Consider the following 57,671-nt stretch of genomic DNA (forward strand, 5'->3'; position numbering starts at 1 on the left):
GCAAAAATAACGAAAAGACAATCCAACAATGGGTTGTCGGAAATTCGATGATGGATTTTTGGAAATCCCTGCGTTTAGGCGAACTTCGCATAACTCCTTCGATAAGAATTCAGCTTTCCTTTGCAAACACTGTCGGTGTTACGACGATGAATTTCAGTGATAATCTGCGTTTACGCGAACTTCGCATACCCTCTCTCGCGCAAAAATAACGAAAAGACAATCCAACAATGGGTTGTCGGAAATTCGATGATGGATTTTTGGAAATCCCTGCGTTTAGGCGAACTTCGCATAATTCCCCCCGCGTAGAACGAACGATTCAACTTTTTTTAATTTCAGTTGTCGGTGTTACGACGACTCAAGCTTCTCTCAACTTACTCGCGTTTAAGCGAACTTCGCATAGTTAAATCACAGTAAAAAGGAAAACAATTTTGATCAGAAATCAGAGGGGGTAAATGACCGCACAAAACCTATTTTCGAACTCCTGTATTTATACAAAATTCGCGGAATCATTCGGATCAAGAAAAAGCGTCTTCATCGAATTCATAATTTCCGATTTTTAGAAAATTCTCCTCGCTAATTCCAATCCGATCCAGCTTACCTTCGCTCAAACGCTGATTTTGATCGTGGATTACAGTGCTTGCGTTTATGCGAAGTTCCTCTAAACGCACGATGGGAAACGAATTCAGAAAAGTATCTTGTGACCGGCAATGGATTTTTATTCTAAAATTTAATACGAGGGATTTTAACCGCTTGAAAAAAACAACCCTTCCATCAATTTATAAAATTGTAAAACGATCCGATCAACTCATCGTTGTCTGAATTCCTTTAGATCGAAATCCAAGAAAAGATCCGATCCAATATTTTCTTTCTAAAAAGGATTGAATAGACGGAACAACGAAAGAATCTGAATCAAAGATATGAAAACACAAAAAAAGATCGCACTCGCCGATTCAGTTTCCGCTTTTATAGCAGGAGCTTTCACATTAATATTCTCTTCATTCCTTTGCGAATGGTATCGTTGGCCCCTTCATCTAATTCTATTCATCGGGATGGTGAATATGCTTTACGGATTTTATTCCGGATTTATCAGCTTCCGATTCATAACGGGAAATTTAGTTGCCAAAGAAATCATTATTCTATTGATCATTGCAAACAGCCTCTGGGGAGGATATTGTCTTACTCAAATTTTTTATCTTCAAAGTAGTTCTTCTATTCTTGGACTCTTACATCTCGGTTTCGAAGCGATCTACGTCTTAGGCTTGGCTTATTGGGAGGCTAAAATCCTTCTTCCAAACTCCAAAGAAGAGTAAGTGAGTTCCTTTTTTCCGAGATAGATTTCTTTTTTTTAGAAAGGGTCATTAAATCGGATTCTTTAAAATTATTAATTTTCCCCTAAATGAGCCTTCAAAACCGGATCGAGCATGGAAATAAATAGTATAGAATTCTTAAAAATTTTATTCTTTTGTTACGAAGCTGAAAGGAATCCAGAAATATTTTATTATAAATTTTGCGTAAACATCTTACTTCAAGAATCATAAAATTCCCGACAAATACAGAAATGAGCAAAAATACCAAGGGCCCTACACAACGATATTCAAGTTTCAATTTCTAAAAATAAATCTTTTCCTTTCGTGAAAAGGGGAATTATCATCCGATTCGAAGAAAATATTTTTTTAGAAGATGCAATGGAAGAGAAAACAATTCGCAATTTCTCTTTTCTCAACGCTACATTAATTTCTTTTTTGGGAGTGGGTCTTAGCTCTTCGATTTCTTTTAGTACGGTCGAAAAAAAATAATTAGAAAATAATTGGATTCTTAAAAAAGAAGTTTAGAACGGAAACGTGCTGATCGTTTCCAATGACAAGAGTCTGTTTTTGACTTTTTAAAAGATAAAGGAAAAATTCCCTTTATCGGATTTGAAATTCGTTGTTTCTTTTTTAGAAAATTTAGGAGCTATATATCGCTTTTTAGATATCTTCCAAAAGGTAAGGACGTGTGTATTCTCGGATAATCTCCACGACAAAACGACCCCAGCTTTTAGGATCATTCTGGGAAATTTCAATTTGTTTGATTTTCGGGAAATATGGCTGCGGCTTAAAAAGGCTGTGAGAGAGCTCAATGGCACGTAGGTAATTATCCACTCTTTTTACCCGGACAAAGTTCAAAAGTTCCGCTTGAACCTGGCTCTGAGGAATATAACCGACAATGATGAGCTTGGGGAAAAGAGATTTTTTCAAAAGATTGATGAATTCCCCAAAACTATCCACGCGATCGATAAAACCTTCGTAAGCTCCCCCGCCGAGGTTCATAATCTGTGTTACGATATCCATCGTAAAGGAAACCCCCTCCGCAGAAGTCATATCGGAGATGATTACGATTCCCTCGTCCGGCTGAAATGTCTTAAACATCTGATTCCCTTTGAATTGCCTTCTCAGAAGTTTTGCCGCTGAAATGTCAATTTCTGCGGCCTTTGCAAAAAGGGCCTTTCCATTCGAATCAAGAATCGGTTCTCTTGTTATAAGATATCTCTTTTTTGCTGCGTTCTGATTCATCACTCGAAACGCCTTTACTTTTTCTTCGATCTCATCTAAAGAACAGTATCCGATCTTCAATACGTTCTCTCTTGACCTTTTCTCTAACTCTGTATCTTCCATTTGAAGTTTTAGGGATGGCACGACTCGATTCTCGAGATCCGAACTAGTTACCCTTATCCCATTTTATCATAACATTTAATTTATTTTGAACAACCCGCTTCTCTCCAATCGAGAAACAAGATTAAAACACTTGCGCCTTATTTCCATTTTTTCTGAATGGAATCATGCATCCGGAAACGGAAAAATTGTCCCGATTTCGCTTCTTTTTACGGATTGCGAAGATTCTTCCGGTACCGATTCTACTTTCCACTCTTTTTTCTTGCGAGTCAGTAGAATTTATCCCGGAAACCGTTCTTAGAGAAGAATTTGGTTTTTCTCATAAGTCCTCCTGGGAAGAAATCGAAATCCGAACTTCTTCTCCTCCGAAACCGTATCGAACCTATGGAAAAATTCTTATCCGAACCTTTGTCAATGGAAAGGTTCCTAATTATCTAATTTCAACTCTCAAAAAAGAACTCTTCGAGAATCATATGGACGGAGTCATCTTCACCGGAAAAGGAATCGTGAGCGTTCCTCCCACTCTTGTGCAATCCGGAAATGGAGACGGCAACACTATCGCTATCGGTTATGTGAATAATGAAATGGGAGTGATCGAAGGGGTAGCTTACCGCTACAAGGAAGACCGAAGGTAAGTCATAGATGAATGAAAAAAGTAAAAATCCACCGCGTAGATTTAATAGCGAGATCTACGTTGACTCCGAAGATCGCTGGATCTTTAACGGAAATCGGATCATCCAAAAGGAAGTCCTCAACTACTTTCGTAAAAATCTTCGCGAGGACGAATTCGGAATTTTTATAGATAATCGTTTCGGAGAACTTTCCGAAAATGGTTATTTAGAATTGGAAGGATACCCGATTCATCTCACTTCTTGCAAAAAATCAGGAGGAACGTTAGTCTTCCTTTCCGAGACCGAAGTTATTTTTTCACTCGGAGAACTATCCTTCGCGTTAGACGTAAACGGTTGCCTCTTTGCAAGAACCGCAAATAATCGCAAATTGAAATTCAGACCGGATCGTAATTGTCTTTCGGATCTCAGCGTTTTCCTCGAAGAAACAAAGGATGGAATCGAAATCCATTTTCAAGGTGTTAGAATTGCAATTCCCGATTCCGGAGAATCGCCGAAAGTGCCGATTCCGATTGAATTTAGTTCTTCTCTTTCTTAAAAAATAACCTCACCCCGTTTTATTTTTTTTTCGTTTTCTGAATCTTCTTATTCCCTTTTTCAACATTTGGATTTTATTCAAAAAAGGAAAAATCAATGAAACACTTTCTCTTTGAAATGGAGACTGAAATTGAATCAATAAACCCATTTTTTTTAATAAGCGACTTTCTAAAAAGGAATCGTGTTTAGACGAACTTCAGATAAACCCCTCACGGGCAAAAATAGAGAAAAATCAACGCTTCTGTGATTTGTGTGATCTGCAAAAATGATTTTTTGTGAACTCTGCGTTTATGCGAACTTCGTATAATTCCAATCCGCGTCGAAGCAGTATAACCATTCCTTCCACGAATTTGTCGGAGATAGGACGAAGAATTTCAGTGAACTTTGCGCTTAGGCGAACTTCGTATAACTCCCCCGCGTAGGACGATTAAACTTTTTTTTAAGTTCAGTTGTCGGAATTACGAGGATTGAAGCTTCTCGCAGCCCGCGTTTAGGCCGAACTTCGCATAATTCCATAAAACCGAGAATGGTCGATGCTTTTTACATTCAATGTCGAAACTACGACGAAGAATTTCAGTGAACTTTGCGTTTAGGCGAACTTCGCACAAACTCCTTCGATAAGAATTCAGCTTTCCTTTGCTAACTCTGTCGAAACTACGACGAAGAATTTCAGTAAAACTCTGTATTTATACGAACTTCGTATAACTCCTTCGATAAGAATTCAGCTTTCCTTTGCTAACTCTGTCGAAACTACGACGAATAATTTCAGTAAAACTCTGTATTTATACGAACTTCGTATAACTCCTTCGATAAGAATTCAGCTTTCCTTTGCTAACTCTGTCGAAACTACGACGAAGAATTTCAGTAAAACTCTGCATTTATACGAACTTCGGAAAACTCCCCCGCGTAGGACGATTAAACTTTTTTTTAAGTTCAGTTGTCGGAATTACGAGGATTGAAGCTTCTCGCAGCCTGCGTTTAGGCTGAACTTCGTAAAACTCCTTCGGCCAGGATTCAGTTTTCTTTCGCGAGTTCCGTCGGAATTATGACGACGAATTTCAGTAAAACTCTGCGTTTAGGCGAACTTCGCACAAACTCCCCGTGTCCAAAGAAACAGTATATGTTCTTCTCTTTCGGATAAATTAGAAATTATGAATCCTTTTTGAAATGGATCCTTCGAATAGTTTTCCTCTTTCGGAATTTCAAAAGACAAACCTTTAACTTCGGCGGATTTTCGAGTTTTTGAAAACTCTACAAACTTTCTTCATTGCGTGAGCGATCGAAGCGGAAATACTGCAATGCGCCATTGAAAAAAAAACTCTTTTCGGTCTTTTAAAAACGATTCTATGGCGCTTTGCAGATTGGAGCGTAGAGCGCGACTCTGCGTAGCAGAGGCACGCCCTGAAAAAAAAGTTAGATAGCGGATCCCAGTTCTTCTTTGAGTTTTCTTGCTTCTTCGAAGTCAGGTTTGATTTGTATCGCCCGGTGCAAGTATTGCAGAGAGCGCTCGGGCCGATTCCAGATTTTATAGAGTGTTGCAAGATTGTAGAGGGAGATGTGAGGCGCGTCGTTTAAGTCGCAACGTAAAGATTTTTTCAACCAATAGACGGCTTCCGTTTCTTTTCCCGCTCTTAAGAGTATGATTCCGATTTCGTTGCAAGGATTTCCGTAGTTCTGATTGACTTCGACGGATTTGTAGAAGTGGAGCAACCCCTTTTCGTGGTTCCCCTTCTGATTTTCCATAAGACCTAAAAAGAAATATGCCTCGTGGTGTTCCTCTTCTTCCAGTGTAAGTTTGAACAGGTATTCGGCTCTATCAGAGTCGCCCGTTTTGTAAAAATATTTTGCCGCTTCCAGAAAATCAGAGGGAGTAAAGTTGTCCAATTCCATAACCCGTTTTTACTTTGATTTTCGGTTTGGAATCACTAAGGCTTGATTAAGTTTTTTTTTAACGCCTCTGCCACCGTTTCCGCAATCGACGGTGCATCCAATTTGTAAGCCTGAAAAATTTCCTTCCTCTCTCCGTGATGGATCGGTTCCGGCGGAAATCCGAATGTTTTGATGTATTTCGACAATTGCTCCGGTGCAATCCGATTGAGTAGATATCCGGAAGCTCCCGCGTCGACATAACTCTCGTCTAAGATTGCAAACTGTCTTACATTCGACAGTTCTTCGTTCAATGCTTCCGTTCCGAGCGGTCTCAACCAGACGAGATCGATCAAAGTCACACTCAATCCGGATGATTCTAAGATTTCAGTCGCTTTTTTTGCCTCGTCCAACATGGAACCGATCGATAATAATGCGACATCGGTTCCTTTCTTAAGAACTCGGAACGTCCCGGGTACCAATTCCGGTTTTCTATGAAAATCGAGGCTTTTTACATCCACGCTCGCTTTCGGAAATCGAATCGCGATCGGTTCCTGATCGTAGTGTTCCATAAGCCTCAAAGAATCGATCAGATCCTGTCCGTTCGACGGCACGAATACATCCATGTGAGGCAATCCTAGTAGATAACTTAGATCGAATAAACCCTGATGAGTTTCTCCGTCCGGGCCCACACATCCCGCACGATCGATCACAAAACGGACCGGAAGATTCATCAGCGAGACGTCTTCCACGAGTTGATCCATTCCTCTCGTCAAAAACGTGGAATAGATACACATATAAGGTATCACGTTTCCGTTTGTCATCGCTCCCGCGAACGCCACAGAATGTTGTTCCGCGATTCCCACGTCGAAAAGATGTTCCGGAAATTTCTCTGCGTATTCCTTAAGTCCACTTCCCTCAATCATCGCGGGCGTAATCGCCGCAATCTTCGGATTTTTTTCGGTGAGAATCGTGAGCATCTTTCCTACGATCTTGCTATATGCGATCTTAGTAGAATCCCCGCTTTCCATCGCCCCGTCTTCTTTTCGAAACGGCGTCACTCCGTGATACTTGATCGGATCCCTTTCCGCCGGATCGTATCCTTTTCCTTTTTGTGTGATCAAGTGAAGAAGAATCGGACCCTTCATCTTCTTCACCTTCTCGAGCATCTTTACGAGCCGAATCACGTCGTGTCCGTCTTCCGGGCCAATATATCCAAATCCTAAATCTTCGAAAAGCCCGCCCGGTGTTAAAACGTCCTTGAATCCCTTTTCCACCTTCTTAAAAAATCGCTCCGTCGCCGGTCCGATGATTGGAAGCCATTTTAAGAATGTATAAAAGATTCTCTTCCAGTGGTTGTAAAAATGGGATGTGATGATGTTGTTGAGATAGTTGGATATGGATCCTACGTTTTTGGAGATCGACATGTAGTTATCGTTTAGAATCACGATCATGTCTTTTTTCAAATGTCCCGCGTGGTTCATCGCTTCCAACGCCATTCCTGTCGCGATCGACGCGTCTCCTATGATGGCGACTACGTTGTAGTCCCCCCCTGTCAAATCCCTCGCGGCCGCCTCGCCGAGCGCTTGAGATATGGAAGTTCCCGCGTGTCCCGTATTGTAGAGGTCGTACGGCGATTCTTCCCGTTTTGGAAATCCGGAAAGTCCGTTGAATTTTCGTACCGTGTTAAGTCGGTCTTTTCTTCCGGTTAAGATTTTATGTGGATAGGTTTGATGTCCTACATCCCAGACAAGACGGTCCTTCGGAGTATCGAACACATAGTGAAGAGCAACCGTGAGTTCTACAACTCCCAGATTGCTTGCGAAATGCCCGCCCACTCCCGAGAGAGTGTCGATGATGTAATTTCGAACCTCTTCGCAGACCACCGGAAGTTTTTCCAGTGGAACGCTTCGGAGATCGGCCGGATAGTTGATTCTATCCAGCAGAGTTGGTTCCTGTTGCATGAAAACTTTCTATTCTAATTTTATAAAATTCTCAGCCTGCCTGCAAAGGTTTTCTTAATAGTTTTAGGTCTTCCTCGTTTACCAAGTCCAGAAGTTCATAGATCCGAACCGGCTGAGTCTTTCCCTTTACTTTAATCAAGTCCAGTTCTCTTGCGATGACCCTGTCCTTTACCTTTTCGTAGGTGTACTCAGAGATAATAATATGGGTTCCGTATTCCTTGTTCGTTCCTTCCAATCTGGATCCAAGATTGATGGTGTCTCCCATACAGGTATAATCCATCCTGTGGGAACTCCCCATGTTTCCGACGACCGCAGGTCCCGAATTGAGTCCGATTCCGATATCCATTTGAGGTAGATCCCGAGCTTTCCATTCTTCCTTGAGTGTCGCGAGTCTTCTCATCTGAGCCAATCCCGCCGCGCATCCATAGTAAGCGTGGTCTTCCAGAGGCACGGGCGCCCCCCAAAATGCCATGATCGCATCCCCCATGTATTTATCAATCGTTCCCTTGAATTCAATGATGATCTCCGTCATCTCCGATAAGTATTGGTTCAAGAATTGAACGAGTTCTTCCGGTCCCATTTTTTCGGACATTGTCGTAAATCCCCGGATATCGGAGAAGAAGATCGTAATGTCTCGCTTCGATCCTCCTAAGTTGAGGTTCTCAGGATTCTTAAGTAATTCGTCCACTACGTCTTTGGATACGAATTTGGAGAATGTACTTCGGATATATTTTACGTTCTCTTCTTCCGTCAAAATTCTAAATCCGATCAATCCGATGAAGATAAACAACTGTTCTAAGATCACGGATGGATAGAGGTGCACCAAATTGAATTCCGAAAAGTTTACCAGCGTTACTACGGAATAAAGAAACGCCGTCGCTAAGAAAAAGATAAACGCAAGCCACGTCTTTAGCCTCGGTTGGATGATCCCCGCCAAAATTCCGACGATGATTAGAATCAAAAATTCTCCCCAGAGAGGCAATTCAAAGAGAAAGTCTTGATTGAGAATCGTATTGATCGCCGCGGCGTGGTGCTCGATCCCTGACATATCTCCGAACGGAGATAAGTGCGTATCCTTTGCGGCGCCTGCACCGGTCGCATAATACATCGCGACTAGGAAAATCGTATTTTGAAATTGAGATGCCGTCTCCTCATTCCATTCGGTCGCCGCCTCGAAAACCTCGTGCGCCCGGAAGGAATAAAGTCCGCCCGGAAAGTTGATCTGCATCTGCCCGTCTTCGTCGATCGGAATCTTGATCTCCCTCTTTTCGTTCGGTCGATTCATGATGTCCTTGGTTTCCATCTTTAAGGACTTCCGATTAAAACTCGTAAGCGTCTTCTGAGGTATGTTCTTGATCTTCACATACTTTCCCATCACGACTTCCACGTCTTTTTTTACGTCGACCCCGAGATAATTGCACGCGATCATCAAGTCGATCGAAGGATAGTATTCGGTTTCTCTCAGCGGTCCCGCGTTTAGCAGTTTTGCCACGAGAGGCATTCTTCGATTGAGACCACTTTCGTCTTTTTTAATATTCGCAAATCCTAATCCGGACGCTTTTTCCGCTACGGGTTCAATCGGAGGTTGCGGAAATTTTAACCAGGATCTTCCGAGATCTCCCGGATCTTCCACATTCTCCAATTTGAATTTTCTCAATACGTCGATCCGATTTTCCAAATTGAGTATTGAACTCTTGGATTCTAAACTCGTTTCCATCGGGTAGTCAAACATGACCTGAGGATTTTTGGCTAACGCTTCCGCCATTTCTTCCGTCTGTCCCGGCTTGTAATCCACGAAGAAAATATCGAACATTAGCTGATTCGAGGTATTCTTAAATATGTCTATTATGTTTGCGTAATATTTCCAAGGAAGCGGCCATCTTCCCTGTAATTTTTCTAGAGAAGTAGTCGTGATCCCGATGATCTGGATGTCCTGTCTGGCTCCCGGTGGCGGGTTGTAACGTGTGTACTCGATCGTTCCTTCTTCCGATTCCTTTTCGCTCTTGTTTACCCCCGCTCTTAAGAGTGTAAATCGCCAAGAGACCGAAGATTCTTCCAACTCCGAGAGTGGCGTGAAGATCTGATAGAGAAAAAACATCACCAAGGAGACGACCACCGCAAGCCAGATACTCCCAGATCTCTGTTTGTCCGGCGTATTCTCGGCGATGAACTTATAAATCGGATACGCTGACAAGATGAGCGCCGCGAATCCACCTAAGAGAAATTCCGTGTTCTGGGAAAAGTTTGGGAAAAATGCCGTAAAGCTGATGAGAAGGATTCCTAAAATTCCTAAGATGATAAAGAGTATCTGCAAGGGTCTGATCTTAAATTTGGCTTCGCTCATTGTTTCCTCCGGGAAGAGATCGGGGATCAGTATCCTATCGGTCTGCGATTCGTCAATATTTTCCGGTTTCGAGGGTTCCCTCTTCGAGGTTGTTTTTGTCTTTTGTTTCCTTTTTTCAGTTCGTTTCGGGTTTTATTTTTCCGTTTTGTCAATTTTTTGACGCTTTTTTCTCCGGGAGACTTTGGAGCGGAACCGTCCTTTGTATGGGGAATTCTTCTTTAAGGTCTGGTGTTACTTCTTGCGAAATTCGGAGAAAGGGGAATCTTTGCACGCTCCTCATTCCGGATGCGTTCGTGATTTCGAGAGGTTTGGAGGCGAGATTTCTGAGGTCGTCTTTGAGGGATCTTTTGTTTCGGTTTGATGAGGTTTTGATTCGAAAAAAGTTTTTGGGGAAGAGGTTGGTTTATGCGAGATACCAGGAGGAGGATCTCAACCTGAAGAAGATGAATTTTCGGCCTTTTGAGGAGGATTGGGTAAAGTTAGGAATCCTGGCTTGGGGATTGGGTGTGTCCCGTTGCCTTCTTTTTTCTATTTTATTAGAATTGGATAGTGAATTAATGAATCACCGTAAAACAAAAACGACTGGAGTTCCAACAACCCTTTCTATTACAAGAAAGTTGATCTTTTTAAAAAAAGAAATTTCGAGCGAAATCCGCAAATCACGGAGCCATCCAACGTAAAAAAAGAACCGATTCCTTCCCATCGTTTCCCAAACGGAGCTTCGATTTGTTCGGAGCATACCCGTCTTTTATCTCATAGAAGAACGAACCTCTGAAGCATACAAAAATAACTTTTCTCCACAACCATCCTTGTCACTCCCGTTCTCTTCAATGATCCTCTGCACCGCCGAACCGATGATTACACCGTCGGCGTATCTCGAAATTTCCTTGGCTTGATCTGCAGAAGAAATCCCAAAGCCGGCGCAAACAGGAAGGGAAACCACTTTCTTCACAAACTTGATTCTTTCTTCCAGACCTTCTGAGAGAGCTCTTCTTTCTCCGGTAACACCGTAAGAAGTCACGTAGTAGATAAAACCGGAAGCAAGCGACTTCATAGAACGAATTCTCTCTTCCGTTGTGGCCGGAGTCACAAGGTGAATAAAATCAATCTTCCTCTTTTCGAGTTGAGTAAAAAATTCTTCCGCTTCCGGGGTATCGTACGGAAGATCGGGAATGATCAAACCTTGAATACCGGAATTCTTCGCCATCTCCGTAAAAACTTCCAAACCCATAGAATACAGAGGATTAAAATAAGTCAGATAAACAAGAGGCGTTTCCGGGTGCAACTTATGAATCGCGGCGGTCACTTCCAAAATTTTCTTCATCGAAAACGGATGAGCTAATGCCCTTTTAAAAGCCTTCTGAATCACGGGCCCATCGGCCACAGGATCTGTAAACGGAATCCCCAATTCTAAGATACCGGCTCCACCCCGTATGAGCGCATCCGCCCAAACTACTGAAGAATCGTAATCGGGATCGCCTAACGAGATATAGGGGATAAAAACACTTTTCTCATCCGAGAATACGGCAGATATCGCGCTCAAGAAAATTCTCCTTTTCTCAGTCTCGCCACTTCGGCTACGTCCTTGTCCCCTCTTCCAGATAAACAAATTAGAATGTCTTCCTTCTTTCCCATCTCTTTCGCGAGACTTTTTGCATATTGAAAAGCGTGAGCTGTCTCTAATGCGGGAATGATTCCTTCGATGCGACAAACTTCTAAAAAGGCGTCTAACGCACCTTCGTCGTTTACGTTCGCGTATGTCACTCTTCCGCTCTGATGAAGATACGCGTGTTCCGGGCCTACTCCTGGATAATCAAGTCCAGCCGAAACGGAATGAGCGGGAACGATCTGACCGAATTCGTCCTGAATCACCAGAGTTTTGGTTCCGTGTAAGAATCCGGTTTTTCCAAACGCCATAGTTGCTGAGTGAGAACCAGGCGTAGAAGAATAGCCTCCGGCCTCGACACCGTAGAGTTTTACTTTTTTATCTTTGATAAAACCATAAAACATCCCGATCGCGTTGGAACCGCCTCCGACGCAGGCAACGACCGCGTTCGGAAGTTTTCCATTCTCTTTTTTAAATTGTTTTCTGGATTCGATTCCGATCACGGATTGAAAGTCTCTTACGATCGTCGGAAACGGATGCGGTCCGATCGAAGAACCCACGATATAGTGTGTATTAGAAACATTTAATGCCCAGTCTCTCATCGCCTCGCTGGTGGCGTCTTTGAGAGTGGCGGTTCCCGCGGAAACGCCTACGACCTTCGCGCCCATCATTCTCATGCGAATCGCATTGAGTTCTTGACGACGCAAATCCTCGTCGCCCATGTAAACGACGGTTTCCAACTGGAACATCGCTCCCACGGTCGCGGTCGCAACGCCGTGCTGACCCGCTCCGGTTTCGGCGATGATTCTTGTTTTTCCCATCGCTTTTGCGATCAGAACCTGACCGATCGTATTGTTGATCTTATGCGCTCCGGTATGATTGAGATCTTCTCTCTTGAGCCAGATTCTCGCGCCACCCCAGGCCTTTGTTAGACGTTCCGCATAAGTCAGCGGAGAAGGTCTTCCGATATAATTCTTACGATAGTATTCGAGTTCTTTTTTGAAGTGTTTGTTCTTCTTTAACTTCTTGTACGTGGCTTCGAGTTCCACGAGAGCGTCGTGAAGAATTTCAGGAGAATAACGTCCGCCGAATTCCCCGAAGTATCCTTCCTTCTCGGAATGTTTTGATTCTTTTCCCATACCTACTCCAACTCTGCAAAGAGTTCTTGGCGAAGCGATTCTACTCGAGTTGTAAAATCTTCAAAATCGGTAAAAACAAAGGATTCTTCTTTATCCTTTTTGCGATTGTAGATCGAAAGTTCTCCGTTTTCGAAGAATTTTTTTCCGATCGTGACTCGGATCGGAAAACCGATGAGTTCGGAATCTTTTAGTTTAAATCCCGGGCCGAGATCGCGGTCGTCCCAGAAAACTTCGACACCTTCATTCTTTAGAACATTATAAAATTCTTCTGCTTTTGCGTATTGTTCTTCACCTTTCGTGATGCTCACAAGAGTCACTTCGAAAGGCGCGATGCTGATCGGCCAAAAAATCCCCTTCTCGTCGTTACACTGTTCGATCACGGTCGCGAGAGTTCTGTTGACCCCGATTCCGTAACAGCCCATCGTAAGCGTTCTCGCTTTTCCGCTTTGATCCAGGACTTGAATCCCGAAAGCCTTAGTGTATTTTTCTCCGAGTTTGAAGATATGCCCAACCTCGATTCCTTTTTCAGCTTTTAAGGGAGAATTACAATTCGGACAAAGATCCCCTTCTCTTGCTAATGCGACATCCGCAAATTCGGGAAGATTGGAGATCTCCTTTTCCAAGATAAAACCTTGGATATGAAGATCTTCCTTCCCTCCACCGACGACATACGGAAGTTCTTTTTGCAAGGAACGATCGTATAAAACCTTTACTTTTTCATTCGGCGAAATCGGCTGAATAAAACCGGGAACCAGCCCGAGTTCTCCGATTTCCAAATCGCTCATCGGCTCCGTATCCACAATTCTCAGAAGAGAATGAAGTTTGTGAAGATTGAGTTCCAGATCTCCGCGGAGATACACGAGAATTTTTTTCTTCTCAGATTTTAAAGCTACTGCCTTGATCGTTTCCTTCGCGGAAATTCCGAGAAACTGACTCACTTCTTCGATGGTCTTTTTACCCGGAGTCGAAACTTCCTTTTTTTCGGGAAGCGCAGAAGGAATATTCTCTTTTTCTAATACAAGAGGAGTCTTTTCGCTGTTCGAACTGTAATCGCACTTCGCGCAAAGAAGCAGGGTTTCTTCTCCGATCGGAGATACGACCATAAATTCTTCGGAAGTCGAACCGCCCATACTTCCGGAATCTGCAAGAACGGGAATGGTCTTGAGGCCGCAACGATCGAACATTTTTCGATACGCGACTCTCATCGCTTGATAGGTTTCGTCCAAAGAAGCGTCGTCTATATGAAAAGAATATGCATCTTTCATAATAAACTCTCTCGAACGAATCACTCCGAATCGAGGACGAATCTCATCCCGAAACTTCGTCTGGATCTGATAGACGTTGATCGGAAGATCCTTATAAGATTTCAAAAGCGGCTTTACGAGATAACTAAAAGATTCTTCGTGAGTTGGCCCGAGCGCGTATTTGAGGTCGTGTCGATCTTGGATCCGAAACATTTCTTTTCCCATCGCGTTCCATCTTCCGCTCTGTTCCCAGAGTTCAGAAGGAGTGAGAATGGGAAGATCGAATTCCAAGGCCCCGGTTGCGTTCATTTCTTCTCTTACGATCTGCTTGATCTTTTGAAGAATTCTCACACCAAGAGGGAGATAGAAGTAAAGACCGGCTGAGGATTTACGAACCAAGCCGGCGCGGATCATCAGTCGGTGGGACGCGACAACCGCGTCCGCAGGATTTTCTTTTTCTGTGGGTAAAATATATTTCGATGCTTTCATGCGTTTTAGAAAAATCGCGTTACATCGTTGAAGGTGACGTAGAGTCCGAGTCCGAGTAAGAATAAAAATCCAATTCTAAAAATCGACTCGATCACTTTACCCGGAAGAGGTCTTCCGGTGATCGCTTCATACGCGTACAATACGATATGTCCACCGTCAGCCATCGGAATGGGAAGTAAATTCATTATCATCAGAGCGATCGAGATCCTCGCGACAAACTCCAAGTAAGTCTGCCAACCGATTTCCAAACTGATTCCGGCGTAAGATACGATTCCAACGGGGCCGGAAAGGCTGTCCTTTACGGAAAGAATTCCGGAAAACAACATGCCGATTCCTTTAAGAGTGGTTTCCACATTCTCATAGACGTCTGTTCCCGCGACGACAAAGGATTCTAAAAATCCGAGTTCTCTGGCCATCGGTTCCGGATTGAATTTCATGTTCGGCCTGAATCCGAGAAGTCCGATCGGTCTTACCTTCGGCTCGGCTTCGAGTCTCAGATTTCCCATGTCTACGGTTACGGATTCTCCATTTTTACCTTTAACGTATGCGAGAAGTTCTTCAAAACTCGGAAAGGTTTTTCCATCCACGGCCAAGTTGAGAAGTTTTTGTCCGAGCTCGGGATCGTAACTCGCGAATTGATACGATTCAAGTCCGAGTTCTGGAAATCTTTTGTCTCTTAGATTCTTAAATTCTAATATGTTTGCTCCGAGAACGGGAACGTCCACGTTTGCAATTTCGGTGGACCAAGGATTGACCAACGGATAGGTCTTACGATCGACCACGATCTTTACGGTTTGATTCTGATATTCTCCCAGAATTTTCTGTAGTTCGCCTACGGTGGAAACGGCTCTTCCGTTGATCGTCTGGATCACGTCGCCGTCGTTTAAATACGTCAAAGCTCGAGAACGAAGGAGACTTTCTTTTTCTTCTTTCTCCTTTTCCAAAAGAACTTCCGCGGGAATGTCTCTTCCTTCGACCGCCTTTTTCAGACGCTCTTGGTAGTAGTTCTCGGCTTCATGAGTTTTGTCCAACTTGGAGGAAAGCCAGTGTTGAAATTGTTCGGAATAACTGAATGTCGCGACGACCCTTCTATCTCCGAAGGGTTCGACTCCGATCGTGGGAATTCCGGAAGCTCGTTTTGGATTGTAGACGATACGAGGGGTCACGATCCATTCCAGCTTATTTCCTTCTCTTTCTCCTTCGAGTTTCAACGCCGCACCCGAAGAAAGTCCGACGCCGGTTACGATGTCTTCAAACTTTTCGGTTTTGTTTCCATTGATGCTAAGAATTCGGTCTCCAGTTCTAAGACCGGATTGATACGCGGCGGAGAATTCCTGATCTGCGGGATCGATAAAGATTCTGTTTCCCGGAGGATTGTGTCCGAGAAAATTCAAAATCAGTAATAAACCAAAACCGAGAAACAAATTGAAAAGAGGACCGCCGAGCACGGGAATCATTCTTTTGAGAGGCGGAGTGGATAATAGTTCTCCGGGTTCTCCTTTGATTTCTCCGCCGTAGTCGTCGCCTTTAAAAAGAACGTAACCTCCGACCGGGATCGCGGTGATCTGATAAGTCGTTTCTCCGATCTTCTTCTTCCAGATTCCTCTTCCATATCCGATCGAAAAGATTCTCGCCTTCACACCGACGAGCATTCCACAGAGAAGGTGTCCCAGCTCGTGGATAAAAATAGAAATTGCCAACATAAATACGGCGCCTAATACCATGATCAACATGCGGATAAAGCCTTCCTTGATTTCAGATTTCTGACGGTCTCCCTGGCAACACGATCTGCGTCTTCGTAACCTTCCAGGGTGTCAGGATACGTGATTGGAATTTCGTCTAACGCGGCGGAGATGTATTGGGGAATGTCCACAAAACGAATCTCGTCTTTTAAAAACAATTCTACCGCCGCCTCGTTGGCCGCGTTAAAAATAGAAGGAGCCGTTCCACCTGTCTTCCCGGCTTCGAACGCGAGGGCCAAGCCAGGATAACGTTTCAGATCCGGTTCCCTAAATTCCAATTTTCCCCAATCCTTCGCAGGATGAGACCGTAAAATCTTAGGCACGGGTTCCGGATGAAAGAGAGAATGTGCGATCGGAAAGATCATATCGGGATAAGAAGCGTAAACAAAAGAAGCGCCGTCTTTCAGTTCCACGAGTCCGTGGGCGATGCTCTGCGGATGAATGACGACCCCGATCTTCTCGTAAGGGAATCCGAAAAGAAAATGAGCTTCGATGACCTCGAGTCCTTTGTTGATCATTCCGTTGGAGTCGATCGTAATCTTAGGGCCCATGCTCCAGGTCGGATGGTGGAGCGCCTGTTCCTTTGTGATCAAAGGCAACTGATCAATGGGCAAATCCCGAAAGGAACCGCCCGATGCGGTGAGAATGATTTTATCCACAGAATCGGGTTTTATGGATTCCAAAAGTTGAAAGAGAGCGTTGTGTTCCGAATCGACCGGCACCACTTTTGTACTATGTTTACGAATCAGGGAATTGATTAGGGGACCGGATGTGACTAATGTTTCTTTATTAGCGATTCCTAATCTTTTCCCGGAGGTGATCGCAGCGATCGTTGGACGTAAACCCACGGAACCTACGATGGCGGTGATCACGATTTCGATGGAAGAATCTTTGACAAGCTCGGTGAGAGCGGATTCTCCATACAGAATTTCAGTCTTTCCGATTTTGTTTCCGAGAACGGATCGATCCGCGCTTTCCGAGCTTACGCATATAAACGAAGGAGAAAATTCTTTCTGAATCTCCAGAGCTTTCTGGAGATTGGAATGAACGCTGAAAGAATGAAGTCTAAATTCTTCCGGAAAGGTGCGTAGAACCTTGAGAGTGGATTCTCCTACCGAACCCGAAGCGCCCAGAAGACAGACGGAGGTTGCCATATCCAATTAGACTTGGAAACCAAGATTCCCCTTGATCTGGAGATAATAATATAACACTGGAATCGTGATCAAAAGAGCGTCGGCCAAATCCAAAACTCCGCCGTGCCCTGGAATCAAAGAACCCGAATCCTTGATCTTCGCGTCGCGTTTCATCGCGGACTCGAGTAAGTCTCCGATCACGCTCACGAGAGAAATGATCACGGAAATCAAAAACACTTCCACTCCGCTAATAGCGGATCGGGTTCCGGTAGAATTCTCCCAGATCGCGTTGAAGATAAAAACGGAAACGATCGCGGTAACGATCCCAGTCGCGTAACCTTCCCAAGTTTTTTTAGGAGAGATCGCAAGGCCAGCCGGATGTCGACCGAACCATCTTCCTCCAAAATACGCTCCCGCATCGGTCAAGAACGTGATGACGGAAACGAGAATGATATAGTAGATCCCCTGCCCCATTCCCAAAAGAAGAAGAAGATGTCCGAGAGGAACCGCCGTATAAAACACGCCGAGGAACGTGGACGAAACCGAAAAGATCGCTCCGTCTAACGGGCGTCTGGTGATCTGAAGAGTAAAGATGATGATAAATAAAAGAAGAAACGCGACCGGAACCGGATCAAACGGAGGCACAAAATATTTGATGTATTGAAGAAAGAATAAAGGGGGATCGAACTTGTTCTGAGAAGCGATAAAACGGAAATAATAAAACGTAAGAATGACGAACATAAAAAATGTTCCCGTTCCGCGAAACGGTCTTCCTTCGTCGCCTCGATCCGCCAAATTATAGAATTCTTTGATTCCTATAAAACCGCCCAAAAGAAGAATCAAATAAGACTGCAGATAATAAAAATCCGCATAGAATATCATAAAAAGATAAAATACTACTAATACCGCGGCAGACGCGATTCTTTTGGAAGTTTCACCCATTCTCCAGTCCTCCGAATTTCCGGGTTCTGGTTTCATACCATTTTAAGGAATCCACCAGAGAATTTTTGTCAAAGTCGGGCCAGAGAGTATCGGTAAAATACAGTTCCGCATAGGCGGACTGCCAAAGTAGAAAATTAGAGAGTCTTTGTTCTCCGGCCGTTCTGATCAGTAAATCTACGGGAGGAAGGGTGGACGTATATAAAAATTTTTCGAGTTCTTTTTCTTTCAACGGCTTTTCAAAAGAGACTTTCGAACGTTTTCTTTCTAAAAAAACCTCTTGAGCCGCTCTTAAAAGTTCATCCCTCGATCCGTAATTCAAACAAAAGTTAACTGTGAGATTCTTATTCTTTTTTGTTTTATCGATCGCGAAGTCGATCTTGTCCAAAACCCCTCGAGTCAGACGTTTTCTGCTCCCGGAATGATGGATCCGAATTCCTCGCGCATGGATCGTATCCAAACGGGTTTCTATAAATTCGATGAGAAGATTGAAGATGGAACGAATCTCTGTGATCGGGCGTTTCCAATTCTCCGTAGAAAACGCATAGAGAGAAATATTCTGAAGACCGAGTTCGAGACTTGCGTCCATAAGACGATCGATCGCTTGAGCGCCTTCTCGATGACCTTCGGACCTCGACTTTCCCCGAGCCGTGGCCCAGCGACCGTTGCCATCCATGATAACGGCGATATGTTTCGGGAGATTGGACTTGAGGAAGCCCACGTTAGATCGTCGTGATTTCCTTTTCCTTCTCTACGGTCAGAGCGGAAATTTTTTCGATATAAGAATCGGTGATTTTTTGAATCTGATCCTGAACTGTTTTGATTTCGTCCTGAGACATCCCTTCGGTATGTCTTTTCAGATCTTCCATAGAATCTCTGCGGATATTTCGGATCGCGACTTTCTTTTCTTCGGACTTAGATTTTACAACTTTTGCAAGTTCTTTCCGTCTTTCTCCGGTCAACTCGGGAATGATGATACGAATCACAACTCCGTCGTTCGAAGGTTGTAAACCCAGACCCGAAGTCTGAATCGCTTTCTCGATATCCTTCATGATTCCCTTATCGTAAGGGGAGATCGTAAGAGTTCTCGGTTCCGGAACTGAAATGTTTCCGAGCTGATTGATCGGAGTTTGAGTTCCGTAATAATCCACTCGAATGTCTTCCACAAGGGAAGGGTTCGCTCTTCCGGTGCGGATGGTACCAAAGTCCTTTTTTACGAGGTCTATGGTTTTATCCATCTTCGTTTTCATTCCTGAGATGATTTCTTCACTGGCCATCGATTTTTATGTCCTCCGAATTAGAGATCAGGGTTCCGATGTTGGTTCCGGCAACGAGGTCTTTTAGATTCCCTCTTTTGAAGATATCAAAAACAATAATGGACATATTGTTTTCCATACACAAACTAAGAGCGGTAGAATCCATCACCTTCAATCGACGATTGATCGATTCCATAAATGAAATTTGAGAATAACGTTTTGCAGTGTTGTCTTTTTTCGGATCCGCGGTGTAAACTCCGTCCACCTTTGTGGCCTTGAGAATCACGTCGCAGCCTACTTCCACAGCGCGAAGACTCGCGGTCGTATCCGTGGTGAAATAAGGATTTCCGGTTCCACCCGCGAAGATTACGATTCTTGACTTTTCCAAGTGACGAACCGCGCGACGGCGAATATAACTCTCTGCAATGGAATTGATTTCGATCGCAGACTGAACTCTTGTATAGAGTCCTTTTTTTTCACAAGCGTCTTGAAGTGCGAGCGCGTTCTGGATGGTCGCGAGCATTCCCATATAATCCGCGGTAGCTCGGTCGATTCCCGCTTTGGCAAGATTGGTTCCTCGGATGATGTTTCCACCGCCGACAACCAGAGCGATCTCGACGCCGAGATCGTGAACTTCTTTGATTTCTTCTGCGAGAGAATGGGCCTTATTGGTATCAATCCCGAATTCTCCCTCCCCGGCGAGCGCCTCTCCGGAGAGTTTGATCAGAATTCTTTTATACTTCGCTTCTGCTGCCAAAACTTAGAGTCCACCTACCTGAAAGCGGACAAAACGAGCGATCAGAATATTCTCGCCGAATTTTGAGATCGCTTCCTTGACTAGGTCGTCTATCGTTTTAGAATCGTCTTTGAAAAACGCTTGGTTTACGAGGCAAGCTTCGGAAATATATTTCTTAATCTTTCCAGGAAGAATCTTGTCGATCTGCTCCGCTTTTTTGCCTTCGGCTTCCAGCTGCGCTCTCATAATTCCTTTTTCTTTTTCCAGATCTTCGGCAGGAATCGATTCTTCGTTCAAATAGAGAGGATTCATCGCGGCGATTTGCATGCAGATTTCTTTTCCAAGGGCTTCGAAGTCTTCATTCTTAGAAACGAAGTCAGTCTCGGAGTTGAGTTCAACCAAAACTCCGATTTTTCCGTTCCCGTGAATGTAAGAAACCACTCTTCCTTCTTTGGTTTCTCTTCCGGCTTTCTTAGCCGCCTTCGCGATTCCTTTCTCACGGAGCCAAGTAATCGCTTTTTCGATATCTGCGTTGTTTTCTTCGAGAGCTTTTTTGCAGTCCATCATCCCTGCGCTCGTTCTCTCTCTGAGTTCTCTGATTAAATCTGTAGATACTGCCATTTCGTAGAATTCCTTACTCGTTCTTGTCTACTTCGATCGTAGTAGTAGCAGGCTCTTCCGGAGTTACTACCGGAGTAGTCGTGCCGGCTTCCAAAGCAGCCGCTGCTGCAGCTGCCGCCGCAGCCTTAGATTTTTTAGATTCAGGATCTTCGTCCATGATGAACTTTCCACTCTCATCATATTCTCCTTGATATTCCAGAGCCAGAGCTTCGGAATCCAGATCTTCACTGAATCGAGGTTGTTCTACAACTCCACCCGTTCCTTCGATCACTGCGTTGGCCATAGTTTCGAGGAAGAGAGAGATCGCACGGATCGCGTCGTCGTTACCCGGAATCGGGAAGTCGATTAATTCAGGATCACAGTTGGTGTCCACTACCGCGAAAATCGTAAGACCGAGTTTTCTCGCTTCTTTTACAGCGATTTCCTCTTTCTTAGGATCGATCACGAACATGATTTCCGGAATGGTAGCCATGTCTTTGATTCCACCGAGAGTTTTACGAAGTTTATCCAACTCTCTTCTCAGAGTGAGGATTTCTTTTTTCGTTTTTACTTCTTTCTCGAAGCTGTTGTCCGCTTCCATTCCTTCGAGTTTTTTGAGACGAGCAATACTCTTTTTAACCGTGTTCCAGTTGGTTAAGAGTCCGCCCGGCCAGCGGTTATTGATAAAGAACATATTAGAGCGGATGGCTTCTCTTTCGATCGCGCCTCTCGCTTGTTTCTTCGTTCCCACAAAAAGAACTTTTTTGCCGTCTGAAGTTTGTTTTTTCAGAGCGTCGTAAGCTTCTTTTGCTTTTTGAACGGTCTTTTGAAGATCGATGATGTGAATCCCGTTTCTTGCCGTAAATACATACGGCGCCATTTTGGGATTCCATTTGCGAGTCTGGTGTCCGAAGTGTACTCCGGTTTCCAGAAGGTTTTTCATTGAAATCACTGACATGTTTTACCCCTTTTTTAGTATGAAATACAACGTCGCTACGAGTCCTATCAGACTAGCAGGGGTAAATTGTATCTCAACCTTGATTACGTAGAGTTCAAATTTGATTGCTTCTCGGAGCAGGTAGGAAGAAAAAAAAGAAACGCCTGTTAGGCGATCGAGAATGACTCCCGTCACGGCTCCTGCGAAAAATCCAAGGAGCAGAATGAGGGCGATTTTGCCTATCTCAGCCCTGTCCGTAGGCTTTTTCGGGTTAGCAGATACCACTTTTTACTGGTTTAAGCGTGGGTCAATCTTTATTGGGCTGGATCATCTCACAGTTCCCGTCAAAGATCACTCCGTCTGCAATTTGAAGTTTGGAAGTTTTGATATTCCCGTTTACCTTGCCCGTAGACAACATTTCCAGCTTTTGAGTCGCGATTACGTTGCCGGTAATCTCGCCGCCGACGATCACGGTGCCCGCTTTGATGTTGGCGCGCACTTTGGCTCCTTCGCTCACGAGAAGAAAACCTTCGGATTCGATCTCTCCTTGGAACTCGCCCGAGATCTCGAGCGGTTTTTGGAAGTTTAGAATCCCGGAAAAGGAAGTTTCTTTTCCGAGAACTGTGGAAATCGCTCCGTATTCTGTGATCGGACGAGCGGTTCTGGTTACGGGTTTTTTAGACATGGATTCTCTTATTTAGTTTTCATTTCAAAAACTCCGTCCCAGTCGTCTGGAGGAGGAGTTGTGATAAAAGCCTGGCAACGGCCGATGTATTTTTTAGAAGGACCGTCTTCGGGAGAAAGTTCGGTCGCCTTTTGAAACTTTTCGAGGGCTTCCGCAAACTTTCTGGTTTTGTATAAGCTCAAACCTTCGTTGTAAAATTGAATGGTTTGTTTCATCGTTTCAGAGATCATCTTTTACTCCCTATAAAGCACTACGACTGCGGTGGAATAATTCTCGGCGTGGCTGATCGAAACCGAACATCCGCTGTACCCTTTGGTAAGAAACAATTCTTTGGATTTTCCGTGGAGTACCAATTCTTTTTTTCCAAATTCCTTTCCGAAAAGTTCGATTTCACGCATATCTAAAATCACTTTGTCTCCGGGTTCGATCGCTTTGATAAAGGCTTCCTTTACGCAAAACCTTCCGCTGAGATGAGGAATCGGATCCTTACGATTGCTGCAGTATTCTCTTTCGGATTCGGAAAAGACCCGTTTTAAAAAACGGTCCCCGTGTTTTTCCAAAAGTTCTCGGATTCTAGAGTTTTCAACGATATCGTTGCCGACGGAAATTTTCATTCTTCTTCGAGGAGCTCCGGATTGGAATCGGGTTCGATCGTATTCTCTTCTTCTCCGTTGTCCCCTTCTTCGCCGCCGGATTTGTCCTTATCGGGTTTGATCTTATAAAGAATCGAAATTCGATCCGGAAAAACTCCGAGGATATCGACCGCCTTTAAGGAAGGGGCCTTGGTCAACTTGATCTTTGCAAAAACCGGTTTGTTGTCCGGGAGAATTTTCTTGGTCTTCGGATCATATTTATGAGAACAGACGACGCTCGCAGAAAGCCCCTTGATGACTTGAATACTCTTTAGAGGAGTTTTCGACTGGAGTTTTACGGAAACTTCCGGCTCTGAGAATTCTGCCTCCAGATTCTTATCCAAACTCTGGCATTTGATCGGAATTCCGAGAAGAAGGGTTTCACCCGCGTTAGACGCGCTTGCAAAGATGTTCACTCGAATCGTGACTTCCTTTACGTTATCCCTTACCTTCACGCTCGCCGGAAAATCCGGAAGTTTGTGTTTGATCGTAAACGACTCGGTTTTGTCTTTGAGAGAAATCGCAGGAAAGTTGATTTTTCCCAGGTCGTCCAAAACTCCCGGAGGACCGCTGACGTGAATCACCGAAGGAGAAATAAAGGGTCCCGTCTTAACATAGTTAGGCGGAAGATCCCCGGTAAACTTCACGTCGATGGGAAGAAATTTTCCGGAGTTCGATTCTACGGTTACTTTGACCTTATCCTTGAGTTTTGTAATGCGAAGTCCGGCCGGAGCCCCCGAAATCCGATGAAGGGAAACCGAATTTTCTCCGGGTTTGAGATCGGCGGCGCTTACGTGCGCTTTTAAGAATTGGGAATAATAGTTCACGTATTCCCTAACCCCTTCCACTTTTACCGGAAAGGTTTTGTCCGAAGTTTTGGAAACGGTAAGAGAGCCGCCTAACTTCGGATATTCGATCGGGATATTGATTTCTTTTACGAGTATTTTAGAATTTTGTAAATTTACGTAAAAAAGAATCGCGAGAAGAATCGATCCGAGTTTTGCCTGCCAGTTGTTGAAGATTCGTTTCAGCATCTTGGTTAACCCGTCTTATCGTCCGAAGCAAGACTGTGCTTCTCCGAACCCGTAACTCTTTTTTGAAGGATCGTATTCACGAAATTCTTAAGCTCTATGGGTTTGACCGGATGAGTCATTTCTCCGTCGTAACAAACCGAAATTTCTCCGGTCTCCTCGGAAGTAACGATCACGATCGAATCCGATTCTTCCGAAATTCCGAGTGCGGCCCTGTGCCTTGCACCCATTCTCGCGTCGTCCAAATTCTGAGTCATCGGTAAGAACGCACCCGCGCATGCGATTCGGTTTTGTTCGATGATCACGGCCCCGTCGTGAAGCGCCGAATTCTTTTTAAAAATCGTAAGGAGCAAACTGGTCGAGATGATCGCGTCCAATTGTACGGACTGATCGATGATTTCTTTCAGACTGTTTTCACGAACGATCGCGATGAGGGAACCGGTCTTATTCTTCGCCATGATCTTTACGGCTTCGGTGATCTCTTCCAGATCGGTCATCTGCTTTAATAAAAAGGGTTGAAAGATTTTCATCTTGGAAAGATCGGCGGTGATCTTTCTGAGTTCGGGTTGAAGCAAAACGATGATCGCAAAGACGAGAGCCGGGCGGATGTTTTCTATGATCCAGTCGAGGAGTTCGAGCTCGAAGTAACTCGCAAAAATTCCCAAGAGCCAGATAAGTGCGACTCCGAGGAGAAGTTGAATCCCGCGGGTTCTTCGAATCGTCGTGTAGAATTGATAGATAAGAACGCTGACGATGAGGACGTCGAGAATGATGATAAACGGATTTTTACCGAGAGGAAAAAGGGATATGTTCTTGAAAAAAAACAAAACGTCCCCTTCTCCTTACAATCCTAAAACCGCAAACATATCGTAAAGTCCTGGTTTGCGGCCGACCAAAAATTCAGCGGCGTGAACGGACCCGACCGCGAAGGTCTTCCGATCCTGGGCCTTGTGTGTGATTTCGATTCTTTCTTCGGGTGTAAAAAAATAAACCGTGTGATCTCCGATCACTTCTCCGGCGCGGAGGGTATGAATTCCGATTTCCTTTGAGTCCCTTTCTTTGAGAATTCCGTGTCTTCCGTGCACTACATTCTTCTCCGTTCTGCCTAACGTTTCGAGAAGAATACTTTTTAATTTTTCGGCGGTTCCGGAAGGAGCGTCCTTTTTATGACGATGATGAATGTCTTGGATTTCGATGTCGGAAATTTCTCCCATCACCTTGGCCGCGATTTCGGTTAACTTAAAAAGAAGATTCACACCGATGGACATGTTCGGTGAAAATACGATCGCGATTTCTTTCGATGCGACTCGAAGAGAATCCTTTTGTAATTCCGTAAGACCGGTGATGCCGACGACCAAAGGTTTTTTTAATGAGACACAAGCCTTGAGAGTAACATCCAAATTCTGATGTGTGCTAAAATCGATCACACAATCCGCACCTTGAACTGCGGCGTGAATATCCGACGTAAAGGAAACTCCGTTCTGCTTGATTCCCGAATGCAAACCCGAATCCATTCCTAAAAAAACGGAACCGGAACTGACGACGGAAGAAGACAATTCCGACTTGGAAGACGTGGAGAGAACCGTGATGATGGCGCGCCCCATTCTTCCAGAGCCTCCGATGAGTGCGATCTGAAATTTTTTCTCGGACATGGTCACTCGTATCCTTTTTCTTTCAGACTTTCGAGGACTTTTCGAAATTTCGCGCTCGTTTCATTCTGCGTGAGCGGAGTCATCGGAAGACGAATCTCGGAAGAACAATGTCCGAACCAACTCATCGCGGCTTTGATCGGAATCGGATTGGTTTCCATAAAGGCAAGCGCAAAGACTTCTATAAAATCATAATGAATCTTTCTAGCTTCCGCAATTTTTCCGTCGTGAAAATTTTGAACGAGCTCAACCAAAGCCTTTGGAAATAAATTGGAAACCACGGAGACAACCCCGACACCGCCGATCGCAAGAAGTGGAAGTGTAAGATTGTCGTCTCCGGAAAGAACGGTCATCTTGTGACCTACGAGAGAAATCAACTTGGACATCTGACCGAGGTCCCCCGTCGCTTCCTTCATCGAACGAATGTGTTTTACTTCGCTTAGACGAAGAACGGTTTCCGGAAGAAGATTTACGGAGGTTCTTCCGGGAATATTATAAAGCATTACCGGAACGGAAGAATGTTCTGCGATCGCTTTGAAGTGTTGAAAGAGTCCTTCTTGGGTCGGCTTGTTGTAATACGGATTTACGGAAAGAATCCCGTCCACTCCGTCCTTACACGCTGCCTCGGTGAGTTCGATCGCTTCCTGAGTGGAATTGGAACCGGTTCCGGCCACGACCTGGATTCTATTTTTTACCGCCTTGACGGTTTCACGGATGAGCTCCGCGTGTTCTACGTGGGAAAGAGTCGGAGATTCTCCGGTCGTTCCACAAGGAACCACTCCGTTGACCCCGGCCTTGATTTGTTTTTCCAGAAGTTTGAAATAGCTATCGTAATCAATTTTTCCGTTTTTGAATGGTGTGATAATCGCTGTATAGACGCCCTGGAACATATAGTGACGTTCCCAAGTTTGGCCTGATTTGGCAATCAAAATCGGTTCGATTTCTGATTGCGAAAGAGAAGGTTTCGTCCAATCTGGAATGCCAGTGGATCAAATCGCAAACTTCTGGAACCCGGGAATTCTTTCCGTCCTTCTCTTTCTTATCACCGCAATCCTTTCTTGGATTTACGTCCGTTCGGAGTCATTTGGAATCGCAGACGTCTCCAACGAGAGAAGTATGCACAGCGGAGTGACCAAAAAGTCAGGAGGAATCTGGATTTTTCTTTCCGTATTCTCCATCGCCTTGGTTTGGTTCGGCGGTTTTGAGAATGCGGAGGACAAGGTGCTCTTATTTTTCGCGGGTCTCGTTTTCTTTTTTGTAATCGGACTCGCGGACGACCTACTTTCTCTCGGCGCGGGAATTCGTCTGTTGTTGGAAGTCGCGTTTTTGATTTTTTTCTTTCAACTCTTGCCCGTGAACTTCACTCTTCTCGGTTGGAAACTCGATGGAATCCCGGGAGCTTCAACGTGCGTTTTGATCGTCTACGTGTTGTTCGTCGTTAACGTATGCAACTTCATGGATGGTTTGGATTCTTTTCTTTCTTCTCATTTTTTACTCGCGGTCTTTGCTTTCCCGTTTTTATTTCATTCTTCTTTGCCTCCGATCTATCTCTGGATCTGCGCCGGAGTTTTCGGTTTCCTTGTTTTCAATCTTCCCAAGGCTCATCTGTTTATGGGAGACGCGGGTTCGCTTCCTCTCGGTTACGCGATCGCCGTTTTACCGCTTCTTTTTATCAACGAGAAGAATTGGCCTTCGTTTGAGATCACTTCCGCATTCTTCTTGCTTCCCGTTTTTTTTGTGGATGGGATTCTAACGATTCTTCTTCGCCTAAAAGATAAGGAGAATATTCTGAGGGCGCACAGGAGACATCTCTATCAACTCGTTGCCGTAAGAACGGAAAAAAAAGGGCTCGTGTCGATTGCTTTCACGGCCGCGAATTTACCCGCGATGATTTTTTTTGGAATTCACAGAGAGGTGAGTATTCCGGGAAGTCTTATCTTTTGGATTTCAGTTGTGGTTTATGCGTCGCTTTACTTTTTTATTTTTGGAAGAGTTAAATCTACTAAGAATATCTGAGCTTTCTACGGAAGATCGGTTGAATCGTCGACCGATTCTAATTTCTTTGAACCGTTCCAGGGCCTTTCCCCAAGATCTGAGATGTGGGAACTCACACGTTTGAAATCGACAAGCCCATTTCGCAAGAAAGGAACTGCCGACCTGGCTCAAAAATTAAAATGTAGGAACTCACACCTCGACGGGTGAACAGAACTATTCAAGATCCCAATCGAACGAAGACATAGTCAAATTTGTGGGAACTCTTAGGTTTGAATTCGACAAACCCATTTCGCGAGAAAAGAACTCTATAAAAATGTGGGGCTTTGTCTTCTTTCCCGCGTTTTTCCTTTCTGATTTGAAGAGTTAGGCTTGTCTCAAAATTTGAAATGTGGGAACTCACACTTCCGCCGGGTAAAAGAGAAGGATTCAAGATCCCAATCGAACGCGCCATGGCGAAATTTGTAGGAACTCTTACAGAAGGTTCGAATTTTCAAAACAAGATTTTTCTTCGTCTTTCAAGCTTTGGGACAAACTATCACTGTTTCAGATTGCTTTCCAAAGAACACCTTCTGCCTCTCTTTCTATTTTTGTTGCTCTTGAATGAATGCAAAAAAAATAATTCAAAATTCAATTTCGAATTTGATTTCCTTTTTAAAACTTGATTTTCAAGTTATAGAATTCAAGGTTTGATATTCCTATTTTTGATAGGAATTAAATCTTCGGTCTTCAATTCAAAAGAATTTTGAAATGAGTGACTTTGCGTTTTATAAAATATCCTATTTTGGCATATTCCAATTCAGGATGTAGAATTGAGTTGTTTTGTTCAAGTCTCTGCATTCCAAGGAAGCAAAAATCTTTTGTAAGAATCTGATCGCTGCGAGAAAATCTGCGGGACTGACTCAGGTCGATGTTGCAAATCTTTTAGGCGAACCCCAATCCTACATTTCGAAAATCGAATCCGGGGAACGAAGGCTCGACGTGATCGAGTTCTGGAGAATCTTCAATCTTTTGAAAAAACCCTTCGAATTCTATTTTCACTTTGAGGAAAGATCAGATGCACCGGAGAAAAAAACCAAAACGCTCAGAGCTGCAAGTGGGAAACGAAAGAGAAAACCGGAGTGAGCGCTGATTTCAGCGTAACCCACCCAGAAGTTGAAAGGATCTTAAAAAAATCTGTCGGAGTTACGACGTCCTCCTGTAAAAGTCGCTGGCCCCACCCAAATTTAGGGTGGAGGGGTGGGTGGTGGAAAAATTCCGGAAATTTTCCTCTATCACAAAATTCTAATTTTGCAAGCAAAAACCCCCGTGTAGGAACTCCTGCAAAACCCTTTTTCTCGCGACGATTCACATCGTATTTTCTCTTAACTTGTGTGTAAGGTTATGATTTCAGGCGGGGTATGAGTTTCTGCTTTTGAAATTTCGCGATTCTTTCACCAAAGATCCGAATTCTTCTTTTTGTTTTAGGGTTAAACAAATGTTCCGGTCGAGGGTGAAGTTTCTTTGAAAACCGAATTCGTGAGAGTTCCTACACTTTTCAGGAAAGTCAGGGTCCTCCTTAAAAAAAAATTCTAAGATTCGTTTTTCCCAGACCCGAACGGAGGAGTTCCTACATTAATTTCAAAAACAAACAACTTCTCGCTCAGATATCGAATCCCTGAAAAGATTTTCTTCTGAAATCTGTGAGAGTTCCCACAAAAATCTACAAGAGCCCGGATTCCGAACATCCAAGAGTTAATAGATTTCCTCTGTGAAAAAGATGGAGTTCCTACTTTCATTTCCAAAGTAAAAGAATTCCAAACTTTCGTGAAGAATTTTTCTTTGCGATTCGGTTTCGCAACTTGAGAAAATCCTATATTGATTTTTAGAAATTGATTCGGTTCTCCTTTTTACATTTGGCAGATCAATTTAAACAAAAGATGGAGTTCCTACTTTCATTTCCAAAAGGAAACAAACATCTGCCCGAAGTCGAGCTCCGTTCATAGAAAAATTGTGAGAGTTCCCACATCGATTTCAAATAAAACAAACCAGAAAAAAATAAACAAAAGACTTCGAGCAAAAAACGTGAAAAGAAAATTCTTCCTCAAAGGAAATCTGACCCAATCCATTCACATGGTCCGACAAACTTATTCGACTAAAAAATTCTTCTTGCAGCAACTTGCCTTCGGCCCGCTCTTTTACGCGAAAAAGATCAGTTGTAGCGAACGTAGATTCTTTTGAGAGCAAGATTAGCCGGAGGATAATTCGGTTGGATCTGGACCGCTTTTTCGTATTCGAGACGAGCCAATTCGATATGACCTAAAATTTCCAGACAAGAGCCTGCGTTAAAATAAGGATAAACCGGGACCTCGTATCGAGGAGCGAATTTCGCTTTCTCAAACCAAGGAAGGGCTTCCTCATAACGTTTTTGTTGGAGAAGATAAACCCCGATATCATTGAAAGGATTTCCAAGACTGGAATCGGTCTCGATCGCTTTCTTACAAAATTCGATGGCGCGATCCAATTTTCCGGCAAGGGAATAAGACCATCCTAAAAAAGTCCATGCTTCGGCAGTCGGTTTAGCAGAAATAGACTTTCTATAATGCAAAGAGGCGAGTTTCAGATTGCCTTTGGTTTGATAATCATAGGCCTTCAAAAAATGTTTCTTTGCTTCTTCCGATTCTCCGAACGATTGTAAGTAGATTGGATTCATTCTTCCTCTTAGACCTTCCTTATTTGGAAGAAAACTTCAAGAATTTCAGAAACGTTCCGTTTAAAAATGCGTCCACTTCGGGAGAAAAGTTATTATAAAGAATAAAACCGCCCCAATAGATCAGAGTCACGCTCACAAGCGCCTTCGCCAAAGATTTACTTACTTGCGGAGAAGCGGAATAAAAAATTCTAATCAGAGCCACGGGCCAGAGGAAGAGAAGAAAAAAGTAGGTTCCTCTTCCCATTCCGTAAATCCAGGAAAGAATTTCGACGGGATAACTCACCGTGAGACGTTCGTAGCTCGTCTTTAATTCCGGAAAGTATTGGAAGAAGTAAAAAATAAAAATAAAAACGAAGATGATCTTCCAGACAAATTCAAAGTCGGAACGAAAGAGCACAAGAGTAAGTCCGCAGAACCAGAAGAGGAAGATGGGAAATACGATCTGTTCTAAAAGTCCCGGCATGTTACCTCGTTTCCGAAATAGAATCCGGATTTCCCTGAACCCGGTGCAGACATTCTACAAAGCTGGCTGAATCTGCAAGCCCTTTCCCGGCGATGTCAAACGCGGTCCCGTGATCCGGAGAAACCCGAAGAAAGGAAAGACCCAATGTAACATTCACACCCTTCTTCCCTTCCCACATCTTAAAAGGAATCAAACCTTGATCGTGATAACACGCGAGATGAAGACCGTATTTTTTTCTCTCCTGTTCGCCAAACATAGAATCGGCGGATAGCGGACCTTCCACTTTCAAACCTTTCTTTTTTAAGAATTGGATCATCGGTTCCAAAATTTCAGATTCTTCCTTCCCCACCTTTCCCCCTTCTCCCGCATGCGGGTTGAGTCCGAGAAAGGCCACCGGCTTTTTTCGATCGATTCGATCACAGGAAAGAATCGCGTCCGTCAGAGAAGGAAGATCGATTCTTCGAAGATGTTCCGGAACCGTTACCAGAGGAACGTGAGTCGTAAGAGGAAGGACCTGCAAATCGTTTCCGGACATGAGCATATACGTTTTTTTTTGATACGCATCCGCGAGAAATTCCGTATGACCTCGAAACGTAGAAGCTCCCGACGCGATCACCCATTCTTTGCTGAGAGGAAGTGTGATCAAATCCCCTCCTCCTTCTTTCTGAAATTCGATTGCAGAGGAAAGAGAAGCAAGAGCCGACCTTCCGGAAAGAACGGAAGGTTTTCCCGGCGTAAAGGAAGCGGTTTCCTTTTTGGAAAGAGAATCCGGAACGATGGAATAAAGTCCTCTTTCCTCAACTTGAGAAGAAGTGGATATGGGAATGAAGTCTTTCGGAAGCGGATAACGTCCGCAGTGAAAGTAGAGAACCGGTCTTGCCTTAGAGATTTTTTTGAGATAAGAAAATGTAGTGAGGAAAAGTTCCGGACTGATTCCGCAGGGATCGCCTTCTGTAATCAGGATCCGGTTCACTTTATTAAGAGAATTCCTTTTGATACGAGAAGAAGACCCGTATCAAAAGTTGGATTCATTATTCTTTCGCGCCGGATTGTTTTCCGAAGATTTTTTCAACGCTCAGAGCGTCTTTGGAATATTCGAGGTCGATCAAATCCTTTGCGGAATGTTTGAGGTCGTTGGAGATCATACAACGTCCTTCCAGAATCACTCCGTTCTGGATGATCAATTCCGGAGTTCTGATATCTCCCAAAATTTTGGAAGTCGGAAGGAGCATCACTCGGTTTCTTGCCGTGATGTTTCCGATTACGATTCCTTCTATGATAACGCTGGCGGCTGTGATATTGGTTTTTACCTTTCCGGTAACACCGATGTAGAGCTGTTCTGCCTGCAAAGATTTACCTTCGAATTTTCCGTCGATCTTGAGAGATCCGTTGATAAAGAATTTTCCGCTGAAGTAGGAATTTTCTCCGATGGTGGAGTTAGTAACTTCGGATGAATTTTTAACGAGTGCCATGCGCCTGTCTTTCCTGTATGTGGTTTCCGGAGGGAGTTAAATTCACTAAATATGCAGATCCCATCAGAGGGAAAAGAATTTTTCAGGCTTCCGGCTTGAAAATTGCCGGAATGCGGAGGAATGGATCAATTCCGGATGTTCGGAACGTTGATCCTCTCCAGCGCCTCGGCCGTGAAATCCTGAAATTCTCGAAGCGCGTCCATGATGCTCTTTCCTTCCAACTCCGTGGCCCTTTCGAATCTAGAATTGAAATGGATGGAATCTTCTATGTTCATGATGACTCCTCCGACTTCCTTCGCCTCTTTCAAAACTTTATTTAAGAATTCGTTGAATTTCTGGAACATCTCAAAGGCTTCCGCGATAAAGATCCGAGTTTGTTTGTTTTTCATCCGGCTGAGCTGTTCTCTAAACTCCTGCTTTTCCGCGGCGTGAAATTCTTCTATGGTTTCCGTGAGAACCTTGATGTTTCTCCGAATATTCTCCATATACTTTACGACCCCGTCTTTTTCATTGCTATGAGAAAAATCGAATCGTACGTGAGTTTCGTTTAGGACGGGGAGATATTCCCGATCCATAACGTTGATCCAAGTTCCGATCTGGTTGACTTCCGCGTCGTTTGAATTGGGAGAAATTTTCATGACCGGGTATTTGGCGAGAATGCGTCCGACCTCGTGAGGGTTGTCCTTGAATCGTTTGATCTGTTCCGCGGCGACGTCGAGATTGTCGGGAATTCCTTCCGGTGAAATGTCCTTCATCTTCGTCCTGTATTTTTCGAGGTCCCGAGAAACTCGATAACGTTGTTCGTCGTTCTTCGATCCTCTGGAGATCTTTTCCAATTGATGAATCATCTTCTGGTATTTTTGGAGTTCAAGAATCTGTTCGTGACTGATTGCCATTTTTGTTCTCCTCGATACGGACTTTTTCCTTGATTGGAAGTTCTTAGAAGATTTTCTAAGTTTTGTTTGAAAGACCAGCTTTTGTCAAGGAGTTCCCACGTTCTTTTCAAAGCAAAACTTTTCTCTTTCAGAAAAACTGTGAGAGTTCCCACGTTCTTTTCAAAGCAAAACTTTGCTCTTTCAGGAAAACTGTGAGAGTTCCCACGTTCTTTTCAAAGCAAAACTTTACTCTTTCAGGAAAACTGTGAGAGTTCCCACGTTCTTTTCAAAGCAAAACTTTTCTCTTTCAGGAAAACTGTGAGAGTTCCCACGTTCTTTTCAATTCTTCTTATAACGTTCCAAAACAAGCCGCAGATAATCCGAATCCGGAAAACGAAACAAAAGACTCTCCAAAAGACCGATTCCTTCTTCCGCCTTCCCGGTCTCCACCAGAGCGATTCCATGAAGATAGATCATCTCAGGAGTAAAGCGAAAACGACCACACTGTTCGATCGTATTCAGGAATTCTTCGAAATTCTTCTTGAAAAAACGAAGAACGAGTTGAGCGCGTTTTGTAAGATAAGAATCCGGAAGTTTTTCCTTTACACCCGCGATCTCGTGCTCCACGTTCGAAGACTCCGTAGAATTCAAAAGAATCAAAAGTTCGAATGGAGACAAAGTATAAACGAGATGGTTCTCCTTCAAGAGCGTATAACGTTTCTCCAAAGAATCGTCCTGACCCGCGAGAATATTGTCCTGCAAGGAACCCAACAAAACGGATCTCCCGTTTTTCTTTTTTTCCCCTTCGAGCCAGGCCTTTCTGTATTCTCTTGGACGGAATTGCTTTAAGACGAAATAATTTTCGAGATAACCGTGACGGGAAGAATACGCTTTGAAAAAGGATTCCTTTTCTTCGGAAGTAAACGTCTCGATCACGGAAAGAATTCTTCTTTCGATCGGAAAAACGGTTCGAAAACCGGAAGTCTCGTGTTTGTACAAAACCCAGGCGAGTCCCAAAAGTCCGGGTTCCTCCCCGGTTACAACGAGGTCGTAGATCGTCTCTCGGTCCTCCAATTCCAAACCGCCGAACTTCCAACGAAAACCGTATTTCTGAAAACGAGAGTTCCCTTCCTTCTTTAGAGAATCTGAATATTCAATTTTTCCCATCAATGCGAGGACCTGCCTCGCTTCCACGATAAACGGAAGATCTTCGTCGAAAACGTGAGTCAGCTCGAGATATTCGTCCAACTCTTGTTCGTGGAGAAGATACGATTCTAAAACTTGAAAGATTTCAGGATCGGATTGATGATCTTCGATCGCCCTCTCATACAATTCTTCGAAGAAAATTTTCAGAAGATTCTTTTCCCTCTCGGAAAGACCTTCCTCTTCGAAAGGAGAAGTTGCATCGGCATAAAAACGAAATTCTCCGAAGAGATCGATTCTTAAATTGGAAAATGGAGAATGAACCTTGTTGAGAGCGCCGGAGAAGTATTCTAAAATTTTCGATTTGAGTCTGAGGATTTCAGGATTTCTAGGAGCCGGACCCTCGGGCCCTTTTTTCCTAGGAACGATTTTCTCCGTAAAGGAAGAGAGAGTAATTTCCGGCCACGCTCCGGTTGTTTTGTCTTTTTCCAGGGTCTGCATTGGAATTTCCTTCTTGCGATTGAATCCTTAGGCCGAAAAGAAAATAGAGCAACAACGAATGAAAAAATTCGCACTGATCAGCCTACTCCTTCTGATTTTCGGCAGTCTTCCCGCAAACGATGATCTCAAATATCTGATCAAATCCTACAGTCTTCAAAAAATACATCGTATTTTCCGAGATCGAGTCCCCGGAACCGAATCCGAGGTCTACTCCCTGGTCCGTTATCACGAAGAACATCCAGACGGAAGCCACGAGAAAAAGTTCGCCTATCTCGTTTCCCTTCTCAAAGGAAGAATGGTTTTGTCTCCCGGACGACAGGATCTTCTGGAAATTATTTCCTCGCCCATGCCTTCCTCTTCCGTCATCACAAGACTTTCCCTCTGGAAACTCTATGAAGAAGCTGCAAGTAGAAAGATTCTCGGAAAAGAGGAACTCGTCGGACTTCTAAAAAAATTTCCCAGAGAAAACGATCCCGTCTCTCAAAACGCGATCTCCGAAATTTTTAGAATCTACTACGAAGCCGGAATGATCCGGGAATGTCTCGATTTTGCGAAAAGTTTTAGCGACAAAGAACAGGCAGAAATTTTTTCTCCGATGATTTTATATCGTTATGCGAAATCTCTCTACAAATCGGGGAACACGGAACGGGCAGAATCGATCTTTTATACGATTCTCGAAGATCCTTCCATCGTATCTTCGATCAAAAAATTCATCTTTGAAGATCTTCAGGTTTGGAAAGGAACTCATTTTTATCTTTCCCAAACTCCGGAACACGCGGCTCTTTTTCTTCCCTTCCTAAACAACTCGGAAAAAAAACATCTCTTATCTTACAAGGATCTGGAACGTGTTTCATTTTCCAAAGCCGAACCCTTTCGAAACACGGCGAGAGCGATCGTCTCCGTCGAACCCGAATCTCTTCCCGGTTTTTTTAGAAAGAATACCAATCACGCACGAACCCATCACGACTTCACCGCTTCTATGTCGAGAGAACTTACAAACCAAAGCCTCCCCGGAAAAGGTTTGGAATTGTTAAACGACTCCGGTGCGGAAAAAAACGACGAGGTTCTTTATAGTTATGCGCGCGCATATAAAAAACAGGGACACAAGGATCTCTATTTCAGAAATCTAATCGACTCTCTCGAAAAAAGTCCCACAAATTTAATACGACAAGACGAACTCATCGATCTTCTCACCGGAAATCACGAACACTTTTTAGGGGACGCTTATTGGCAGGACGCTCTTCGAAAAATTCCGGATCTTCCCGTAAAAGGAAGACTTGTCTATTGGTATCTTCGTCTTCTCAAAAAATCCGAAAGAAAGGAAGAACTCACCAATTGGTTGAAAACGTATTACAGACATATCCCGGGATCTTATTACACAAGAGTGATTCGGGAAGAATTTCAGGAAGAGATAGCAAACCTTCCTCTTCCGTCCAATCCGACTCGAAACCGCGACACTCTTTTTGAATATCTTTCTCTTACCGCGGGGATTCCAGATCTCTCCGGAAAAATTTTAGGAAGAGATTTGGACTTTGCGATGCAGCCTTCCGCGTTCCAACTCGGCGCGAGAATCGATTCCGCACATTCTAAGATTCGAGGGAATCGTTATCTGCAATCGGCAAAAGAATATCTCGAAGTCGGAGAGATGAGCCACGCGCTCACACTCGTCCAAAGATACAAACTGCAACAAGGAATCGGAGAAAACGAAAAGGAAGAAATTCTCGCGGCGCTGGGAGAACAAACCGGAACTCCGTATCTCACTGTCTTTCATACGAGGGCGCTGATGAAAAAAGAAAAACTCAGCGACGACGTAATTCTTCTTCCATCCAAACTCGCTGCGAGAATCTATCCAAGACCTCATAGAGGTTTGGTTGCGAGCATTTCTAAAAACGTGGGAATCGACGAAGACATCGTCTATGCGATCATGCGTCAGGAATCTTTTTTCAAGGAAAACGCGACTTCGGTTTCGAACGCGAGGGGACTCATGCAAATCATGGGACCGACCGGAAGAGAACTCGCAAAAAGAATGAATCTGGATTCTTATTCCCTTTTTGATCCGGAAGTATCGATCGAAATGGGAGCTCGTTTTTTACGTTACTTAGTGGCCTCGAACGACAACAGTTTGCAGTGGGCATCCATCGCCTACAACGGCGGCCCCGGCAATCTCCGCAAATGGAAACGCAATCACTACCACGGGGACTTCAATCATTTCTTGGAAGAACTCCCGGTTAAGGAACCCCGCGACTATTGTAGAATCGTTTCTTCCAACTATTACAATTATCAAAATCTGAGAAGGTATAAGAATCTCTAATGTGAAGATCTTTTTGGTTTGAGATCCAAGCTCCAAAAGAAGTCCGATCACACTTCTATCTTCGTCGATTTCTTCCCAGTGAAGCCCGATTCCGCCGCCACTGATATTTTTTTTTGCTCGGGAATTGTGGGGGGCAAACGAGGAAAGTAAGTTAAACGAAAAAAAATTGTAACCGTTGATTTAGAATCCCTTAGGCACAACTTGACTTTGAAGTTTATTAAATTTTTCGCACGCAAGAAAACTAATCACCCGTTTAGTATTCAAGAATTCTAAAATGAAAATTGAATCTTCTGAACAAGTTCTTATTCGTTTTGATTTTTTGGATTGTCTCTCTGATAGAAAGAATAGGATAGGAATCTGAATCGATTTCAACGCACTTGAACGACCGGACTCCTTATTAGATCCGGCATGATAATTTATATTTTTCCAGGAGAGGAACATGGCTGAGGTAGCAATTCTGAAGATAGACGGGAAAGAATACGAACTCCCGATCATCGTGGGCAGCGAAAACGAAAAAGCGGTCGATATATCAAAACTCCGTCAACAAACCGGGTATGTCACTCTAGACAACGGATATCTGAACACCGGCGCTTGTACAAGCGCGGTCACTTTCTTGGATGGAGAGCTCGGAATTCTAAGATATAGAGGAATCCCGATCGAACAACTCGCCGAAAATTCCACGTTCACCGAAGTCGCCTACTTACTCATCTACGGCAAACTTCCATCGGATGCGGAACTCAAGACATGGAACGAAGAACTCACCATGCACACTTTGATCCATGAGGATCTCAAACGTCTCTACAACGGATTTCCAAAAGACGGTCACCCGATGGCGATCATGTCTTCGATGATCGGATCTCTTTCTACTTACTACCAAGATTCTTACGATCCTGAAAACGCGGAACACAGACATATCTCCATGATCCGTCTTCTTGCGAAGTTTCCAACAATCGCCGCTTTCGCTTTTAAGAAGTCGATCGGTCAACCGACGATCCATCCATTGAACAGCTTGGACTACTGCGGAAACTTCATGAACATGATGTTTTCGGTTCCGAGCGAAGACTATAAGATTGATCCTGAAATCGTAAAGGCCCTCAACCTACTCTTGATTCTACACGCCGACCACGAACAAAACTGTTCAACGTCTACGGTGCGTTTGGTGGGATCCTCTCTTGCAAATCTCTACGGCGCCGTTTCAGCGGGAATCTGCGCGCTCTGGGGACCAAGACACGGAGGAGCTAACCAAGAAGTATTGGAGATGCTCCAAGAAATTCAAGCGAGCGGATTGCCTGTGAAAAAGATCGTGGAAAAAGCGAAGGACAAAAACGATTCCTTCCGTCTTTCCGGATTTGGTCACAGGGTTTATAAGAATTTTGATCCACGCGCAAAGATCATCAAAAAAGCCTGCGACTCAGTTCTCAAACGTCTCGGAATCCAAGATCCTCTATTAGACATTGCTAAAGAACTCGAAGAAGCCGCACTTCACGATCCTTACTTCGTGGAAAGAAAACTGTATCCGAACGTGGACTTCTACTCCGGAATCATCTACCGTGCATTAGGAATTCCAGTGAACATGTTCACTGTTATGTTTGCGATGGGTCGCCTTCCGGGTTGGATCGCTCAGTGGAAAGAAATGATAGAATCCGCCGATATGAAGATCGGTCGTCCAAGGCAAATCTATGTAGGAGCAACGGAGACGTCTTACAAAGAGGCCAAGAAAAAAGCCTGAACATTCCTTCTTCCCCCGCCTTCCGGTTCCGAAGATATCAGCTGAACCGGAAGAGCGAACTCTCCGTAAAACGAAAACATCCTTGGATCTTTAGCGGTAATCTTTCTTCCGCGGTAACACCCTTTGCAAATGGAGAATGGCTGACGCTGTTCTCGACGGAAAATCATCCGATCGCAACGGGAATCTATTCCAAGAACGGACTCATACGAATCCGAGTCATACAAAACCTTCCCGAATTCTCAAAAGAAAAAGTTCGCGAGAATCTAATCTCTTCTCTTCACAAAAGAAAAGAAGTGCGAAAGACGACTAACGCGTATCGAATCCTTCACGGGGAAAACGATCTCTTCCCCGGAGTGACCGTGGATAAAATCGGCGGAACTTGGGTCGTGAGGATCTATTCTTCTTCTCTTCTTGCATACGGACGATGGGTCGTCTGGAACTTATACGATCTATGCAAGAATTCTAAAGTAGGAGAACCTCTTCCCACGAAAATTCTTTTCGATCCTCCCGAAAAAACCGGAAACGATAAAAAACTCTCCGAAAGAATCTGGAGAGGCCCCAAACATGGAAAAGACACAAACCCGATCCTCATCCGAGAAACGATCACTTTACAAAACTTGAAATTTCCTGTGGAACTTCCCGGACAAAAGGGAGGAATCTTTTTGGATCTTCGAAACCTTAGAAAATTTCTCTTGGACAAAAAGGAAATCTCCAAAGGAAAAGATTGTCTTCATCTTTTCTCACATACGGGACTCACTTCGATCTGTATGGATTCTGCGGGAGCGCGTTCCGTGACGTCCGTCGACGGTTCCAAAGAAGCTTTGGATGCATTTCAAAGAGTTCTGAGTTTAAAAAAAGACGGAAGTTCTTGCAAACACAGATTCGTTCAGAAAAATCTTTTTAGAGAATTGGAAGAAGTATTGAAGGATCAAAAATTCGGACTGATCGTGATCGATCCCCCGAACCTGACTCCGGATGCGAAGTCGAAAAAGAACGCACTCAAGACCTATGCACATCTATTCGGAAGTTCTCTATCGTCACTCCAAGAATCCGGAACTATCATCCTTTGTTCTTGTTCCGGAAGAATCGGTTCGGAAGAATTAGAATCTCTTGCAAAGAACATTCTTCAGTCCAAGGGTTGGAGATACGAGAAGTTTGAAAGCTTAAAACCGGAAGACGATCATCCGGTAAGAAGTCAGTTCCCAGAAGGAAATTATTTTAAGGTACATATCTATGAAAATTGTAAAACAAGCTGAAAGCCTCGACGGAACCTATTCTCTCCTGGACTCGGGAAACTTTCGTAAACTCGAACAAATCGGACCTTATACGATCATCCGTCCGTCTCCGGTTTCGGCATGGCCGGAATCCAAACCGGCTCTCTGGAAAAACGTCCACGGAGAATACGTACGCTCGGACAAGGGCGGAGGCGCCTGGAACTGGAATAAAAAAGTAGAAGAAGAATTCTTTGTTCAAATATTAGAATATTCAATTAAAATAAAGTTTACTCCCTTCGGCCACTTAGGTATTTTTGCGGAACAGTTGGAAAATTGGAAAAAGATCCAAAAACTTTCTTCTCAGCTCAAAAAAGAGGAAGAGGTTCTCAATCTTTTCGCCTATTCCGGAATTTCCACTCTCGCTGTTTTGGATGGAGGAGCCTCCGCTTGTCATTTGGACGCCTCAAAAGGAATGGTGGACTGGGCTCGCGAGAATGCGACCGCGTCAGGGCTCGCGGATAAAAAAATCCGTTGGATGGTGGAAGACGTTTTGAAATTTTTAAAACGAGAAATCAAAAGAGGAAAGGATTACCGGGGATTCATTCTCGATCCGCCGACCTTCGGAAGGGGCGCTAGCGGAGAAGTGTTTAAGATCGAAAAAGATCTTCCCGAACTCATGGATCTTCTCATGGAACTCTGCGGGTCCAAACCGGACTTCATCGTTCTAACTTGTCACTCCACCGGTTTTAGTCCCCTCGCCTTACAAAGAATTTTGCAAGGTAGAATCAAGAACAACGGAAAGTTTTACCTAGGAGAACTTTCCATTCCGGAACAGAGCGGAAAACTCTATCCTTCCGGATCCAACTGTATCTATACATCGGAGAGACTTTCGCTTTGAACCCGGAACAAGGAATTTCTTTTTTAGAGATCACGAGTTTCTCCAATGAGAAACTCAAGAATATCTCCAATCTAAAAGAGAAAAAGCATCGAGAGACAAACGGACTTTTTTTTATAGAAGGCTACCGAGAAATCTCACGCGCATCCAAATCGGGAAAGGTGAAGTTTCAAAACGTCCTCTATTCTCCCGAATGTTTTTTAGGAGAAAACGAATACGACCTCATTCGGGCCATCGGAGCCAAGGCAATCAAGGTTCCGAAAAAAGTTTTTGAAAAGATTTCGTACAGAGATCGACCGGACGGGCTCATCGCAACCGCACATTTCTTTTCGACTGGAATCGACACATTTCCAAAAGAATCGGTTCAACTCAAAAAAGGAAAACCGATCCTCGTCATCGAAGGTGTGGAAAAACCCGGTAACCTCGGAACGATCCTACGAACCGCGGAAGGTGCGGGCTTTCATACCGTTCTAGTGGCGGATCCGAGACTCGATCTTTTTAATCCGAACGTTATCCGCGCTTCCACAGGAGCGCTTTTTACTCTCGAAGTCTATCTTGGGGAAACGGAAACGATTTATTCCATTCTCAAAGAGAACGGATATAGAACGTTAGCCGTAACACCAGAAGCAAAAAAGTTATACTTCGATTCCGACCTCAGAGGAAAGATCGCACTCGTCTTCGGTTCGGAACAATACGGACTTTCACCCTTTGCGAGAAGTCATTCCGACGAGTATCTTTCCCTTCCGATGTTCGGAGAAGCGGATTCACTTAATCTCGCGATGTCCGCAGGAATCGTAATGTACGAGGTCATTCGTCAGGGTTCTTCCAAATGAAAATTACATATTACGTTAGTTCGCACGGCTTTGGTCATATCAGCCGATCGATGGAAATCATTCTCTATCTGCTCCGAAGTTTTCCGGAATTGGAAATCGATCTCGTTACGATGCGGGAAGAATTCTTAAAAACGTTAGCGCTCGGAGAGAGCGATTCTCTTTTTTTAAAGCGACTTAGAACTCGAAAAAAAAACATGGACGTAGGGATGATCCAAAAGGATTCGCTCTCGATCGACATCCGAGGAACTGAAATTGCAATTGAAGAATTCAATACTCAAAAATCGTATCTTCAGATTTCAGAAATAGAGGCCTGTCTCGACTTTGAAACTGATCTTATCATCTCGGACTCCGCTTCTCTTCCGTTTAACGTCGCGGACAAACTCAAAATTCCGTCTTTGTTTATCGGAAACTTTACATGGGATTTTATCTATGGAGGTTATCAAAAAGAATCTCCGCTTCTTTCCCAAACGGCCGCCGCCTTATTCGAGGAATACTATCTAGCCACGTTCGGACTTCTCCTTCCCTTTGCTTGCCCCGCGAATTCTCTTCCGGAGCAAAAGAATATAGGGTTAGTGGGTCGAAGACCTAACCTCGATAAGGCAAATGCGAAAGAATTTTTTAAACTTCCGAACGACAAAATCAATCTTCTCTTTTCATTCGGCGCTTACGGCGTGGCAACCGACCATTTTCATTGGAAAGAATTGGACCCGAATCGATATCGAATCGTGATCTCCGGAGGGACTGATTTTGATCTTTCGCAAATTCCGGAAAAACAAAAAGAAGGAATTCTTAGCTTTGCGAACGTCCACTATCCGGATCTTTTGACTGCTTGCGATTATGTGATCACAAAACCCGGTTACGGAATCCTGAGTGAAAGTATTTACGCAGAAACGCCTTTGCTTTACACAGATCGGGGAAATTTTCCGGAGGTTCCTTATCTGCACCGCGCCCTCAAAGAGGAAATACCTTCCGCTTATCTTTCCAATGAAGAATTGTTTTCGTTTCAATTTGACAGAACGATTGAAAACGCAAAAACCTGGAAAGGAAAACCCTCTCCTCGCTTTGAAAAGGACGGCAGAGAAGACGTACAACACGCCGTTTCAGTTTTTTTAAAATTGGTCTAAGAATCGATTTTGATCCTCATCCAAAAAGAGGCAGGCTTTGGCTCGGTTGATTCTGGCGTTCGTTCTTGATTTAAGAAAATTTCCTATTTCTTTTTTACTTTCCATCGTTTCCCGTCTCCTTGAATCAAGATTCCGGTTTTCAGAGAAGCGTCGTCAAAAACGAATCGTGAGGAAGAAGCTCCATTGTCAGTTTGGAATATTCGATTTCCGTTATCTTCCTCTCCTCCGTAAAAATATATTTCAGTGTTTTTTGCAGGTTTACAAAAAACTTCGAACGCCATTTTGATGGGTTTTACCCTACATTCACGATTTCCGATCCTATAAATTCCTTCAAAATCGTCCGATCGGAGAGGAAAAACCCAAATCGTTAAAAAAAAGAGCGCCGTATTCGAAAGAGAGCGAAACTGTGATTTCATAAAGTGATCCTCGATGATTCCTATAGGAAAAGAATTTGAAGTTCAATTTCAATTATTTTTTGTTCTGCCTTTTTGCCTAAAAGCCCGCCGGAATTTTTAAGATCTTAGATTCGAAGTCGACTTTTTTCCCGAGTACTTAGAGGAGATGGTCGTAAAAGAGCTTTTTCATTTGAAGAAAAAAAACCGAAACGAACGGATCTTTTTTTAACGCGAAAACGACGACGATTCGATTTAGAATGTTTAAAAAAGTTTTCTCCGGCCGTTCAACGATTCAAAAAGGAAAGTTTGACTTCGCTTAACAAAATTTCTTTCTGATAATCCGCAAAGGATAAATTCCACCAGGGCGAGATTGGATCCAGATTTGCCGTCCAAAACCACTGATGAAGTTCTAAAACGGAATCATAATCCCAGAGGATTCTTTGGAGTTCCTGATTCTTAAAAGAATTCGGCCCTTCTTTTTTGATTCTATCTCGAAGATCCTCTAGATACTGCCTTCTTCCCGGGGTTTCCTTTTTTCTCTTTCTCAATCTCGAAAGATGAAATCCGTTTAAGGAAGGATCCGCTATCAACCAAAAAATTCCGTGATGATTCTCGACGGATCCTAAACTCTCCTCATAGTTTCGTTCCAATGATTCCAAACGATTCCAAATTTTTCGTTCCAAGACTTCGGGAGGGTTCGATAAAATCGAAATTCCTTTTTTTTCTTTCGGGATGTACGAAGTCAAGAGGGCGAGCGGATAAGCAAAAACCCAGCCTGCGAGCAAAGGTAAAAACCAGAAAAAAAGCACCGGATATGTAAAGAACATCCAGGATCCGATTCCGAAACCGTAAAAGGACGCGGGTAAAACCGTATAAGCAAGGGCTTGTAAATCCAACCCAGAAGACGCGTTTCTATTTTGAGGCCCCCATTCTATTTTACGATTTAAGAATGTAAGAAGAATGAATCGGCTGTACTGAACCATATATACCGGAGCCATCAAAACGGAATGAAAGAATTCCAGAAAAAAAGAAAATGACCAGGAAAAAATACTTCCTTTCCATTCCTTCCTGCGAAACAAAACAACTTCCATAAAGGAAACGATTCGAGGAAGAAAAAGTACCAGTAGAGTATAACCTTGCAACGTATAGGCGACTGGAAGATAGAGATCGTCCCGAAATGCAATCCAATCCTCGGGTAATAAAGCCAAACGAAAAAAATCGACGTCCTCAATCGTCGTCAGAGAAGAAGAAACGAGGAGCAAGGCCCAGAGTGGAGAACTGAAATAAGAAAAAATTCCGAGTAAAATTTGAAGGCGGCTCGAAAAACGAAGTTTGCCGCCGAACAGAAACCAAAAATGCTGAAGATTTCCCTGGCACCAACGATTATCGCGCTTTAACGCTTCGAGCACGTTAGGCGGTGCTTCTTCATAGGATCCTTTGAGATCGCTCGCAAACCAAACGCTATAACCAGCCTTTCGAAACAAAGCAGCTTCGATCGTATCGTGACTCAGGATCTTTCCCCCGATTGCGCTTTCCCCGGGTAAACCGGGGAGACCGCAATATTTCATAAACGGCTGAAGGCGAATGATCGCATTGTGTCCCCAAAACGGCCCCGATCTGAGTTGCCAGAAAAAAGAACCGGCGCCAAACACTGGATTGCCGACCCAGGCAGCGAATGCGGATAATCTTTGAAAGATCGAACGCGCTCGAATCACTTCCGGAACGGTTTGAATGATGCCCGCATCCGGAATTTTTTCCATAAGACGGATTAACTTTTTCATACATTCTCCGGTCACGATACTATCGGCGTCCAGGATGATCATGTATTTATATCGTTTTCCCCATCTCCTGCAGAAGTCGGCGATGTTTCCGGATTTTTTATTCAGATTGAGTCTTCGTTTTCGATAGTAGATTCTATCCTTATTCTCCACCTTTTGGCTTAAAATTGAAAATGCCTTTTCCTCCTGCGCCCAAAGATTGGGATCGGAAGTGTCGGATAGAATAAAAAAATCCACCGTTTTAGAAAGACCGTTTTCTTCGATATCCTTTAGCATCAACTCGACGCCTGCAAAAATACGGGAGACATCCTCGCAATGAATCGGCATCACGACGGCGACGGGAGGGTCCTCATTTTCCAAAGAATCAGTTTTTTCTAATATTCTAGAAATACGAAGCGGATCACCTCCTCTTAGTCTTTGAACAAACCCGATCAACGCGGTCGCAGCGCCGAAGGAAATGATTGGAAACAAAACGCAAAATAGAATGAGGGTCGCCCATTCAAACGGACTGATTGACTGAAAGGAAAGAAATTGAACTTCTAAAAAAACTCCGATAATGACGAAGAAAAAAACGAGACCCCCGAAACTCAAACGTCTATAAGTCAGAGTTTTGGAATCGATCAAAAATCCGAAAGTCTCTCTCTCTTTTTGTCTCACCGCAAAAGTCCGTAGAGTAAAAAAGAATAAACGCTTCCCCAAAAAATAACGGAAAGAATCAGAGGGATCGGCTCCCATCGCTCTTTGGGTTCTGCGAGAACTCCGAGAGGACCAAAGTCAACGGGACTTGGGATCATACGGGACGGTTCCAGCTCCGGAAGTTGTAGGGATTTATTTTTTTGAGATCCGAGAATCCCAGAATCTAAAAAAACACGCATCGCTTCCGATTCGAAAGCGGTTTCGTCCTTTTTTTCAAGACTCGGTTTGTGGTTTTCCAAAAGACGAAGAAACTGATCGAGCTTTTCGTGTAATAAAATAGGATCGACGATTCCGGAGGCTATACAATACAATTCCACTTTTGCGAAAACCCTGGAAAGAGCTTCCGAATTTTTGGAGAATTTAGTTTTGTTCTCAGATCGAGGATTCAAGAGTAAACGTCCAGATTTCGCTCAGGTCTTCCTGATTTTTTTTCAGAACCGCCTTGAGTTCGGCGGGTTTGTTTTTATTCTTCTGAACGACTCGAAATGTGAGTCTCCAAACTCCCGTCTCTTCAATTTTTTGAATATTATAATCCGCTAATTCTGCGTTTTCTCCCGTATCGATCGCCGCCTGCAAATAAGTGGAAGCGTCCATTTCTTTCAGTTTTTCGTTTGAAAAATCGACGTAAAAAACTCGCATATCGGATTCCCCCGGCACGGGAGCGATTCTCGTGGAAACGGTTTTTGCCAAAGCGTCAGGAAGCGGATCGTCGTTTAACCAGCGTATGGTGTAACTGAATTCATAAGGTTCCAAAGGTTGTGGAACGTTAGCCGGAACCCAAAAGGCTCCTACATTGTCGTCGGAGTCTTGGATCGTCGGATTTAACAACAATTGAACGCTACCCTTCCCCCAGTTTCCCTCGGGTTCCACCCAAGCGGAAGGACGAAGGTGATATTTCATCGTGTTATCTTGGTAAGAGGCGAAATTTCGATCCCTTTGTATCAAACCGAAGGCCTTCGGATTTTCATCCGAAAAACTGTAGATCGTAGATCGTTTCGGATTATCCAATGGTCTCCAAATCCACTCCCCTTTTCCGGATTCCACCATAAGTCCGTCCGAATCGTGAGACTCGGGATAGGCCTGGCCCTCCGGAATTCCTTTTGTTTCGGAATACCAATACATCGAGGTCAGGGGTGCGATTCCAAAACGATCGACTTTCGTTCGTAAGGTGACTTCCGCGTTTACGTGAACCGAAGAAACCTTCCCGGGACTGATCTGAAATTCGTAAGCTCCGGTCGCGGTTCTACCATCTAACAACGCATAAACGAAGATGGTGGAATCCGTTTTGTCCGGATGAACGATCCAGAAATGTGTAAAGCCGGGAAAATCTTCGGGATAAGGCATTCCGGTATTGATCGCGATTCCGCGCGCGGAAAGTCCGTAGACTTGTTTTTTGGAAACCATTCTATAATAACTCGCGCCTTGAAAAACCGTAAACTCGTCGGTGTGTTCTTCCGTGTTAAGAGGATAGTGAATCTTAAATCCCGAATATCCTAGGTTAGGCGGAATCTCTCCGGAAATTTTCAATTTGGAAAGATCAAAATAACTCTCGTCGTAGGGAATTTCCCTCGCAAAATCGGATCGCACTTCGTGCAAAGAAACGTTCGTGTTGTAAAGATGTCCCGGATGAAAGAATTGAACCTGAAACGGATTTCCTTCTTTTTTCCATAGGGAGGCTTCCGGTTTAAAACGGATGTTCTTGTATTGTTCCCAGCTCAGACCCTGTAAAAAATGAGTCGATACAAACTGCGGTTTCACATAACGTCCATGAGCCATACTTCTCGCCTTTTTTTTGAGATCGGCAAAGGAGAATCTTGTGACCGGAATTTTGATTCCGGATACCGGATCCAAAACCGCGTCTTCCGCTTCCGGAAATTTAAAATCGATGGGATTGATTTCCTTCTTCTGCTGTCGGTTTGCGACCGCAAAAAGAAGAATCGTGGCAAAAAAAGCGAGTGCTATGTGTATTCTTAACATTGTATTTTTCCAGAAAAGAAACCGGTATTCCGGCCTCTTAGAAAATTCTTCAATGAGAAGATTCTATTCGAAAAAGAGCTAAATCCTTCCGGAAGATCGCCTAACGCAAGTTAAGACCTTCTTTCGAAAGGATTCTTTTCTTACGCTCGTTATTTCGGAACTACCTTCACGAAATAATTTTTGTTCCCTTCAAAGTCCTTCAGAATTCCTTCGGAAAGATCGGATCCGGTGAGTTTGGAATGTTCGCCGATCAGATTTTTGATGATCTCATAATCACCTTGTTCCAGATCCACGGTCTTCACGTATTCCTTGTTCAAAAGAGGTTGAATGTCCCATCCCTTTTGGAAGAAATACGCGCTACCACCGGTCATTCCCGCTCCCATATTCTTCCCTACGCTTCCGAGGCAGACGATGGTTCCGCTGGTCATGTATTCGAGGAAGTGATCCCCCGCTCCGCCGACCACGGCTTCCGCTCCGGAGTTACGAACTCCAAAACGTTCTCCCGCTCTTCCCGAGCAGAAAAGTTTTCCGGAGGTTGCACCGTAGAGACAGGTGTTTCCAAGAATCGTATTGTCATACGCTTTGAGTTTGGACTTGCGATGTTTTTTAACAACGATCACACCGCCACAAAGACCCTTACCGACGTAGTCGTTCGCGTCTCCGGAAAGAGTGATCTGAACACCCTTGACGAGCCAAGCCCCCAAGGATTGTCCGGCGGTTCCTTCGAGAATGATTTCCAGTTTTCCGGGAAGTCCTTTCGATCCGTATTTTCTCGCGATCAAACCGGAGATCTTCGCTCCTACGGTTCTGTTCGTATTGCGTACGACATAGGAAAGAGCCATCGAAGACTTTCCTTCCAACGCTTTCTCCGCGTCTTTGATGATACGATCATCCAAAACTTCTCCAATCGGTTCTTTGCGAACGGATCTGTCTTTTTTCTGTTTTGCAGGATCGTAAAACAGGGGCAGACGCACCAAAATCGGATTGAGATCGAGTGAATCCAAACGATCCCTATCATAACGTGTGATTTGTTTTAAGAGGTCAGTTCTTCCGATGACTTCGTCGATGGAACGGAATCCGAGTTCTGCGAGATACTCTCTGACTTCCAGAGCCAAACAAGTAAACAAGTTCACGAGTTGATCCGGAGATCCTTTGTATTTAGCGCGGAACTTGATGTCCTGAGTTGCGATACCGGTAGGACAGTTGTTCAAGTGGCATTTTCTCGCCATGATACAACCAAGAGCGACAAGCGACGCTGTTCCTACTCCGTATTCTTCCGCACCCAAACAAGCCGCTATGATCACGTCTCTTCCGGAAACGATTCCACCGTCGGTTCTAAGGACGACGCGGTCTCTGAGTCCGTTCATTACTAAAACTTGATGTGTTTCGGAAAGACCGAGCTCCCAAGGAGAACCCGCATACTTGATCGAAGTGATCGGAGCCGCTCCCGTTCCACCCACGTGACCCGAAATAAGAATCACATCCGCGTTCGCTTTTGCAACTCCGGCCGCGATCGTTCCCACACCAGCTTCGGAAACGAGTTTTACGGAAACTTGCGCCTTGTGATTGGCCATCTTCAAATCGTAAATGAGCTGAGATAAATCCTCGATCGAATAGATATCGTGGTGAGGAGGAGGAGAAATCAAATCGATTCCCATCGGAGTATGACGGTTGGTCGCGATCTCCTCGTTATTCTTCTTACCCGGAAGCTGACCACCCTCGCCCGGTTTTGCACCTTGTGCGATTTTGATTTCGATCTCGGTCGCAGAATTCAAATACTCGGACGTAACACCGAATCTTCCCGAAGCGATCTGCTTGATGGAAGAATTCGCGAGATCTCCGTTTTCATTCACGACGTAACGAGAAGGATGTTCTCCACCTTCCCCGGAAGAAGATTTAGCGCCTAACCGGTTCATGGCGATCGCAAGATCGGTATGCGCTTCGATGGAAAGCGCACCGTGAGACATTCCCGGAGTTAAGAATCGTTTTTGAATCTCGGTGACGGTCTCCACTTCTTCGATCGGGATCGGTTTTCTCGCGACGAAGTCAAAAAGGTCCCGGATATTGATCGGATCACTTTCTTTGAGAATTTTAGTCGCTTCTTTAAAAGCTTCGTAGTCGTTGTCAACCGCGGCCTTTCTTAAAAACTTAACGACTCTCGGAGACCAACGGTGAGGTTGATCGTCTTTTTCGGAGATAAAATCGTCCGGATTGAGTTCTTTGTAAAATGCTTGTTCGTGGTTTCTGAGAATATTCTGTTCGATTCCGCCCAGACCGATTCCCGAAATTCTGGAATACGTTCCTGGAAAGTATTTCGAAACGAGAGTTCTGGAAAGACCGATGGCTTCGAAAACCTGACCGCCCACGTAAGAAGAAAGAATCGAAATTCCCATCTTAGACATGATCTTCAGAAGTCCGTCGTCCACACCGTAACGATAGTTTCCGCAGATCGTGTGAAACTCGGGACGTTGTCCGTCTTCGGAATCAAATTCTCCCTTTTCCCAGATGTCGTATAACGTGTCCCAGATTAGATAACTGTTCACTCCGGAAGCTCCGTAACCTAGCAACACGGCCACATTATGAATTTCGAATGCAGATCCCGTTTCCACAAGAATCGAAACCGCTGAACGGGTTTTGTTACGGATCAAATGGTTGTGAACCGCGGCCACCGCCAATTCCATCGGAATCGGAGCCCTTTCTTTCGAAAGTTTTTTGTCGGAAAGAACGAGGATGTTGGTGCCGGACTTCGCCGCTTGGAGAGCGGATTCCAAAAGTGCATCCAGGGCTTTTTCCAAATAATTAAAAGCCGTATTCGATTCTACGTGAGCCTCAAAGGTGGCGTCTAACGTGAGAATTTTGTAAGGTTTTCCGTCCATCTCGCGGATTCTTTTCAGATCCAGGTTCGTAAGATACGGATGAGAAAGAACCAAACAGTTCTGAGGTTTTTCGTCTCCGAACAGGTTCATCTTTTTCACAAGACGAGTGTAAAGAGAAGTCACGCCTTTTTCACGAATGTAGTCGATCGGAGGATTGGTTACCTGCGCGAATCTCTGACGGAAATACGTGTAAAGCCCGATTCTGGAAAGCATCAGAATCGACAGAGGGGTATCGTCTCCCATCGAACTGATCGCTTCTTTTCCAAGACTTGCCTGCGGTTTGATCACCGATTTTTGTTTAAACGGAGAATACGCAAACAACACCTGTCTTCTTTTAAGATCGTCGCCTTTGTAGGTGATCGTATCCTTCATGGAAGAATCCAGATCCTGATTGAGATACGTTACGTTCTCTTTGGACCATTCTCTGTAGTCGTAACGTTTTTCGAAAAGAGCGTTAATGTCTTCGTTGTGATAGAGTTTTTTCTCTTTGAGATTGATCCCGATCATCTCGCCGGGACCGAGACGTCCCTTTTTCGTGATGATTTCCTCGTCCACCTGAACAAGACCGGCTTCGGATCCCATGATCAAAAGTCCGTCTTCGGTGATCACGTAACGAGCCGGACGAAGACCGTTTCTATCCAGAGCGCCTCCGATCCAATCGCCTTCCGCGAATGCGAGTGCGGCGGGACCGTCCCAAGGTTCTATTAAAGTATTATTATATTCGTAAAAGCTTTTGAGCTCTTCGGACATCGTGAGATTTTTAGACCACGCGTTCGGAACGAGCATCGCTTTCGCCTGAAGAACGTCCTTGCCCGAACGAACGATGGCTTCCATCGCGTTGTCCAAACTCGCGGAGTCGCTCATGTGAGGACGAATGATCGGGTGAATTTCTTTTTGATATTCTCCCCATTTTTTACATTCGAGTTCTTCTTCGCGCGCGAGCATCCAAATTCTATTCCCAACAATCGTATTGATCTCGCCGTTGTGAGCTAAAATTCTAAAAGGCTGAGCGAGAGCCCAAGAAGGAAACGTGTTTGTGGAATATCTCTGGTGAAAGATACAATACGGAGAAATCATATCTTCCGAGTTGAGATCTTCGTAGAACTGAGAAACCTGATTTCCGTTGAACAATCCTTTGAAGACGATTCTTTCGGAAGAAAGAGAACAGATATACAAATCTCCCGCGAGGGAAAGACGATCCGCGTCTCTCATCAGTTTCTTTTGAATTAAGAATAATTTCGTTTCGAAGTCTTCCGCGGACATACCTTCCGGTTTTCCGATGAGGACTTGTTCGATCTGAGGTCTGGATTGATTCGCCTTTGGTCCGAGAACTTCCGGATTTACGGGAACGTATCTCCATGCGTAAAGTTTAAAGTTAAACTCCATGAGCGCGGACTCGACAAGACTGCGGCACATATCCTGTTTATCGATATCTTCTCTCGGCAAAAAGATCATTCCGACCCCGATGGAATCTTCTTCGGGTCTACGATGACCCATGTCTTCGATGTATGTCGCAAACAACTTCTTAGGAATCTGGATCATGATTCCGGCTCCGTCGCCGGTCACCATATCGGCGTCCACCGCCCCTCTGTGTGTCAAACAGGCTACGGCCTTCAGACCCATGGATACGATTCTGTGACTGCTCTCTCCTTGAAAGGAGGCAACAAATCCTACCCCGCAGTTATCATGTTCGAACGACTTTTCATAAAGGCCGTTTTCCTCTAGATAATTTTGGAGTTTTAGTTGTTCTTTTACTTCATTCATCTGCCGAAATCCCTCGTGATCCTAATTCCCTGGTTACAAACAAGCGTCGGGCACGCCTATGGCTGAAATTTCAGCAAAATTCCCCAGTTACAAGCCAGTAAATTGAGAGTTGCGTAAATTGAAAACATTCTTTTAAAAGATAGGTTTGAAATAAAATTCCTCCCGATCAAACAAGATGAGAACGCGGATCCGCAAGACGATCCGTTCCAAAAAAAACGAATCGTCAATGATTAGACTGAATCCATCGGGAAGAATGAAAAAGAATCCTTTGCATGGATACAAACTGCTCGAACTTTAAGCAGACGGCACAAGAAAATCATTGATCCCAATCAAGAAGGCAAGAGAAGAAGAACTAAAAAAAATTAGAGCTTCTGAACGATCGGAAGAAAAAGATCGTTAAGTTTTTTTCTCTGAGCCGTATCCGGGATTCTTGTAAAGAGCTGATCCATCTTTTGACGCAGAGAAGCGGTGTCCGGATATTCTTCAAAGAGTTTGAGAATATGAGGCCAGGCTTTTTTTACGAGTTCTTCCATTCCAGGACCGGAAGTTCGCGCAGCCACGAAAGACCTTTCCAATCCGGCTCTAAGATCGGCAAACGTTCGAGTCAGTTCTAAAACTTTCCAAAGTCTCGAATCCTTGAGTCCGCTCCTTGAAGAAAGAGAAGATACGATCGAGTTCCAATCGACGGGTTCGTTTTTCATTTCTTTCAAAACATAAGTATGAAGTTGAACCAGAGAACTGAGTTCCGGAGGAAGAGTCATCACCCACTTCTTATAAGCGTCCGCTTGACCGTCTTTTTGAAACTGTCGAACACGGTTTATACTTTCCATATATTTGGAAAACGGAATGATCACAGGAGGTTCTGAAACTTCGATCGGCTTGTCTTCTTCGATAAAGGAAGGTTCTTCAAAACCTCCGAACTGAAGATCCTCCACGTCGCTTAACAATTCGTCTCCTCCGGAAACGGAAACCGGAGCGGGAGAATCCTCCTCATCCAATTCTTCCTTTTGAAGAACCAGAGGTTTCCCTGAAAAATCGGAACCGAACTTTTGAACGATCTCCGTAAGAATCAAAGTCTCCGGCCCCTTCTTCAAAGGAGGCGGAGGCGCGACTACCCTTTTGGGCGCGCCGGGTGCGTCCGCTTTGGGGGCTTCTCCAAAAGAAGAAGCGGAAGGTTCTTGGTCTTTGCCGGTCGCGTCGTCTCTGAGAACGACATAACCTTCCATTCCTATAAAACGTTTTCCGGGAGGAACCAAGGTTCCGAAGGTTTCCACGATCTCTTCGGAGATACGACCGTATTTTTTCTTTCTCGGCTTACCCGCGTTAGACTTTTCTTGCTCAATGAGTTTGTTTTTGATTCCGGTATGAGTGTTCATGAAATTTTTATTCATGAAGGCCGAAAGTTCGGTTTGGGAAACTCCGAGATATTCCGCGAACTTAGGAAGATGATCGAAGAACTGTTCGGTTTTTTGAATGTTGTTTACGATATAAGAACGAACTTTTTGTTTGAGAACTTCCTGTTCCGTAGGGGGGATTTTTTTTCCGGAAATAAGACCGTTGAACAACTGAATGTGAGTGTGAAAATAGCTCAAAAATTCTCCATACGCGGTGAGTTCGTATTCACCGTGAGAATTCTGTTCAATAATTTTCTTATCAGTTCCCGTCATATCATTCTAACTTTTCAAAAGCCGCCAAGTTTCCGATTCTTCCGTCCGATCGATTCTTACAAACCGATCCCAGGCTGCGGTTATGGTAAACCTTCGCCAGTTTTCCTTTCGTTTTCAGGAATTCAAGACATTTCGAAAGATCGAACCTTCCGATCCATTCCGAAACAACTCACAAAAAAGAGACTAAAAAAGAAAAACCTCGGATCCAAAAATTCCACAAAGGACGTTCGTATTCATAGAAAGGGCTTTTGTTCCCTCGTTACGGCGGATTCTTTCGAAACTTTGATTTTGTTTGGATCGAATCAAGGCCGATCAAGAATTTTAAACCGACCCGATCCATCGGAGAATGTCCGGAGATTTCTGCGTGAACCATCCCTGAAAATCGGAAAAACTCCAGAACCGAACCAAAATTCCCGGCGTCTATCACAAAGCTCGAAGTCGAAACGGCCCGGTAACTTCCTAAAATTCTTTTTTTATTTCTAAGAATGAAAACAAAAAAAAAGCCACCATGATCAATAAAATATTTCCAGCAGAATCAACCCTTAGAGAATAAAAAGAAAGACTCGTTCGCAAATCCTCTTTTAAAAATCGAAATCCGATCCTCTATGATTTCGGCTTGAATCGATTTAAGAATGAGACGTAGTCCCCGATTGGAAACCGACGCTCTTCTAAACCCGAAAACCAATGCACCTTACTTCCGATCGACGAAAGATCGGTGATCTCAAACTCGGAATCGTCCAATCCAAGACGTTTCCAAAAAACGAAATCTCCCAGTCTTTCGATTTCAGCGACGACCAAAGTGCAAAAAAAATCGCAATCGTCAGGACACATTAGAATCGGGGCGACTACGGATTCTCCGGTGGAAGGAAGAATTCTTTCTCGGACGATTTTTCTTTCTTCTTCATTTTCGAGCCAATCCAACAAGGTTGGAACCAATCCGGACAGCTGATGTTCCGGAAGTTTTCGATTCAAAAACGAAGATAAGATTTCACCGTCGATCCGAATATCGAGGTGTTCTTCCGCCGAATAAAAAGAACGGTTGTAGACCGCTTCGATACGATTCATTCTAAGATTACTCGATCACTTTAGAAAAAAGGAATATTAGAAACAAAACTTCGCGCTCGAAGATCCGATACGAAAATTCCATTCTTTTCTAAGGAACTCATAACGACTTTCTTACGCTTTAGACAAACGTTTGACAAAAGCAGCTCCGAGAAAGACTTCCAAAAGACTCAACGGAACCGCATAGATCAACAAAGCCAAGGGTAACATTCCCAAATTCCAAACTACGATCCACATCAAAACAAAAACGATAAACCAACCGAACAAAAAAGTCTCGAGGAGCGTAAACTTTCGAGAAAGAACAAAAAGAACGATCGCAAAAAGAAAGGACCAAAGCACCCAAAACGTTCCGTTGATCGGTTCCGAAGGAAAACGGAGGCCCTTACTTTCGTAGTGCATAACCCAATAGGATTTGAATAAGATTTCGTTTCGAATAAATTCGGATACGGCGATCCAAAGAGTAGTCGTCAAAACCGGAACAAAATATTTTCGAAACATATCAGATGCACCTCTTGATTAAAAAAATAAAAATCTCACTGAGAAAAATACGTCCAGTCCGATTCGTTATAAAAATCGAATCGTTGCGGATCTCCATCTTTGAAAATCGTACAGACAACGAAGAAAAATCCTCCCTACTTACGGAACCGATTCGAAATCAATATCCCGACTTTAACTGACGACAGTAATAGCGGATTGGATCATCGCCCGGATTTTCACGAAAAAACCCGGTCGAAGCAAGTTCGGGTTTTTTGGGGTTGGTAAGAATTTCCAAAAAGAAATTCAGAGGGAATTCGGAGGCATTCACTCGGATCGTGTATTTTCCCGCCTTTACATCGTAAGTCGCCGGAAGGACGATCTTTGTGTCGTAATTATATTCAGGATCTTTGATATTCTTCTCCTCACCTTGATAAAGGGAGACAAAAAGATCCAGATATGAACCGTCTTTCGGATGACCGAACACTTCTACGACGCAGATTTCGCGCGCGGAACAACGGGTTTTCTCCGATCGACACTTGAACAACAATTCCCCGTATCTGAGTTCCGTCGCCCAGCCCCCAGAGTTTGAGATGAGAAAAACGAATACGAAGGAAATCCATCGAACAGAATTACGGTGTTTGTGTTTTGTGTTTTTAAAAAAATTAAGAAAGTTTCGAGAAGCGGTCGTTCGTTTCCGGGATAGGTTTTTCATCTTTCCTCCGATCCCTTTTCAACAAATGATTTTGATTTCTTTCGAGGAGAAATTTTTGGAATCCGAAAACAGGATTCCAAAAAAAGGAAAAGAGGGAAAAACCCTTTTTGAAAATCTTAGATTCTTTCTTTTACCAGACTCTCTCCGGACTTTAGGGAAAGAATTCTATATCGTAGGAATGTGTTACAAGTCGCCTCTTCCGTATAACGCACGAGATCGTAGTCCGGTCTCGGGGAACGAAAGAAGTTGGAATGCAAAAGACGTTCGCCGAGCTCTTTTTGAATGTGAGCCCTTGCCTCGGTTCTCCGGGAATATTCGGAGGGAATGATGACGTCGTTTTTATAAGACAGAATGTTACCGCGGTAGATCGCAACGGTGACCCGAATTCTATAAGTCTCGTTGGGTTGCAAAGAAGGAAAATCCATATTCAATTTATTTCCAGGGCTGTGTTTGTATATATCGGAGTTCCGTTAGCTCGAATCAAATCCGGAAGTAAAAAATAGAGTCCGGATTCTTACAAAAATCGAGAATGACGGCGCGGGAATTCTCGGGAAGACTGTCTTATCAAGAGAGGAAATCCGGTAAAAAATCGGAAATTCTAAGCCGCATGAACTTTAGATATAATCAGACACCCTTCGGTTATCAGAGAAGAAAAACGAGAGAAGTCAAGATCGGAGACGTCGGAGTCGGCGCTGAAAATCCGATTCGGATCCAGTCCATGATCAACAGCGACACAACCGATACGGAGGCTTCCGTAAAACAAATCCTCGAACTCGAGCGCTCGGGTTGCGAGATCGTAAGACTCACGGTTCCCTCTCAAGCAGACGCGGACAACCTGATCAACATCCGAAACGAGCTCAAAAAAGCGGGAAGCCGCGTTCCCCTCGTCGCGGACATTCACTTTACTCCGAGCGTCGCGATGAAGGCTGTCGAATACGTCGAAAAGGTAAGAATCAATCCGGGAAATTTCGCGGATAAGAAGAAGTTCGCGGTCCGAGATTATACGGATTCTCAATACGACGAGGAATTGGAAAGAATTTCGGAAGTTTTCTCGCCTCTCGTCCTTCGTTGCAAGGAACTCGGGGTGGCGATGAGAATCGGAACCAATCACGGTTCCCTTTCAGACCGTATCATGAACCGTTACGGGGACACACCCCAGGGAATGGTGGAATCCGCGATCGAATTTATCCGCATCGCCGAAAGTTTAAATTATT

Annotated in this window: 53 protein-coding genes (1 of these 53 running past the window's edge); 14 read left to right on the top strand and 39 right to left on the bottom strand. The window is 44.1% G+C overall.

The window, feature by feature from the left end:
• Together JWG45_RS04960 and JWG45_RS04965 are read left to right on the top strand one after the other, a co-directional pair.
• The coding region (locus JWG45_RS04960; protein ID WP_205278677.1) for a hypothetical protein at window positions 1-209 on the top strand (209 nt) is incomplete at its 5' end.
• Between the two features lie 708 nt (window positions 210-917).
• Entirely contained in the window at window positions 918-1,310 is a 393-nt protein-coding gene (locus tag JWG45_RS04965; protein ID WP_205278678.1) for a hypothetical protein, read from the top strand.
• 657 nt (window positions 1,311-1,967) lie between these two features.
• Here JWG45_RS04965 and JWG45_RS04970 read toward each other — a convergent pair.
• Window positions 1,968-2,654, bottom strand: a complete 687-nt coding sequence (locus JWG45_RS04970) for a hypothetical protein (protein ID WP_205274471.1) — start codon at window positions 2,652-2,654, stop codon at window positions 1,968-1,970.
• A gap of 164 nt (window positions 2,655-2,818) precedes the next feature.
• On the opposite strand from JWG45_RS04970, the gene JWG45_RS04975 reads away from it, so the two are divergent.
• Window positions 2,819-3,286 carry a hypothetical protein gene (locus JWG45_RS04975; protein WP_205278679.1) on the top strand — a complete coding sequence of 156 codons (468 nt, stop codon included), beginning with the start codon at window positions 2,819-2,821 and terminating at the stop codon, window positions 3,284-3,286.
• A gap of 7 nt (window positions 3,287-3,293) precedes the next feature.
• Window positions 3,294-3,818: a hypothetical protein gene (locus JWG45_RS04980; protein WP_205278680.1), complete on the top strand. Its 525-nt coding sequence runs from the start codon at window positions 3,294-3,296 to the stop codon at window positions 3,816-3,818.
• A 1,412-nt stretch (window positions 3,819-5,230) separates the two neighbouring features.
• Here the strand turns inward: JWG45_RS04980 and JWG45_RS04985 are convergent.
• From JWG45_RS04985 to JWG45_RS04995, 3 genes are read right to left on the bottom strand one after another with little or no spacing between them, the layout of a single operon-like run.
• The gene (locus tag JWG45_RS04985; protein ID WP_205278681.1) at window positions 5,231-5,707 is read right to left on the bottom strand and encodes a tetratricopeptide repeat protein; all 477 of its coding nucleotides are present in this window, start codon (window positions 5,705-5,707) and stop codon (window positions 5,231-5,233) included.
• 35 nt (window positions 5,708-5,742) lie between these two features.
• Window positions 5,743-7,647 carry a 1-deoxy-D-xylulose-5-phosphate synthase gene (dxs, locus tag JWG45_RS04990; protein WP_205278682.1) on the bottom strand — a complete coding sequence of 635 codons (1,905 nt, stop codon included), beginning with the start codon at window positions 7,645-7,647 and terminating at the stop codon, window positions 5,743-5,745.
• Window positions 7,648-7,678: 31 nt separating this feature from the next.
• Window positions 7,679-9,991: an adenylate/guanylate cyclase domain-containing protein gene (locus JWG45_RS04995; RefSeq protein WP_205278683.1), complete on the bottom strand. Its 2,313-nt coding sequence runs from the start codon at window positions 9,989-9,991 to the stop codon at window positions 7,679-7,681.
• Window positions 9,992-10,194: 203 nt separating this feature from the next.
• On the opposite strand from JWG45_RS04995, the gene JWG45_RS22115 reads away from it, so the two are divergent.
• Entirely contained in the window at window positions 10,195-10,671 is a 477-nt protein-coding gene (locus JWG45_RS22115; protein ID WP_232380532.1) for a DUF1564 family protein, read from the top strand.
• Window positions 10,672-10,739: 68 nt separating this feature from the next.
• On the opposite strand, the gene trpA is transcribed toward JWG45_RS22115, so the two are convergent.
• The 19 genes from trpA to dapA are packed head-to-tail and all read right to left on the bottom strand — an operon-like array spanning window position 10,740 to window position 26,699.
• Window positions 10,740-11,534, bottom strand: a complete 795-nt coding sequence (gene trpA / locus JWG45_RS05005) for a tryptophan synthase subunit alpha (protein ID WP_205278684.1) — start codon at window positions 11,532-11,534, stop codon at window positions 10,740-10,742.
• Window positions 11,531-12,736, bottom strand: a complete 1,206-nt coding sequence (trpB, locus tag JWG45_RS05010; RefSeq protein ID WP_205278685.1) for a tryptophan synthase subunit beta — start codon at window positions 12,734-12,736, stop codon at window positions 11,531-11,533. Before trpB ends, trpA begins: the two co-directional genes overlap by 4 nt.
• A 2-nt stretch (window positions 12,737-12,738) precedes the next feature.
• On the bottom strand, window positions 12,739-14,469 hold the full coding sequence (locus JWG45_RS05015; RefSeq protein ID WP_205278686.1) for a proline--tRNA ligase: 1,731 nt from the start codon (window positions 14,467-14,469) through the stop codon (window positions 12,739-12,741).
• A gap of 5 nt (window positions 14,470-14,474) precedes the next feature.
• Entirely contained in the window at window positions 14,475-16,202 is a 1,728-nt protein-coding gene (locus tag JWG45_RS05020) for a site-2 protease family protein (protein ID WP_205278687.1), read from the bottom strand.
• Window positions 16,196-17,365, bottom strand: coding sequence for a 1-deoxy-D-xylulose-5-phosphate reductoisomerase (gene dxr, locus JWG45_RS05025; protein WP_205278688.1), 1,170 nt, complete (start codon window positions 17,363-17,365; stop codon window positions 16,196-16,198). Before dxr ends, JWG45_RS05020 begins: the two co-directional genes overlap by 7 nt.
• Before the next feature lie 6 nt (window positions 17,366-17,371).
• Complete coding sequence (locus JWG45_RS05030) at window positions 17,372-18,286, bottom strand: phosphatidate cytidylyltransferase (RefSeq protein ID WP_069606742.1); 915 nt, start codon at window positions 18,284-18,286, stop codon at window positions 17,372-17,374.
• Window positions 18,279-18,959 carry an isoprenyl transferase gene (locus JWG45_RS05035; RefSeq protein ID WP_232380534.1) on the bottom strand — a complete coding sequence of 227 codons (681 nt, stop codon included), beginning with the start codon at window positions 18,957-18,959 and terminating at the stop codon, window positions 18,279-18,281. The genes JWG45_RS05030 and JWG45_RS05035 overlap by 8 nt, the downstream gene beginning before the upstream one ends.
• A gap of 46 nt (window positions 18,960-19,005) precedes the next feature.
• Window positions 19,006-19,560, bottom strand: a complete 555-nt coding sequence (gene frr / locus JWG45_RS05040) for a ribosome recycling factor (RefSeq protein ID WP_205278690.1) — start codon at window positions 19,558-19,560, stop codon at window positions 19,006-19,008.
• The gene (gene pyrH / locus JWG45_RS05045; protein ID WP_205278691.1) at window positions 19,550-20,296 is read right to left on the bottom strand and encodes a UMP kinase; all 747 of its coding nucleotides are present in this window, start codon (window positions 20,294-20,296) and stop codon (window positions 19,550-19,552) included. Before pyrH ends, frr begins: the two co-directional genes overlap by 11 nt.
• Before the next feature lie 3 nt (window positions 20,297-20,299).
• Window positions 20,300-20,896, bottom strand: a complete 597-nt coding sequence (tsf, locus tag JWG45_RS05050; protein ID WP_205278692.1) for a translation elongation factor Ts — start codon at window positions 20,894-20,896, stop codon at window positions 20,300-20,302.
• A gap of 13 nt (window positions 20,897-20,909) precedes the next feature.
• Window positions 20,910-21,833 carry a 30S ribosomal protein S2 gene (gene rpsB, locus JWG45_RS05055; protein ID WP_205278693.1) on the bottom strand — a complete coding sequence of 308 codons (924 nt, stop codon included), beginning with the start codon at window positions 21,831-21,833 and terminating at the stop codon, window positions 20,910-20,912.
• 3 nt (window positions 21,834-21,836) lie between these two features.
• Entirely contained in the window at window positions 21,837-22,097 is a 261-nt protein-coding gene (locus tag JWG45_RS05060; RefSeq protein WP_069606737.1) for a hypothetical protein, read from the bottom strand.
• Between the two features lie 22 nt (window positions 22,098-22,119).
• Window positions 22,120-22,497, bottom strand: coding sequence for a bactofilin family protein (locus JWG45_RS05065; RefSeq protein ID WP_069606736.1), 378 nt, complete (start codon window positions 22,495-22,497; stop codon window positions 22,120-22,122).
• Window positions 22,498-22,505: 8 nt separating this feature from the next.
• Window positions 22,506-22,727: a tetratricopeptide repeat protein gene (locus JWG45_RS05070; protein WP_205274487.1), complete on the bottom strand. Its 222-nt coding sequence runs from the start codon at window positions 22,725-22,727 to the stop codon at window positions 22,506-22,508.
• A 3-nt stretch (window positions 22,728-22,730) separates the two neighbouring features.
• Window positions 22,731-23,111, bottom strand: coding sequence for a holo-ACP synthase (acpS, locus tag JWG45_RS05075; RefSeq protein ID WP_205278694.1), 381 nt, complete (start codon window positions 23,109-23,111; stop codon window positions 22,731-22,733).
• Window positions 23,108-24,160, bottom strand: a complete 1,053-nt coding sequence (locus JWG45_RS05080) for a CdaR family protein (protein WP_205278724.1) — start codon at window positions 24,158-24,160, stop codon at window positions 23,108-23,110. Before JWG45_RS05080 ends, acpS begins: the two co-directional genes overlap by 4 nt.
• An 8-nt stretch (window positions 24,161-24,168) precedes the next feature.
• On the bottom strand, window positions 24,169-24,987 hold the full coding sequence (cdaA, locus tag JWG45_RS05085; RefSeq protein WP_205278695.1) for a diadenylate cyclase CdaA: 819 nt from the start codon (window positions 24,985-24,987) through the stop codon (window positions 24,169-24,171).
• 15 nt (window positions 24,988-25,002) lie between these two features.
• Window positions 25,003-25,812 (bottom strand): 4-hydroxy-tetrahydrodipicolinate reductase, encoded by an 810-nt coding sequence (gene dapB / locus JWG45_RS05090; protein ID WP_205278696.1) that lies wholly within the window; start codon window positions 25,810-25,812, stop codon window positions 25,003-25,005.
• A 2-nt stretch (window positions 25,813-25,814) separates the two neighbouring features.
• Window positions 25,815-26,699 (bottom strand): 4-hydroxy-tetrahydrodipicolinate synthase, encoded by an 885-nt coding sequence (dapA, locus tag JWG45_RS05095; RefSeq protein ID WP_205278697.1) that lies wholly within the window; start codon window positions 26,697-26,699, stop codon window positions 25,815-25,817.
• 88 nt (window positions 26,700-26,787) lie between these two features.
• On the opposite strand from dapA, the gene JWG45_RS05100 reads away from it, so the two are divergent.
• Window positions 26,788-27,825 (top strand): MraY family glycosyltransferase, encoded by a 1,038-nt coding sequence (locus JWG45_RS05100; protein WP_232380533.1) that lies wholly within the window; start codon window positions 26,788-26,790, stop codon window positions 27,823-27,825.
• A gap of 798 nt (window positions 27,826-28,623) precedes the next feature.
• Window positions 28,624-28,926, top strand: coding sequence for a helix-turn-helix transcriptional regulator (locus JWG45_RS05105; RefSeq protein WP_205278699.1), 303 nt, complete (start codon window positions 28,624-28,626; stop codon window positions 28,924-28,926).
• A 1,066-nt stretch (window positions 28,927-29,992) separates the two neighbouring features.
• On the opposite strand, the gene JWG45_RS05110 is transcribed toward JWG45_RS05105, so the two are convergent.
• The 6 genes from JWG45_RS05110 to JWG45_RS05135 form a co-directional block, all read right to left on the bottom strand.
• On the bottom strand, window positions 29,993-30,493 hold the full coding sequence (locus tag JWG45_RS05110; protein WP_118969884.1) for a tetratricopeptide repeat protein: 501 nt from the start codon (window positions 30,491-30,493) through the stop codon (window positions 29,993-29,995).
• Between the two features lie 19 nt (window positions 30,494-30,512).
• The gene (locus JWG45_RS05115) at window positions 30,513-30,956 is read right to left on the bottom strand and encodes a hypothetical protein (protein ID WP_205278700.1); all 444 of its coding nucleotides are present in this window, start codon (window positions 30,954-30,956) and stop codon (window positions 30,513-30,515) included.
• A gap of 1 nt (window position 30,957) precedes the next feature.
• Complete coding sequence (locus JWG45_RS05120; protein WP_205278701.1) at window positions 30,958-31,929, bottom strand: PdxA family dehydrogenase; 972 nt, start codon at window positions 31,927-31,929, stop codon at window positions 30,958-30,960.
• Window positions 31,930-31,987: 58 nt separating this feature from the next.
• Window positions 31,988-32,428: a bactofilin family protein gene (locus JWG45_RS05125; RefSeq protein ID WP_069606727.1), complete on the bottom strand. Its 441-nt coding sequence runs from the start codon at window positions 32,426-32,428 to the stop codon at window positions 31,988-31,990.
• A gap of 125 nt (window positions 32,429-32,553) precedes the next feature.
• Complete coding sequence (locus JWG45_RS05130; protein WP_205278702.1) at window positions 32,554-33,324, bottom strand: hypothetical protein; 771 nt, start codon at window positions 33,322-33,324, stop codon at window positions 32,554-32,556.
• A 318-nt stretch (window positions 33,325-33,642) separates the two neighbouring features.
• Window positions 33,643-34,947: a tetratricopeptide repeat protein gene (locus JWG45_RS05135; RefSeq protein ID WP_205278703.1), complete on the bottom strand. Its 1,305-nt coding sequence runs from the start codon at window positions 34,945-34,947 to the stop codon at window positions 33,643-33,645.
• 58 nt (window positions 34,948-35,005) lie between these two features.
• On the opposite strand from JWG45_RS05135, the gene JWG45_RS05140 reads away from it, so the two are divergent.
• The 6 genes from JWG45_RS05140 (at window position 35,006) to JWG45_RS05165 (ending at window position 43,053) form a co-directional block, all read left to right on the top strand.
• The gene (locus JWG45_RS05140) at window positions 35,006-37,258 is read left to right on the top strand and encodes a lytic transglycosylase domain-containing protein (RefSeq protein WP_205278704.1); all 2,253 of its coding nucleotides are present in this window, start codon (window positions 35,006-35,008) and stop codon (window positions 37,256-37,258) included.
• Window positions 37,259-37,697: 439 nt separating this feature from the next.
• A complete protein-coding gene (locus tag JWG45_RS05145) occupies window positions 37,698-38,987 on the top strand; it encodes a citrate synthase (RefSeq protein ID WP_205278705.1) in 1,290 nt (429 codons plus the stop codon).
• A gap of 41 nt (window positions 38,988-39,028) precedes the next feature.
• Window positions 39,029-40,243: a class I SAM-dependent rRNA methyltransferase gene (locus tag JWG45_RS05150; RefSeq protein WP_205278725.1), complete on the top strand. Its 1,215-nt coding sequence runs from the start codon at window positions 39,029-39,031 to the stop codon at window positions 40,241-40,243.
• Window positions 40,221-41,099, top strand: a complete 879-nt coding sequence (locus JWG45_RS05155) for a class I SAM-dependent methyltransferase (RefSeq protein ID WP_083244071.1) — start codon at window positions 40,221-40,223, stop codon at window positions 41,097-41,099. Before JWG45_RS05150 ends, JWG45_RS05155 begins: the two co-directional genes overlap by 23 nt.
• Window positions 41,096-41,929, top strand: a complete 834-nt coding sequence (locus JWG45_RS05160) for a TrmH family RNA methyltransferase (protein ID WP_205278706.1) — start codon at window positions 41,096-41,098, stop codon at window positions 41,927-41,929. The genes JWG45_RS05155 and JWG45_RS05160 overlap by 4 nt, the downstream gene beginning before the upstream one ends.
• A complete protein-coding gene (locus tag JWG45_RS05165) occupies window positions 41,926-43,053 on the top strand; it encodes a sugar kinase (protein ID WP_205278707.1) in 1,128 nt (375 codons plus the stop codon). The genes JWG45_RS05160 and JWG45_RS05165 overlap by 4 nt, the downstream gene beginning before the upstream one ends.
• 83 nt (window positions 43,054-43,136) lie before the next feature.
• Here the strand turns inward: JWG45_RS05165 and JWG45_RS05170 are convergent, their stop codons facing one another.
• From JWG45_RS05170 to JWG45_RS05215, 10 genes are all read right to left on the bottom strand, one after another.
• A complete protein-coding gene (locus JWG45_RS05170) occupies window positions 43,137-43,469 on the bottom strand; it encodes a hypothetical protein (protein WP_205278708.1) in 333 nt (110 codons plus the stop codon).
• Between the two features lie 263 nt (window positions 43,470-43,732).
• Window positions 43,733-45,883, bottom strand: a complete 2,151-nt coding sequence (mdoH, locus tag JWG45_RS05175) for a glucans biosynthesis glucosyltransferase MdoH (RefSeq protein ID WP_332476272.1) — start codon at window positions 45,881-45,883, stop codon at window positions 43,733-43,735.
• Window positions 45,880-46,311: a hypothetical protein gene (locus tag JWG45_RS05180; protein ID WP_205278710.1), complete on the bottom strand. Its 432-nt coding sequence runs from the start codon at window positions 46,309-46,311 to the stop codon at window positions 45,880-45,882. Before JWG45_RS05180 ends, mdoH begins: the two co-directional genes overlap by 4 nt.
• Entirely contained in the window at window positions 46,295-47,899 is a 1,605-nt protein-coding gene (locus tag JWG45_RS05185; protein ID WP_205278711.1) for a glucan biosynthesis protein, read from the bottom strand. The genes JWG45_RS05180 and JWG45_RS05185 overlap by 17 nt, the downstream gene beginning before the upstream one ends.
• A gap of 149 nt (window positions 47,900-48,048) precedes the next feature.
• Window positions 48,049-52,539, bottom strand: coding sequence for a glutamate synthase large subunit (gene gltB / locus JWG45_RS05190; protein WP_205278712.1), 4,491 nt, complete (start codon window positions 52,537-52,539; stop codon window positions 48,049-48,051).
• Window positions 52,540-52,901: 362 nt separating this feature from the next.
• The gene (locus JWG45_RS05195) at window positions 52,902-54,206 is read right to left on the bottom strand and encodes a hypothetical protein (RefSeq protein ID WP_205278713.1); all 1,305 of its coding nucleotides are present in this window, start codon (window positions 54,204-54,206) and stop codon (window positions 52,902-52,904) included.
• Between the two features lie 603 nt (window positions 54,207-54,809).
• Window positions 54,810-55,271, bottom strand: coding sequence for a hypothetical protein (locus tag JWG45_RS05200; protein ID WP_205278714.1), 462 nt, complete (start codon window positions 55,269-55,271; stop codon window positions 54,810-54,812).
• Between the two features lie 111 nt (window positions 55,272-55,382).
• Window positions 55,383-55,766, bottom strand: coding sequence for a hypothetical protein (locus tag JWG45_RS05205; protein WP_205278715.1), 384 nt, complete (start codon window positions 55,764-55,766; stop codon window positions 55,383-55,385).
• Between the two features lie 157 nt (window positions 55,767-55,923).
• Window positions 55,924-56,457 (bottom strand): hypothetical protein, encoded by a 534-nt coding sequence (locus JWG45_RS05210; protein ID WP_205278716.1) that lies wholly within the window; start codon window positions 56,455-56,457, stop codon window positions 55,924-55,926.
• Window positions 56,458-56,573: 116 nt separating this feature from the next.
• The gene (locus JWG45_RS05215; RefSeq protein ID WP_332476277.1) at window positions 56,574-56,882 is read right to left on the bottom strand and encodes a hypothetical protein; all 309 of its coding nucleotides are present in this window, start codon (window positions 56,880-56,882) and stop codon (window positions 56,574-56,576) included.
• A 182-nt stretch (window positions 56,883-57,064) separates the two neighbouring features.
• On the opposite strand from JWG45_RS05215, the gene ispG reads away from it, so the two are divergent.
• A protein-coding gene (gene ispG / locus JWG45_RS05220; protein ID WP_205278717.1) for a (E)-4-hydroxy-3-methylbut-2-enyl-diphosphate synthase crosses the window boundary here: on the top strand, window positions 57,065-57,671 show its start. Its footprint extends 1,382 nt past the window's final position; 607 of the gene's 1,989 nt are visible here — the first part of the coding sequence; the start codon lies at window positions 57,065-57,067; its stop codon lies off the right edge, out of view.

Source organism: Leptospira ainlahdjerensis, assembly GCF_016919175.1.
Lineage (GTDB): Bacteria > Spirochaetota > Leptospiria > Leptospirales > Leptospiraceae > Leptospira > Leptospira ainlahdjerensis.

What these genes read in the sequence shown, in the direction of transcription:
- JWG45_RS04965 (WP_205278678.1), top strand. Translation starts at nt 918, where the DNA reads ATGAAAACACAAAAAAAGATCGCACTCGCCGATTCAGTTTCCGCTTTT.
- JWG45_RS04970 (WP_205274471.1), bottom strand. Translation starts at nt 2,654, where the DNA reads ATGGAAGATACAGAGTTAGAGAAAAGGTCAAGAGAGAACGTATTGAAG.
- JWG45_RS04975 (WP_205278679.1), top strand. Translation starts at nt 2,819, where the DNA reads ATGCATCCGGAAACGGAAAAATTGTCCCGATTTCGCTTCTTTTTACGG.
- JWG45_RS04980 (WP_205278680.1), top strand. Translation starts at nt 3,294, where the DNA reads ATGAATGAAAAAAGTAAAAATCCACCGCGTAGATTTAATAGCGAGATC.
- JWG45_RS04985 (WP_205278681.1), bottom strand. Translation starts at nt 5,707, where the DNA reads ATGGAATTGGACAACTTTACTCCCTCTGATTTTCTGGAAGCGGCAAAA.
- dxs (WP_205278682.1), bottom strand. Translation starts at nt 7,647, where the DNA reads ATGCAACAGGAACCAACTCTGCTGGATAGAATCAACTATCCGGCCGAT.
- JWG45_RS04995 (WP_205278683.1), bottom strand. Translation starts at nt 9,991, where the DNA reads ATGAGCGAAGCCAAATTTAAGATCAGACCCTTGCAGATACTCTTTATC.
- JWG45_RS22115 (WP_232380532.1), top strand. Translation starts at nt 10,195, where the DNA reads ATGGGGAATTCTTCTTTAAGGTCTGGTGTTACTTCTTGCGAAATTCGG.
- trpB (WP_205278685.1), bottom strand. Translation starts at nt 12,736, where the DNA reads ATGGGAAAAGAATCAAAACATTCCGAGAAGGAAGGATACTTCGGGGAA.
- JWG45_RS05015 (WP_205278686.1), bottom strand. Translation starts at nt 14,469, where the DNA reads ATGAAAGCATCGAAATATATTTTACCCACAGAAAAAGAAAATCCTGCG.
- JWG45_RS05020 (WP_205278687.1), bottom strand. Translation starts at nt 16,202, where the DNA reads ATGTTGATCATGGTATTAGGCGCCGTATTTATGTTGGCAATTTCTATT.
- dxr (WP_205278688.1), bottom strand. Translation starts at nt 17,365, where the DNA reads ATGGCAACCTCCGTCTGTCTTCTGGGCGCTTCGGGTTCGGTAGGAGAA.
- JWG45_RS05030 (WP_069606742.1), bottom strand. Translation starts at nt 18,286, where the DNA reads ATGGGTGAAACTTCCAAAAGAATCGCGTCTGCCGCGGTATTAGTAGTA.
- JWG45_RS05035 (WP_232380534.1), bottom strand. Translation starts at nt 18,959, where the DNA reads ATGGATGGCAACGGTCGCTGGGCCACGGCTCGGGGAAAGTCGAGGTCC.
- frr (WP_205278690.1), bottom strand. Translation starts at nt 19,560, where the DNA reads ATGGCCAGTGAAGAAATCATCTCAGGAATGAAAACGAAGATGGATAAA.
- tsf (WP_205278692.1), bottom strand. Translation starts at nt 20,896, where the DNA reads ATGGCAGTATCTACAGATTTAATCAGAGAACTCAGAGAGAGAACGAGC.
- rpsB (WP_205278693.1), bottom strand. Translation starts at nt 21,833, where the DNA reads ATGTCAGTGATTTCAATGAAAAACCTTCTGGAAACCGGAGTACACTTC.
- JWG45_RS05065 (WP_069606736.1), bottom strand. Translation starts at nt 22,497, where the DNA reads ATGTCTAAAAAACCCGTAACCAGAACCGCTCGTCCGATCACAGAATAC.
- JWG45_RS05070 (WP_205274487.1), bottom strand. Translation starts at nt 22,727, where the DNA reads ATGATCTCTGAAACGATGAAACAAACCATTCAATTTTACAACGAAGGT.
- acpS (WP_205278694.1), bottom strand. Translation starts at nt 23,111, where the DNA reads ATGAAAATTTCCGTCGGCAACGATATCGTTGAAAACTCTAGAATCCGA.
- dapB (WP_205278696.1), bottom strand. Translation starts at nt 25,812, where the DNA reads ATGTCCGAGAAAAAATTTCAGATCGCACTCATCGGAGGCTCTGGAAGA.
- dapA (WP_205278697.1), bottom strand. Translation starts at nt 26,699, where the DNA reads ATGTTCCAGGGCGTCTATACAGCGATTATCACACCATTCAAAAACGGA.
- JWG45_RS05100 (WP_232380533.1), top strand. Translation starts at nt 26,788, where the DNA reads ATGCCAGTGGATCAAATCGCAAACTTCTGGAACCCGGGAATTCTTTCC.
- JWG45_RS05110 (WP_118969884.1), bottom strand. Translation starts at nt 30,493, where the DNA reads ATGAATCCAATCTACTTACAATCGTTCGGAGAATCGGAAGAAGCAAAG.
- JWG45_RS05115 (WP_205278700.1), bottom strand. Translation starts at nt 30,956, where the DNA reads ATGCCGGGACTTTTAGAACAGATCGTATTTCCCATCTTCCTCTTCTGG.
- JWG45_RS05125 (WP_069606727.1), bottom strand. Translation starts at nt 32,428, where the DNA reads ATGGCACTCGTTAAAAATTCATCCGAAGTTACTAACTCCACCATCGGA.
- JWG45_RS05130 (WP_205278702.1), bottom strand. Translation starts at nt 33,324, where the DNA reads ATGGCAATCAGTCACGAACAGATTCTTGAACTCCAAAAATACCAGAAG.
- JWG45_RS05135 (WP_205278703.1), bottom strand. Translation starts at nt 34,947, where the DNA reads ATGCAGACCCTGGAAAAAGACAAAACAACCGGAGCGTGGCCGGAAATT.
- JWG45_RS05140 (WP_205278704.1), top strand. Translation starts at nt 35,006, where the DNA reads ATGAAAAAATTCGCACTGATCAGCCTACTCCTTCTGATTTTCGGCAGT.
- JWG45_RS05145 (WP_205278705.1), top strand. Translation starts at nt 37,698, where the DNA reads ATGGCTGAGGTAGCAATTCTGAAGATAGACGGGAAAGAATACGAACTC.
- JWG45_RS05155 (WP_083244071.1), top strand. Translation starts at nt 40,221, where the DNA reads ATGAAAATTGTAAAACAAGCTGAAAGCCTCGACGGAACCTATTCTCTC.
- JWG45_RS05165 (WP_205278707.1), top strand. Translation starts at nt 41,926, where the DNA reads ATGAAAATTACATATTACGTTAGTTCGCACGGCTTTGGTCATATCAGC.
- JWG45_RS05170 (WP_205278708.1), bottom strand. Translation starts at nt 43,469, where the DNA reads ATGAAATCACAGTTTCGCTCTCTTTCGAATACGGCGCTCTTTTTTTTA.
- JWG45_RS05185 (WP_205278711.1), bottom strand. Translation starts at nt 47,899, where the DNA reads ATGTTAAGAATACACATAGCACTCGCTTTTTTTGCCACGATTCTTCTT.
- gltB (WP_205278712.1), bottom strand. Translation starts at nt 52,539, where the DNA reads ATGAATGAAGTAAAAGAACAACTAAAACTCCAAAATTATCTAGAGGAA.
- JWG45_RS05195 (WP_205278713.1), bottom strand. Translation starts at nt 54,206, where the DNA reads ATGACGGGAACTGATAAGAAAATTATTGAACAGAATTCTCACGGTGAA.
- JWG45_RS05200 (WP_205278714.1), bottom strand. Translation starts at nt 55,271, where the DNA reads ATGAATCGTATCGAAGCGGTCTACAACCGTTCTTTTTATTCGGCGGAA.
- JWG45_RS05205 (WP_205278715.1), bottom strand. Translation starts at nt 55,766, where the DNA reads ATGTTTCGAAAATATTTTGTTCCGGTTTTGACGACTACTCTTTGGATC.
- JWG45_RS05210 (WP_205278716.1), bottom strand. Translation starts at nt 56,457, where the DNA reads ATGAAAAACCTATCCCGGAAACGAACGACCGCTTCTCGAAACTTTCTT.
- JWG45_RS05215 (WP_332476277.1), bottom strand. Translation starts at nt 56,882, where the DNA reads ATGGATTTTCCTTCTTTGCAACCCAACGAGACTTATAGAATTCGGGTC.